At 63.9% G+C, this 57,671-nt stretch carries 47 protein-coding genes and 1 pseudogene; 28 read left to right on the top strand and 20 right to left on the bottom strand.

All coding sequences use genetic code 11. From position 1 onward, the window contains the following. Positions 1 to 288: 288 nt before the first annotated feature. From J7367_RS16555 to J7367_RS16515, 9 genes are all read left to right on the top strand, one after another. Entirely contained in the window at positions 289 to 1,644 is a 1,356-nt protein-coding gene (locus tag J7367_RS16555) for a helix-turn-helix transcriptional regulator (RefSeq protein WP_170913494.1), read from the top strand. Positions 1,645 to 1,853: 209 nt separating this feature from the next. Next, entirely contained in the window at positions 1,854 to 3,722 is a 1,869-nt protein-coding gene (locus J7367_RS16550) for an ATP-binding protein (protein WP_057662635.1), read from the top strand. 24 nt (positions 3,723 to 3,746) lie between these two features. After that, positions 3,747 to 6,071, top strand: coding sequence for a hypothetical protein (locus tag J7367_RS16545; RefSeq protein WP_057662631.1), 2,325 nt, complete (start codon positions 3,747 to 3,749; stop codon positions 6,069 to 6,071). A 663-nt stretch (positions 6,072 to 6,734) separates the two neighbouring features. Next, positions 6,735 to 7,577 carry an STAS domain-containing protein gene (locus tag J7367_RS16540; RefSeq protein WP_007967499.1) on the top strand — a complete coding sequence of 281 codons (843 nt, stop codon included), beginning with the start codon at positions 6,735 to 6,737 and terminating at the stop codon, positions 7,575 to 7,577. Between the two features lies 1 nt (position 7,578). After that, positions 7,579 to 7,941 (top strand): STAS domain-containing protein, encoded by a 363-nt coding sequence (locus J7367_RS16535; RefSeq protein ID WP_003484273.1) that lies wholly within the window; start codon positions 7,579 to 7,581, stop codon positions 7,939 to 7,941. Beyond that, the gene (locus J7367_RS16530) at positions 7,938 to 8,333 is read left to right on the top strand and encodes an anti-sigma regulatory factor (RefSeq protein WP_007967498.1); all 396 of its coding nucleotides are present in this window, start codon (positions 7,938 to 7,940) and stop codon (positions 8,331 to 8,333) included. The genes J7367_RS16535 and J7367_RS16530 overlap by 4 nt, the downstream gene beginning before the upstream one ends. Positions 8,334 to 8,335: 2 nt before the next feature. Then, positions 8,336 to 9,334 (top strand): ATP-binding protein, encoded by a 999-nt coding sequence (locus J7367_RS16525; protein WP_081027910.1) that lies wholly within the window; start codon positions 8,336 to 8,338, stop codon positions 9,332 to 9,334. Continuing rightward, positions 9,331 to 10,203: an ATP-binding protein gene (locus J7367_RS16520; RefSeq protein WP_007971628.1), complete on the top strand. Its 873-nt coding sequence runs from the start codon at positions 9,331 to 9,333 to the stop codon at positions 10,201 to 10,203. The genes J7367_RS16525 and J7367_RS16520 overlap by 4 nt, the downstream gene beginning before the upstream one ends. Beyond that, positions 10,193 to 12,148: a response regulator gene (locus tag J7367_RS16515; protein ID WP_057662624.1), complete on the top strand. Its 1,956-nt coding sequence runs from the start codon at positions 10,193 to 10,195 to the stop codon at positions 12,146 to 12,148. The genes J7367_RS16520 and J7367_RS16515 overlap by 11 nt, the downstream gene beginning before the upstream one ends. A gap of 104 nt (positions 12,149 to 12,252) precedes the next feature. Here J7367_RS16515 and J7367_RS16510 read toward each other — a convergent pair whose 3' ends face one another. Then, on the bottom strand, positions 12,253 to 13,902 hold the full coding sequence (locus J7367_RS16510; protein WP_057662621.1) for a glycoside hydrolase family 43 protein: 1,650 nt from the start codon (positions 13,900 to 13,902) through the stop codon (positions 12,253 to 12,255). Positions 13,903 to 14,225: 323 nt separating this feature from the next. Here J7367_RS16510 and J7367_RS16505 point away from each other — a divergent pair, with 323 nt between their 5' ends. After that, positions 14,226 to 16,595: a TonB-dependent receptor gene (locus tag J7367_RS16505; protein ID WP_057662617.1), complete on the top strand. Its 2,370-nt coding sequence runs from the start codon at positions 14,226 to 14,228 to the stop codon at positions 16,593 to 16,595. Positions 16,596 to 16,701: 106 nt separating this feature from the next. Here the strand turns inward: J7367_RS16505 and trxC are convergent, their stop codons facing one another. The 6 genes from trxC to J7367_RS16475 all read right to left on the bottom strand — a co-directional run bounded on the left by trxC (position 16,702) and on the right by J7367_RS16475 (position 23,756). Further along, entirely contained in the window at positions 16,702 to 17,148 is a 447-nt protein-coding gene (trxC, locus tag J7367_RS16500) for a thioredoxin TrxC (RefSeq protein ID WP_057662614.1), read from the bottom strand. A gap of 173 nt (positions 17,149 to 17,321) precedes the next feature. Beyond that, positions 17,322 to 17,687 carry a DUF1428 domain-containing protein gene (locus J7367_RS16495; RefSeq protein ID WP_005923552.1) on the bottom strand — a complete coding sequence of 122 codons (366 nt, stop codon included), beginning with the start codon at positions 17,685 to 17,687 and terminating at the stop codon, positions 17,322 to 17,324. A gap of 366 nt (positions 17,688 to 18,053) precedes the next feature. Continuing rightward, positions 18,054 to 19,184, bottom strand: a complete 1,131-nt coding sequence (locus tag J7367_RS16490; protein ID WP_007967486.1) for a hybrid sensor histidine kinase/response regulator — start codon at positions 19,182 to 19,184, stop codon at positions 18,054 to 18,056. Next, positions 19,181 to 19,765, bottom strand: a complete 585-nt coding sequence (locus J7367_RS16485) for a chemotaxis protein CheB (RefSeq protein ID WP_022559834.1) — start codon at positions 19,763 to 19,765, stop codon at positions 19,181 to 19,183. Before J7367_RS16485 ends, J7367_RS16490 begins: the two co-directional genes overlap by 4 nt. After that, positions 19,762 to 20,610, bottom strand: a complete 849-nt coding sequence (locus J7367_RS16480) for a CheR family methyltransferase (RefSeq protein ID WP_026006954.1) — start codon at positions 20,608 to 20,610, stop codon at positions 19,762 to 19,764. The genes J7367_RS16485 and J7367_RS16480 overlap by 4 nt, the downstream gene beginning before the upstream one ends. After that, on the bottom strand, positions 20,583 to 23,756 hold the full coding sequence (locus tag J7367_RS16475) for a response regulator (RefSeq protein WP_057662611.1): 3,174 nt from the start codon (positions 23,754 to 23,756) through the stop codon (positions 20,583 to 20,585). The genes J7367_RS16480 and J7367_RS16475 overlap by 28 nt, the downstream gene beginning before the upstream one ends. Positions 23,757 to 23,916: 160 nt before the next feature. On the opposite strand from J7367_RS16475, the gene J7367_RS16470 reads away from it, so the two are divergent. Next, positions 23,917 to 25,080: a PAS domain-containing sensor histidine kinase gene (locus J7367_RS16470; protein ID WP_007971643.1), complete on the top strand. Its 1,164-nt coding sequence runs from the start codon at positions 23,917 to 23,919 to the stop codon at positions 25,078 to 25,080. Beyond that, positions 25,073 to 25,441 (top strand): response regulator, encoded by a 369-nt coding sequence (locus tag J7367_RS16465; RefSeq protein WP_007967477.1) that lies wholly within the window; start codon positions 25,073 to 25,075, stop codon positions 25,439 to 25,441. The genes J7367_RS16470 and J7367_RS16465 overlap by 8 nt, the downstream gene beginning before the upstream one ends. A 21-nt stretch (positions 25,442 to 25,462) precedes the next feature. Here the strand turns inward: J7367_RS16465 and J7367_RS16460 are convergent, their stop codons facing one another. The 3 genes from J7367_RS16460 to J7367_RS16450 form a co-directional block, all read right to left on the bottom strand. Further along, the gene (locus J7367_RS16460) at positions 25,463 to 26,812 is read right to left on the bottom strand and encodes a glycoside hydrolase family 16 protein (protein ID WP_057662608.1); all 1,350 of its coding nucleotides are present in this window, start codon (positions 26,810 to 26,812) and stop codon (positions 25,463 to 25,465) included. 67 nt (positions 26,813 to 26,879) lie between these two features. Further along, positions 26,880 to 27,041 (bottom strand): hypothetical protein, encoded by a 162-nt coding sequence (locus J7367_RS16455; RefSeq protein ID WP_164673375.1) that lies wholly within the window; start codon positions 27,039 to 27,041, stop codon positions 26,880 to 26,882. 420 nt (positions 27,042 to 27,461) lie between these two features. Beyond that, complete coding sequence (locus J7367_RS16450) at positions 27,462 to 29,063, bottom strand: alpha-L-arabinofuranosidase C-terminal domain-containing protein (protein WP_057662605.1); 1,602 nt, start codon at positions 29,061 to 29,063, stop codon at positions 27,462 to 27,464. Positions 29,064 to 29,300: 237 nt separating this feature from the next. On the opposite strand from J7367_RS16450, the gene J7367_RS16445 reads away from it, so the two are divergent. Then, entirely contained in the window at positions 29,301 to 30,350 is a 1,050-nt protein-coding gene (locus J7367_RS16445) for an aldose epimerase family protein (protein ID WP_057662602.1), read from the top strand. A 206-nt stretch (positions 30,351 to 30,556) separates the two neighbouring features. Here J7367_RS16445 and ccsA read toward each other — a convergent pair whose 3' ends face one another. After that, a complete protein-coding gene (ccsA, locus tag J7367_RS16440) occupies positions 30,557 to 31,348 on the bottom strand; it encodes a cytochrome c biogenesis protein CcsA (RefSeq protein ID WP_022559829.1) in 792 nt (263 codons plus the stop codon). Positions 31,349 to 31,704: 356 nt separating this feature from the next. Between ccsA and ffh the strand changes: the two genes are divergently transcribed. The 7 genes from ffh (at position 31,705) to rplS (ending at position 37,960) form a co-directional block, all read left to right on the top strand. Continuing rightward, positions 31,705 to 33,081 (top strand): signal recognition particle protein, encoded by a 1,377-nt coding sequence (gene ffh / locus J7367_RS16435; RefSeq protein ID WP_057662599.1) that lies wholly within the window; start codon positions 31,705 to 31,707, stop codon positions 33,079 to 33,081. A 735-nt stretch (positions 33,082 to 33,816) separates the two neighbouring features. Beyond that, entirely contained in the window at positions 33,817 to 34,887 is a 1,071-nt protein-coding gene (locus J7367_RS16430; RefSeq protein WP_007967469.1) for a nitronate monooxygenase, read from the top strand. Beyond that, positions 34,878 to 35,675 carry an aminotransferase class IV family protein gene (locus J7367_RS16425; protein WP_057662597.1) on the top strand — a complete coding sequence of 266 codons (798 nt, stop codon included), beginning with the start codon at positions 34,878 to 34,880 and terminating at the stop codon, positions 35,673 to 35,675. Before J7367_RS16430 ends, J7367_RS16425 begins: the two co-directional genes overlap by 10 nt. Before the next feature lie 97 nt (positions 35,676 to 35,772). Next, on the top strand, positions 35,773 to 36,030 hold the full coding sequence (gene rpsP, locus J7367_RS16420; protein WP_003484223.1) for a 30S ribosomal protein S16: 258 nt from the start codon (positions 35,773 to 35,775) through the stop codon (positions 36,028 to 36,030). A gap of 43 nt (positions 36,031 to 36,073) precedes the next feature. Beyond that, positions 36,074 to 36,586 carry a ribosome maturation factor RimM gene (rimM, locus tag J7367_RS16415; protein WP_057662594.1) on the top strand — a complete coding sequence of 171 codons (513 nt, stop codon included), beginning with the start codon at positions 36,074 to 36,076 and terminating at the stop codon, positions 36,584 to 36,586. Positions 36,587 to 36,649: 63 nt separating this feature from the next. Next, positions 36,650 to 37,408 carry a tRNA (guanosine(37)-N1)-methyltransferase TrmD gene (gene trmD / locus J7367_RS16410; RefSeq protein WP_003484218.1) on the top strand — a complete coding sequence of 253 codons (759 nt, stop codon included), beginning with the start codon at positions 36,650 to 36,652 and terminating at the stop codon, positions 37,406 to 37,408. Positions 37,409 to 37,552: 144 nt separating this feature from the next. After that, positions 37,553 to 37,960 carry a 50S ribosomal protein L19 gene (rplS, locus tag J7367_RS16405; protein ID WP_003484215.1) on the top strand — a complete coding sequence of 136 codons (408 nt, stop codon included), beginning with the start codon at positions 37,553 to 37,555 and terminating at the stop codon, positions 37,958 to 37,960. A 256-nt stretch (positions 37,961 to 38,216) separates the two neighbouring features. Here rplS and J7367_RS16400 read toward each other — a convergent pair whose 3' ends face one another. Beyond that, on the bottom strand, positions 38,217 to 39,701 hold the full coding sequence (locus tag J7367_RS16400; protein ID WP_057662591.1) for an MATE family efflux transporter: 1,485 nt from the start codon (positions 39,699 to 39,701) through the stop codon (positions 38,217 to 38,219). A 381-nt stretch (positions 39,702 to 40,082) separates the two neighbouring features. On the opposite strand from J7367_RS16400, the gene J7367_RS16395 reads away from it, so the two are divergent. The 3 genes from J7367_RS16395 (at position 40,083) to J7367_RS16385 (ending at position 42,128) form a co-directional block, all read left to right on the top strand. Further along, positions 40,083 to 40,778: a YafY family protein gene (locus J7367_RS16395; RefSeq protein WP_057662586.1), complete on the top strand. Its 696-nt coding sequence runs from the start codon at positions 40,083 to 40,085 to the stop codon at positions 40,776 to 40,778. Between the two features lie 57 nt (positions 40,779 to 40,835). Next, positions 40,836 to 41,492, top strand: coding sequence for a glutathione S-transferase family protein (locus J7367_RS16390; RefSeq protein WP_057662579.1), 657 nt, complete (start codon positions 40,836 to 40,838; stop codon positions 41,490 to 41,492). Positions 41,493 to 41,720: 228 nt separating this feature from the next. Next, positions 41,721 to 42,128: an RNA-binding S4 domain-containing protein gene (locus tag J7367_RS16385; protein ID WP_007967457.1), complete on the top strand. Its 408-nt coding sequence runs from the start codon at positions 41,721 to 41,723 to the stop codon at positions 42,126 to 42,128. Between the two features lie 123 nt (positions 42,129 to 42,251). Here the strand turns inward: J7367_RS16385 and katG are convergent, their stop codons facing one another. The 3 genes from katG to mutS form a co-directional block, all read right to left on the bottom strand. Next, positions 42,252 to 44,498: a catalase/peroxidase HPI gene (gene katG / locus J7367_RS16380; protein WP_057662576.1), complete on the bottom strand. Its 2,247-nt coding sequence runs from the start codon at positions 44,496 to 44,498 to the stop codon at positions 42,252 to 42,254. Between the two features lie 462 nt (positions 44,499 to 44,960). Beyond that, positions 44,961 to 45,575 carry a DUF937 domain-containing protein gene (locus J7367_RS16375; RefSeq protein ID WP_007967453.1) on the bottom strand — a complete coding sequence of 205 codons (615 nt, stop codon included), beginning with the start codon at positions 45,573 to 45,575 and terminating at the stop codon, positions 44,961 to 44,963. A gap of 300 nt (positions 45,576 to 45,875) precedes the next feature. Next, positions 45,876 to 48,431, bottom strand: coding sequence for a DNA mismatch repair protein MutS (gene mutS, locus J7367_RS16370; RefSeq protein WP_057662573.1), 2,556 nt, complete (start codon positions 48,429 to 48,431; stop codon positions 45,876 to 45,878). Positions 48,432 to 48,699: 268 nt separating this feature from the next. On the opposite strand from mutS, the gene J7367_RS16365 reads away from it, so the two are divergent. From J7367_RS16365 to J7367_RS16350, 4 genes are all read left to right on the top strand, one after another. After that, positions 48,700 to 50,613, top strand: coding sequence for a hypothetical protein (locus J7367_RS16365; RefSeq protein WP_057662572.1), 1,914 nt, complete (start codon positions 48,700 to 48,702; stop codon positions 50,611 to 50,613). A gap of 227 nt (positions 50,614 to 50,840) precedes the next feature. Continuing rightward, positions 50,841 to 51,407: a hypothetical protein gene (locus J7367_RS16360; protein WP_244672322.1), complete on the top strand. Its 567-nt coding sequence runs from the start codon at positions 50,841 to 50,843 to the stop codon at positions 51,405 to 51,407. A 112-nt stretch (positions 51,408 to 51,519) separates the two neighbouring features. Beyond that, positions 51,520 to 52,140 carry an integrase gene (locus J7367_RS16355; RefSeq protein ID WP_139792811.1) on the top strand — a complete coding sequence of 207 codons (621 nt, stop codon included), beginning with the start codon at positions 51,520 to 51,522 and terminating at the stop codon, positions 52,138 to 52,140. A 26-nt stretch (positions 52,141 to 52,166) separates the two neighbouring features. Beyond that, positions 52,167 to 52,763, top strand: coding sequence for an RES family NAD+ phosphorylase (locus J7367_RS16350; RefSeq protein WP_081027907.1), 597 nt, complete (start codon positions 52,167 to 52,169; stop codon positions 52,761 to 52,763). A 103-nt stretch (positions 52,764 to 52,866) separates the two neighbouring features. On the opposite strand, the gene J7367_RS16345 is transcribed toward J7367_RS16350, so the two are convergent. After that, on the bottom strand, positions 52,867 to 53,604 hold the full coding sequence (locus tag J7367_RS16345; RefSeq protein WP_057662566.1) for a DNA/RNA non-specific endonuclease: 738 nt from the start codon (positions 53,602 to 53,604) through the stop codon (positions 52,867 to 52,869). Positions 53,605 to 54,496: 892 nt separating this feature from the next. Here J7367_RS16345 and J7367_RS16340 point away from each other — a divergent pair. Further along, positions 54,497 to 54,967: a hypothetical protein gene (locus J7367_RS16340; RefSeq protein WP_057662563.1), complete on the top strand. Its 471-nt coding sequence runs from the start codon at positions 54,497 to 54,499 to the stop codon at positions 54,965 to 54,967. 136 nt (positions 54,968 to 55,103) lie between these two features. Here the strand turns inward: J7367_RS16340 and J7367_RS16335 are convergent, their stop codons facing one another. The 4 genes and pseudogenes from J7367_RS16335 to istA all read right to left on the bottom strand — a co-directional run bounded on the left by J7367_RS16335 (position 55,104) and on the right by istA (position 57,588). After that, complete coding sequence (locus J7367_RS16335; RefSeq protein WP_176215051.1) at positions 55,104 to 55,484, bottom strand: hypothetical protein; 381 nt, start codon at positions 55,482 to 55,484, stop codon at positions 55,104 to 55,106. Beyond that, the gene (locus tag J7367_RS16330) at positions 55,481 to 55,759 is read right to left on the bottom strand and encodes a hypothetical protein (RefSeq protein ID WP_176215052.1); all 279 of its coding nucleotides are present in this window, start codon (positions 55,757 to 55,759) and stop codon (positions 55,481 to 55,483) included. The genes J7367_RS16335 and J7367_RS16330 overlap by 4 nt, the downstream gene beginning before the upstream one ends. 33 nt (positions 55,760 to 55,792) lie before the next feature. After that, a pseudogene (istB, locus tag J7367_RS16325) lies at positions 55,793 to 56,548 on the bottom strand (IS21-like element helper ATPase IstB); the annotation flags it as partial. After that, positions 56,548 to 57,588, bottom strand: a complete 1,041-nt coding sequence (istA, locus tag J7367_RS16320) for an IS21 family transposase (protein ID WP_209028955.1) — start codon at positions 57,586 to 57,588, stop codon at positions 56,548 to 56,550. The pseudogene istB and the gene istA, both read right to left, overlap by 1 nt. Between the last annotated feature and the right edge of the window lie 83 nt (positions 57,589 to 57,671).

The following is a 57,671-nucleotide window of genomic DNA, read 5'->3' as shown; positions in this document are numbered from 1 at the left end:
AAATGTCTGGCGTACGGCAACGTCGACGGTGCGCAACTGCGCCTTGGGCCGAGAGAAAACGCATCACATGGATGTTTGACAGAGTGAGATTTTTTGATTTTTTCGATGGCTTTCAGAGAGAAATTCTATTGGATCCGCTGCATACAATCGTTTGCGCCAGCGAGTTCGGCGCCTGTTGTCTTTTGCTCCGCCCCCCCAAAGAGAGAGACCGGCATGATCCTTTCCACCTACTTTGCAGCGATCTCTGCGTTGTCTTACGCAGAACGTCTTCCTACGTATACGAGCAGGATGCTGGTTGGTGCTTGGCCACAGGGACTGCAACATCTCCAACAGCGACGCGACGGACAGGGCGCTGTGGATGGCGCCGATGATGAGGTCAGTTTGTTCGGTGCCAGCGGCGATGCGTTGCTGATCCTGGAATATCAGGAAGAGGCCGAAGATGCGTATCGTCAGGCCTTGAAGGCAATGCGCGGGCATCAGCGCCAATTGCGCCTGCTGTCGTGCAGGAACACCGCCTGGTTGATGCTGAGTCAGCGGCGCCTGAGCGCGGCGTTGAATTGCTTTGCGCAGTTGGCAATGGACCGCGAAACGTCGCCCAGCCTGTGCGGCGAGAGCCTGCTGGGCAAGTCGCTGACCCACTTCCATCTGGGCCAGAGTACGTTGGCCTTGCAAACCCTGGAGCGCGCCAGCGAAGTGCTGGCCGACCTGGAGAGCGGGGCGTCGGAATGGCTGCGGATCGCCAACGCGCTGCGTCTGGACATGATTGCGCAGCTGCGTATCCGTCGCTCCGATCGCATGAGCGACCATGTGTTCTGGCAAGCCACGCTGCGCCAGGAAGATGCCGCGCATGCCTTCGAGCCCAGCGACCTGCGCGCCTGCATCGCCGATCTGGCAGAGAGCATGCCGGTGCTGGCGCAGCGCATGCGGCATGTGCGCAGCCTGCTGCGCATTGCCGGCGGCGACACTTTCGGCTTCGACGCGCAGATCGACGCATTGCCGGCCGCGGCCACCGGCTGCCCGCCGTGCGCGCGTCAGGACGCACAGGTGGAGCTGGCGCTGGCGGCATTGGCGGTGGGCCGTGCCGATCTTGCCGAGCGTGCGCTGGCCGGCGCCGGTCGGCATCATGCGCCGCGCTGGAATCTGGAGTTCGAGTACTGCCAGGCCAAGATCAGCCAGGCGATGGGGCGCACCGAACAAGCGTTGTTGCTCTACAACCGCTACGCGCTGGACGCGGTGCAGTGCCTGCGCAGCGAAGTGCAAGCGCCGCGCTTGCTGGAAAGCGGGACCCCGGCCCACGTCAGCGACGATATCTCCGCCCGGTTGCCGGCCAAGTATCGACGCGCCTACAGCTACATGATCACCAATGCGCATCGCTCGGATCTGTCGATCAACGAAGTGGCCGCACAGATCGGAGTCACCGGGCGCGCGCTGCAGCAAGCCTTCAAGTCGGCTACCGGGCTATCGCCGACGCAGGTGCTGCGCCGTTACCGGATGCAAAGCATCCGCGACGAACTGCTGGCCGAAGGCGGCTGCGGCAGTGTGTTGCAGGCTGCCAGTCGTTGGGGCGTCGGTAGTCGTTCCGCCTTGGCCAAGGGCTATCGCCAGCACTTCAATGAAGCGCCGATGGAGACCTTGCAGCGGTAATTTCCACAACCCACGGATTGGTAGCGCTACCGATCCGTGGCGGGTCAACCCGACGCGGTGCAGTGCGCGTCGCTGTGCGCAAAGGAGGGCAGGGGCCAAACTGAGACGTGCGTGCAATGTGGGTTCCGGCTATCCTTTCCGGCTGGCACTGGCACCCAGGGGGACGCGTCCGAGGATGGGCGTCGTCGCCAAGGAAACGACGACCGATCATGCAAGATCCCACTCCCGGGGCGACCGACGCCTCGCAGATCCGCCGGGCAGGCGTCGATCTCAATGGACTGATGGCGGTCCTCAGCAAGCACCTATATTCCACCCCGTTGGTGGCGCTGCGCGAGCTGGTGCAGAACGCGCACGATTCCATCCTGCGTCGTCGTCTGGAACAACCCGATTGGCACGGCGAATCGCGCATCGAGGTGCATGCCGATGCCGCGCAGGGCATCGTGCGCATCGTCGATACCGGTGCCGGGCTGACCCAGCAGGAGATCCACGACTACCTGGCTACCGTGGGCGTGGGATATACGCGCGGGCTGCGCCAGGGCGGCCACGAGGACAGCGGCCTGATCGGCATGTTCGGGCTGGGCTTCTTGTCTGCCTTCGTGCTGGCGCGGCGGGTGACCGTGCGCACCACCTCCTACCAGTCCCCCACGCTGGGCCATTGCTACATCTCCAGCAACGCCGAGCAGTACACGGTCAGCCCGATTCCTGCGCGTGCGCAGGTGGGCACCGAGGTGGTGCTGGAATTGCACAGCGATTATCTGTCGTTGGCTCAGGAAGGACGGCTGCGCGAGATTCTGTCGCGCTATTGCGCGCTGTTGCGCGAGCCGATCTGGATCGGCGCTGCGACGCAGCCGATCAATCCCGAGCCGCCGCCATGGCGCGTACAGGACGCCGCACCGCTGCATCCGGTGCAGGCCTGGCGCCGTCAACGCGAGTTCGCCGCGCGCTTCGAGCGCAATTTCGAGCCGTTGTGCTGCATGCCGGTACGTGCGGAAGAGGGCAGCGATGCGGTCGGCCTGCTGTGGGTGCAGGACGGCGCGACCTACGGCACCAGCGACAACCGCAATCTCTCGGTGTTCCTGCGCGGCATGTTGCTGGATGACAACGCGCGCGAACTGCTGCCGCCGTGGGCGGGCTTCATCGGTGGGGTGATCGAATCCAATCGGTTGACCCCTACCGCAAGCCGCGAGGATCTGCAGCGCGATACGGTCTACAGCGCGGTGCAGCACGCCTTGTCCGAGGCCTTGGTGCAGGGCCTGGCCGATGTGGCGCGTCAGCAACCGGAGGCATGGCGACGCATCCTGCTGCGGCATAACGAAGCCCTGCTGGGCGCCGCGTTGTGCGATGAGCGCCTGTTCGAGTTACTGCTGGAACACGTGCGGGTACCGACGTCGCAAGGCGATCTGCCGGCGCAGCAATTGCCATCGCGCGGTGCGGTGCACGTGATCCTCGATAGCGACAGCGGTTTCGAAGAAATGCTGTTCCGCGCGATGGGCGTGCCGGTCGCCTATGGCAACCGGTATGCGGTCGTGCCGTTTCTGCGGCGCTGGGCGCAGGCCAAGGGGGTGCGTCTGGTCGAGCTGGGCACCGAGCAGGGCAACCGCCAGCTGTTCCACCTGGATACGCTGCCGGCCGACGAACTTGCCTGGCTGGAACAGCATTTGGGCGATGGCGAAGCGCTGGTGCCTGCGCGTTTCAGTCCGCAGGAACTGCCGTTGGTGGTAGTGCCCGACCGCGAGGCCGAGCTCAAACGCCGCCTGGAGCAGGACGAGAACGACAAGCGCGTGTCCACCGCCGCGTTGCGCCTGGCGCGGCAGTTCACCGCGCGCATCGAAGCGCGGCAGACCCAGCGGCTGTATCTGAATCTGGATAATCCGGCGCTGCAGGCCTTGCTGGACGCGCAGCGCGCAGGCAACCCACAGGCAGCGGTGGCGGCACGCTTGCTGCGCGCGCTCAAGGTGATCGTCTCGGCGCAAGGGCGCACGCAGCCGCAGGCGGGCAGCACCGAATCGGGCGTTTCCGATCTCAACAAGGCCTTCGGCGATTTCGCCGGGACCGTGACCCAATTGCTGGCGCGCTGAGCGCCGCATCGCAGGAGCGACACGATGGAAATCTGGAACTGGGTAGAAAAGCTGCAGGACGATCTGGGCGAAGCCGGCCAGCCGCAAAATGCGCAGCTGCTGACGCGGCTGACCGACCACATCTGCGATCTGCAGATCGACCGCGCCGAGGCCTTGTTGCCGGAGGCGCGTGCGCTGGGCAAGACGCTGGCCAACCCGTGGCTGGAGGTGTTCGTCGGGCATTGGGAAATGCGGAACCGGGTCGGCAATCTGTGCGAAGGCGAGCGTGCGCTGGGCGATGCGGTGGCGCTGTTCGAGCGTGCGCATCGCGCCGACGCAGTGGAGTGCCCGCAATCGGTCTGCGTGACCCAGGATCTGGCCGCGTGTTACGCCAACATCGATGGCCCGGGCTGGGTGGAAGAACGCATCGAGGTGTGCGATGAAACCCTGGGGCGCATCGACCCGAGCTGGTCGTGTTACCAGTGCCTGAGCTGCGAAAAAGCCGACGCATTGCTCGACGACGGGCGCGGTGACGCGGCGCTGCAGTACCTGGAGCAGCAGTCGCGGACCATCCTGGCGCATGGCGGTGAAATCTACGACGGCGTGCCGGACATGCGCATCTCGATCCTGCTCGCGCTTGGGCGTGCGCAGGACGCGCTGGCGCTGGTGGAACAGCGCGAACGCGACGCCGCGCGCGAAGGCGCCGAGTGGGCCAATTGCAGCCAGCCGCGCCGGCTGCAGAAAGCGCGCGCGTTGGCGCTGTTGCAGCGCGATGACGAGGCCATGGAAGCGCTGCTGCCATGGCGCGAGATTGCGCCGCGTTATCGCCTGCACTGGCTGCGTGCGGTGGCGGTGCTGGTGGCGCGCGCGCCCGAGCGCAATAGCTGGGACCTGGGCAGCCGCGTGCAGCAGATGCTCGATCATTACGCGCAGGTTGGCGCGCATCGCATCCTGATCGAGGCGGCCGAGCTTGCGATCGGGCTGGCACTGCAGCGCGGCGCGGTGTGGACCGCGCGCCGGCACCTGGCGCTTGCGCGTGCGCATCTGCCCAAGCTGCGTCACGACCGCGGCGCAACGCAGTTGCTGGATGGTCTGTCCGCGCGCATCGATGCAGCGCCTGCGGGTGAGCCCGCGCCGGCACCGGCCGCACACCTGCTGGAATGGTTGAACGCGCAAGGCGAGGATGTCGTGCGCAATCCCGAGCGCGAAGCGCAGTGGCTGCTGCAGGCCGTTGCGCAGTGTCCGGACGATGCCGAGCTTGTCGACACCACCGCATCGGCCCTGAGCGCCTGTGCGGCCGACGAAGAAGCCATCGCACTGCTGTGGTCATTCGTGCAGCGGCATGCCGATCGCGAAACCAGCCCCACGTTCCGTCTGATGAATCTGTTGCTCGGCCGCGGCGACGAAGCAGGTCTGCGCCGGTTGGCGCAGCTGTATCGCCCACAGGTGCCGGTGGCGGCGTTGTGGTGCGAGGCGCAGCTGGCGCAGCGGCTGGCCGATTGGCCGGCGCTGGAGCAGGCCTGCACCGCACTGCTGGAACTGTCACCCGGCTCGCATGGTGCGCGTGGGCTGCTGGCGCGCATGTACCTCAACGCCGGCCGGTTTGCAGAGGCCGCCGCGGTCTACCGGCAACTCGCCGAGCTGCTGGAAGAGCCGCGCTCTGCGCATTGGGACCACATGACGGCGGCCAGCGCGGCGCAGGATTGGGATGCGGTGCGTGCGTCTGCGCAGGCGATCGGCATGGAGCTGAGTAGCGCCAGCGGCGTGGTCGAAGAGACCTGGGGATGGATGATCGTGCGTTGCATCGACGATGGCGAAGCGGCGGAGTACTACGCGCGCCGCACCGGCCCGGTCACTGCACGCATCGTCGAAAATGCGCCCGCACATCGGCGCCAGCATGTTGGCGACTGGGTGGTGTTCGACGCCGAACTGCTGTATCCGCCGCCGGAAGATGAGGCAGAGCGCGAGCGTTTCGTGCCGACCTACGCCCAGGTGCATGTGCTGCAGGCCGGCGGCTATGCGAGCAGCTGGCTGGTCGACGGCGTGCATCCCGGCGAAGAAGCCATCAATGCGTTGCGCGAAGAGATCCAGGCGCGTGGTTGGAAGCTGTGGCTGCACAGTCGCGACGACTATCGGTTGATCGACCCGGAAGACCCGGACAGCTTCGATCCTGAACAGGCCGCTTCGGGGCTGCCTGGAGTGCTATTCACCGTGGCCCTGCCGGAAGGGGTTGCGCCGCTCGAACTGCACCGCGCCTTGCTCGCAGCGACAGCGCAGTGGCCGCACGCGATGTGCTGGCTGCGGCTTGCCGAAGCCTGCGGCCAGGATCCGCAGCCGCATTTGGATGCAGTGGAGCGCTACGGGCTGTAGGACAGCGGTCGGCGTGATCGGGCGGCGTTTGTCGCCGGGTGTGGGATTGGGCATTGGCGATCGTGGCGTGCGTTCGGGCGCCACGCCGGATGCGCGGGGCTGCATCCGGTGCCGAGAGCGCGCTCGTTGCTTTTCCGTAACGCGGCGGCATCATGCCGGCACACCCTCCCGCTGATGGCATGCCGCCACACCTTCGGCAAGGCGATGACTTAAGTGCATGCCCTGCGTGCAAGCGCAAGGCGCAGCGCTACACTACTGCCGTTTCTGCGGCGCGTGGTCCTGGTTGGTCTCCATCGTCGTGATGGAACCCGCCATGGCAATGGCAATGCCGATCGGAGGGCATCGCCGCGTGCTCATGACGCAGACAGGTGGCTTTTATCGGCCATCGCCAGGACCGAGGGTGATGGCGCGCTGACCGGTGGCGTTCTGCCTTGCGCGCGCGATGGCGCAGCGTATGTCCGCAGGCGTGGACCGGCGCACGTTCGGCATGTGCGCGGCAATGCCACACTGCGCTCGTGGGCCCGGATAACTGCTACAGGTTGGCTCGCTGGTTGGCCAATCTGAATTGCTTTATTCTGCTACGCATCGGCGTGGGGGCGCCGCGTCGGTCAGGGCGCAGTCCAGCCCGCATGCCCAACCTCTTTTCTTTTGGTGGGTGATCTCATGGTGGCATTGCAGCAGCGCTCGATCGATGCGATTGGTGAGCAGGAACACGCGTTGTTGGCCGCATGGTTGGAGTCCAGCCTGGGCAGCGATGCGCGTCTGTCGCGGCAGGAATTCGAAGCGCAGGCCGGCGAATTCCTGCGCTTGCTGGTGGCGTCGTTGAAGCACGACGGTAGCAGCCTGGACAGTGCCGAATGGAGCGAGGTGCGCCGCTTCCTGGAAAATCTCTCGCGCGACCGCGCCACGCGTGGTTTCGATTCGCAGGAAACCGCCAACTTCATCTTTTCGCTCAAGCGCGTGTTGTTTGCGCTGGTCCAGCGCCAATACGCCAGTCGCCCGGAAGAACTGGGGCAGCAGTTGTGGGCGTTGTCGGAATTGCTCGACCGCCTGGGCTTGTACACCGTAAAGGTTTTCCAGAAGACCCGCGAAGACATCATCGTGCGTCAGCAGGAAGAGATGCTGGAGCTGTCCACCCCGGTGGTGAAGCTGTGGGAGGGCGTGCTGGCGCTGCCGATGATCGGCACACTGGATTCGCAGCGCACTCAGGTGGTGATGGAATCGCTGCTGCAGCGCATTGTCGATACCGGCTCGGAAATCGCCATCATCGACATCACCGGCGTGCCAACCGTGGACACCCTGGTGGCGCAGCATCTGCTCAAGACCGTGACCGCGATCCGGCTGATGGGGGCCGACGCCATCATCAGCGGCGTGCGCCCGCAGATTGCGCAGACCATCGTGCATCTGGGCCTGGACCTGCAGGGGATCGTGACCAAGGCCAACCTGGCCGATGCGTTGGCGCTGGCGCTCAAGCGCACCGGCGTGGCCGTCAGCAAGGCGGACTGACATGGAGCGTATTCCGATCCTGCGGATGGGCCATCTGTTGCTGGTCACCATCCAGGTGGACATGCACGACCAGCTGGCGCTGCAGCTGCAAGACGATCTGTCCGAGAAGATCAGCGCCACCTCTGCGCGCGGCGTGTTGATCGACATTTCCGCGCTGGATATCGTCGATTCGTTCATCGGGCGCATGATCAGCACCATCTCCGGGCTGGCGACGCTGATGGGCGCACAAACCGTGGTGGTGGGCATGCAGCCGGCGGTGGCGATCACCCTGGTGGAGTTGGGGCTGACCTTGCCGTCGGTGCGCACTGCGCTCGATGTCGAGCGCGGCATGCGCCTGCTGCAGCAACCCGATGCGGCTCCATGACGGCCGGCTCGCAACCGGTGCGCACCGAGCAGGATGTGGTGCTGGCGCGGCAGACCGTGCGCAAACTGGTGGTGCAATGCGGGCTGCGGTTGGTCGATCAAACCAAGCTGGTCACCGCGGCCAGCGAACTGGCGCGCAATACCGTGATCTACGGCGGTGGCGGCGACATGGACTGGACACTGGTTGAAAGCGGCATCCGCAGGGGCGTGCAGCTGACGTTCCGCGACCAGGGACCGGGCATTGCAGACCTGGAACTGGCCTTGACCGACGGCTGGACCTCCGGCGGTGGCCTGGGGCTGGGACTGTCCGGCAGCCGGCGGCTGGTGGACGATTTCGTGCTCGATAGCGCAGCCGGCAAGGGCACCCGCATCACCATCACCAAATGGAAGTAACCATGACCGGCGCGCTCACCCAGGTGATCCGCGTCGAAGAGGGTACCCAGGTCGGGCAGGTGCGCCGCGAAGCGGTGGCGCTTGCACAGGCCTGCGGTTTCGATGAAGACGGCTGCGGGCGCGTGGCCCTGGTGGCGACCGAGTTGTGCACCAACCTGCTCAACCATGCCGGTGGCGGGCAGATGCAGCTGTGCAGCGTCGCCGGCCGCGATGGCCTGGGCATCGAGTTGTGCACGCTCGATCAGGGGCGCGGATTCGTGCTGGCCGATTGTCTGCCGGACGGCTACTCCACCGGCAGCACGCCTGGCAATGGCCTGGGCACGGTGCAGCGACATGCCGCTCTGCTGGACGCCTATTCCGATGTCAGGGGGGCCGTGGTCCTGGCACGCGTGTACGCCGATGCCGACAGCATGCCCGATCTGCCCTATGGCGCGTTGCGTGTGCCGCTGCAGAACGAAACGGTCTGCGGCGATGGCTGGCATTTGGGGATCGACGCGCAAGGCGTGACCGTGAGCGTGATCGACGGCCTGGGCCACGGAGCGGGCGCGGCCGATGCAGCCGATGCCGGCACGCGCGCTGCGGCATTGGCCCGTGGCGAGCCCGGCGAACGCATCGCGCGCCTGCATGCCGGCATGAGCGGGACGCGCGGTGGTGCGGCGGCGGTCATGCAGTTCGATCCCGGCAGCGGCCAGGTGCGCTTTGCCGGGGTGGGCAATATCGTCGCCTCGTTGTGCGATGGCGACGGTGCGCGCGGCATGCCCTCGCACCCGGGCATCGTCGGGGTCCAGTTCCGCAAGGCGCAACCGTTCGACTTTCCACACGCCGCCGGCAAGTTGCTGGTCATGCACAGCGACGGCCTGCAATCGCGCTGGACCCTGCGCGATCACCCGGGCCTGCTGTCGCGCCATCCACGCATCATTGCCGCAGTGCTGGCACGCGACTACGCGCGCGGCCGCGACGATTGCTGTGTGTTCGTCATGCGCTTGGGAGGCATGCAATGAATTCAACCACCGATATGCCGGCAGCCGAGATGGCCGAACTTGAAAGCCTGCGCCAGCAGAACCAGGCCTTGCGCGAAGAGCTGGAAGAAACCAATCAGGGCGTGCTGGCCTTGTATGCCGAGCTCGACCAGCAGGCCGAACAGCTGCGCGACGTGTCCGAACTCAAGAGCCGCTTTCTGTCGTACATGAGCCACGAATTCCGGACCCCGCTAGGCTCGATCCTGAGCATCACCCGGCTGCTGGAGGACGGCATGGACGGGCCGCTCAACGCCGAGCAGCTCAAGCAGGTGCGCTTTGTCAGCGGTTCGGCGCGCGAGCTCACCGAGATGGTGGACGACCTGCTGGACCTGGCCAAGATCGAGGCCGGGCGCATCACCATCTCGCCGGGCTGGTTCGACCTGATGGACCTGTTCGCGGCGCTGCGCGGCATGTTCCGGCCGCTCACCGATGTGGGCAGCACCACGCTGATCTTCGAGGATCCGCCGGTACTGCCGATGCTCTACACCGACGACAAGAAGCTGGCGCAGATCCTGCGCAATTTCATATCCAATGCGCTCAAGTTCACCCCGCAGGGGCAGGTGCGCGTGTTTGCGCAGCTGGAAGGCGACAGCCATGTACGCTTTGGCGTGCAGGACACCGGCATCGGCATTCCGGCCGAGCTTCACGAGGCCTTGTTCGAAGATTTCGTACAGGTGGACTCGCCGCTGCAAAAACGCTTGACCGGCACCGGCCTGGGGTTGTCGATCTGCAAACGGTTCGCCGAATTGCTGGGCGGCCGGGTGGGGATCAACAGCGTGGTCGGGCAGGGTTCTGAATTTTATGTGGTGCTGCCGGTGACCCTGGCAGCGGAGGAGACACGTGGGCAGTAAGCACCACATTCTGGTCGTCGACGACAACGCTGTGACGCGTTATTCGGTGCGGCGCGTGCTCGAACACCATCAGTTCGTGGTCGAAGAGGCCGGCACCGGGACCGAGGGTCTTGCCAAACTGGCCGCGCAGACGTTTTCTGCGGTGGTGCTGGACGTCAACCTGCCGGACATGAGCGGCTTCGATATCGTGCGTACGCTGCGTGCCGAGCCGCGCACCGCCTTGCTGCCGGTGGTGCATGTCTCGGCGGCCTCGATCGCCACCGGCGACATGATCACCGGGCTGGATGCCGGCGCCGACGCCTATCTGATCCATCCGGTCGACCCCAACGTATTGCTGGCCACGTTGCGCACCCTGCTGCGCGCACGTCGCGCCGAGGACGCGCTGCGGATCAGCGAGGCGCGTTTCCGCGAAATCTTCGAGCACATCAGCGCGCCAATCGCGGTCGTGGATGCCAACCTGCACATGCACGAGGCCAATGCCGCGTTCCAGCGTTTGATCGGGAGCGCTACGCCCGGGGCCGCGATCCATGCCGCCGGGCTGGATCAGGCCGCCGCCGTGCATGCCCTGACCACCGCGTTGGCGCAGCGCGAGCGCTGGAGCGGCACCTTGTCGCTGCTGCGCGATGGCAAGCTCTGCGAAACCGAATGGCGGGTGTCGCCCTACCGCGAGCCGGATCTGGGGCTGTTGCTGGTGGAAGACGTCACCGAGCAGCGCCTGCGCGAGCGCGAGCAGCGCCAGGAGCTGGATACCGCCACCAGCGAGCTCGCGCATCAGATCGCGCAGCGCCAGCACACCGAAATCCAGCTGCTGCAGGCGCAAAAGATGGAAGCGCTGGGCAAGCTCACCGGTGGCATCGCGCACGACTTCAACAACCTGCTGACCAGCATCATCTCCGGGCTGGACATGATCCAGCTTGCAGTGGAATCCAACCGCATCGAACGGGTGCCGCGCCTGGCCGAGATCGCCACCGGCTCGGCGCACCGCGCCGCCGCGCTGACCCAGCGCATGCTGGCGTTCGCACGCAAGCAATCGCTGGACGCGCAACCGTTCGACGTCAACACCCGCGTGCGTTCGCTGGAAGACATGCTGCAGCGCTCGATCGGCGAAAACATCGCGCTGGAGCTGGAGCTTGCATCCACGCCGCTGGTGGCCATTGCTGATGCCAACCAGCTCGAAAACGTGGTGCTCAACCTGGTCATCAATGCGCGCGACGCATTGAAAGGACAGGGCACCATCCGCATCCAGAGTGCGACCTACACCGCACACAACGATCCGGAACTGGACGACGGCGACTATGTCGCGGTGAAGGTGATCGACAACGGGAGCGGAATCGAGGCGGCCATTCTCGACCAGGTGTTCGAGCCGTTTTTCACCACCAAACCCATCGGCGAAGGCACCGGCCTGGGTCTGTCGATGACCTACGGGTTCGCACGTCAATCCGGCGGCACCGCGCGCATCACCAGCACCGTGGGCCGTGGCACCACGGTGGCGTTGTTGCTGCCGCGTGGGCTCTCGGCAAACGAGCTGCTGCCGCCACCGGCGCCCAGCGTGCCGCGCACGCGCAACGAGCGCATCTTGCTGGTAGACGACACCGACGTGGTGCGCATGATGGTGAGCGAAGTGCTCAGCGATGCCGGCTACCAGGTCATCGAAGCCGAGGATGCCAACGGCGCGCTGGAACAATTGCGCACCGAGGTGCATATCGACCTGGTGGTCTCCGATGTCGGCCTGCCCGGCATGAACGGACGCGACATGGCCGATGTGGCGCGCATGCTACGCCCGGGGCTGCCGATTCTGTTCATTACCGGCTACGCCGAAAACGCGGCCACGCGGCAAGAATTTCTCGCAGAAGGCATGGCCTTGCTGCCCAAGCCTTTCAGCCTCAACGATCTGCTCAACACGGTGGGGCAGATCCTCGACAGCAGCGTCCTGGCGCGGGCGTAGGGCGGTAAAGCGGCTGCCGAAATGCATGCGCAGCTGCGGGGCGGGTGCGGGCGGCGTTGGGGCCCTGCATGCACCACGCGTGCAGCCCCGTTCCTGCACGCCGCTCAGCGCGCATACGCGTACGGCCCGAATGTGGCGCCAAGAAAACCGCCGGCCGACTCGGTGCTGAGCACACTTGCATCGCCCTGTTCGAGCAGCCTCTGCCACTGCCCCTGGCCGACGGCGTAATCCACGTGCACGCGTGCGGCATCCAGCGCAAAGCGCAGTGTCACCGGTTGCGTGGCATCGGGCAGGGGCGCGCGTGCCAGCTCGGTGCCGGTGCCGGGCTGTTGCGATCCGGCGCGGCGATACAGCACCACCGCAGCGCCGCTGTCCTCGCGCACCAGCATCGCTGCCAGGAAGTTGCTCTCCTTGGCCACGATCGCCAGACCGGCCTGTTCGCCTGGTGACAGCGCGCTGCCATCCACGCTGGCGACCAAGGTGGCGTGATGGTGCTGCAGGCGATGACCCAGATAGGCCGGCGGACCACGGCCGATATCGCCCAGCGCAACCTTCGCCGGAGTCACGCGCAAACCTTGCGTGCCGGGCTGATACCACGGCGTCGTTGGGGGGTGGATGGTCATCCATTGCATCGGCACGCGCGCATCCTGGAAGCGTTCGCTCCACTGCATCGGCCCGGTGGTCGGCAGGGTCTGCACGCCCGCCGGCAACGGTGGGCGCGCGGCCACTGCAGGGACTGCGGCGCCATGCGGCAGCACCACCGGCCAGCCATCGCGCCATTGCACCGGCAACAGGAAGGTTTCCCGGCCCAGGTTGTAGTGATTGCCGCGGTAAGGGCGCGTCGCGAGGAACACCGCCCACCATGTACCGTCCTTGAGTTCGATGAACTGCGCATGCCCGGCCGAGGTGATCGGCGCAGTGCGAGACGGGTCCAGGTCGCGTTGGGTGAGCACCGGATTGCCGCTCCAGGTCTCGTATGGCCCGGTGATCTGGCGGCTGCGGTAGATCATCTGCGCATGCTGCTCGCCGGTGCCGCCTTCGGCCGCGGTGAGGTAGTAGTGGCCATCGCGGCGGAACAGATGCGGGCCTTCGATGTGTTCGGGATTGGTCGCCGGCGTGAAGCCGGAATCCACGATCACCTGACGGGTGCCGACCAACGTCATGCTGGCCAGATCCAGCTGCTGCAGCCAGATGGCGCGGTGCCCGTCGTAGCGCATCTTGCCTGCGGGCACGTCGTTGTTGACCAGCCAGGCGCTGCCATCGTCATCGAAAAACAGCGAGGGATCGATGCCCTTGGCGTCCAGCCAGATCGGGTCCGACCACGGCCCGGCAGGATCGGTGGCGGTGATCAGGAAATTGCCGCCATCGCAGTAAAAACAGGTGTTGGCGATATAGAAGGTGCCGGCGTGGTGGCTGATGCTGGCGGCAAACAGGCCGCGGGTCAGTTCGTCGTTGCCGTAGTTGATCTGGGTTGGACGGTCGATCGCGTTGCCGATCTGGTTCCAGTGCACCAGGTCGCTGCTCTTGAAGACCGGCAGGCCGGGAAAGTAGCCGAAACTGGAATTCACCAGATAAAAATCGTCGCCGACGCGCACCGCCGACGGGTCCGGATGAAAACCGGCCACGACCGGATTGCGGTACTGCGCGGCAGTTGGTACGGGGCCACCATCGTCGCCTTGGTAATCGATCTGCGTGATCAACGCGGTGCCGGCTTGTGCCAGCCGACAGCTCAATGCGGCCAGCAGGCCGGCCATCCATGCGAGTCGTTTCAAGAGATCCCCGTGTGCCATGCCCTGGCGCAACGCCAGTACGACACCAGCATGACAGCACGCAGGGCGGCGTGGCATGACGTTTTGCAATGCCAGCGCTGCGTGATGGCATGCCTGCACGCGCGTGGCGGCGTGTGGTGATCGGGCGCTGCCACTTCGCTGCAACATTGCTGACATATCGTGCGCGCGGCGCCACGCGGCGCCACGCGGCGCCACGCGGCGCCACGCGGCGCCACCAGCAGGCATGCCATGCCGAATGGCTTCGACGCTGTGTCATCACCTCGCATCACTCTCTAGGATCAATCCGCATGCCGTTGTACTCGCCTGTCTTTTCGTCGCCGGTGTCCGCTATTGCACAGGTCGCTGCGCGCCGCCGCACCGCCTTGCAGCGCACGCCGCTCGCGCGTGCCTGCGCGGGCCTGTTGCTAGCCTCGTTGGCGGCAACCGCGTCTGCGCAGCAAGCGCCGGCGGCCCAGGGCGAAGCCAGCCCCACCGCGCTGGACACGGTCACCGTCACCGCCGAGCACCGCGAGCAGAACCTGCAGGACGTGCCGGTCTCGGTCGGCGTGGTGCAGGGCGCAGCGATGCGCGACTACACCGCTGGCGGCGACGACACGCTGCTGGCGCTTTCCGGCCGCGTGCCGGGCTTCTACGCCGAAACCACCACCGGGCGCATCTTCCCGCGTTTCTATATCCGTGGCCTGGGCAATATCGATTTCTACCTGGGTGCCTCGCAGCCGGTGTCCATCATCCAGGACGATGTGGTGCTGGAGCATGTCGTGCTCAAATCCAATCCGGTCTATGACGTAGATCAGGTCGAAGTGCTGCGTGGCCCGCAAGGCACGCTGTTCGGCCGCAACACCACCGCCGGCATCGTCAAATTCGATACGGTCAAGCCCAGCGACACCTATACCGGTCGCGTCAACGCCAGCTACGGCAGCTACAACACCATCTCGCTGGATGGCGGCTTCGGCGGCCCGATCAACGATGTGCTGTCGTTCCGTGTGTCCGCGTTGTATCAGCACCGCGACGATTGGGTGGACAACACCTTTGCCGGTAGCAGCGCCGACGGCACGCGCACGCCGCGCAAGGACGCGATGGGCGGTTACAACGACCGCAATGCGCGCTTGCAGGTCTTGCTCAAGCCCAACGATGCGTTTTCGCTGCTGGGCTCGGTGCACACGCGCGATTACGACGGCACATCCACGTTGTTCCTGCGCAATGCGATCACGCGTGGCAGCGACAAGGTGGACGTGCCGCGCGATCGCGTGGCCTTTGATGAGGGGCACGACAACCCGCAGGCGTATCAAACCGATGGCGGCTCGCTCAAGGCGATTTACGACTTCGGTGGTGTGTCGCTGACCTCCATCACCGCCTACGAAACCACCTCCGGCTACAGCCGTGGCGACACCGATGGCGGTGCTGCCGCCAATTATCCTGTCAACGGCGTGCCGAACGGCTTTGGCCAGTCGATGGGACAGATCCGCGACCTGGACCAGTACACGCAGGAATTGCGCCTGGCCAGCGAAGGCGACGATGCCCTGCAGTGGCAGGTGGGCGCGTTCTATTTCGATGGCCGCGACACCACCGATTTCTATCAGCGTGCCTATTTCCTGCAGACTGCCGCGCGCAACCCCAACAATTGGGTGCGCCTGCGCAATACCAATACCTCGTGGGCCGGCTTCGGTCAGCTCAGCTACAAGGCGACCGACGCGCTGACGCTGACCGCCGGCATCCGCCAGACCAAGGACACCAAGGAAACCCGCCTGCTGAAGACCGCCGACACCGCGGCCGGTGTGGTGACCTACCGCGGCCGGCGCGATGTACGCATGTCCGATACCCAGCCCAGCTGGGATCTGAGCGCGATGTATGAGATCGATCCGCAGTTGAGCGTGTATGCGCGTGTGGCGCGCGGTTTCCGTGGCCCCACCATCCAGGGCCGCAGCGCGGTGTTCAATTCCGCTTTCACCACTGCCGATTCGGAAACCATCCTGTCCTGGGAAGCCGGCATCAAGAGCAGCCTGTTCGAGAACCGTCTGCGCCTGAATGTCAGCGGCTTCACCTACACGGTCGACGATATCCAGCTCAACGGCAACGACTCGGACGGCAATGGCGTGCTGTTCAATGCCGACAAGGCCAAGGCCTACGGCATGGAAGCGGATCTGGACTGGCGCCCGATCTCCAACCTGTCGATCACCGCAGGCCTGAGCCTGTTGCATAGCGAAATCCACGACAAGCGCGTCTACGCCCAGGCCTGCGCGCTCAATGGCGTGGTGGTGTGCACGGTCAACGACCCGACCATTCGCGTAGGTGCCAACACCTTTGCCCAGATCGACGGCAACCCGCTGCCCAACGCGCCCAAGTACAACCTCAACCTGGCCGCGCGCTACGACATCCCGGTAGGCAACGACGGCGCGTTCTTCGTGTCCACCGACTGGAACAAGCAGGGCCAGACCAGCTTCGTGCTGTACGACTCCACCGAATTCCGCTCCGACGGCAATTTCGAAGGTGGCCTCAAGCTGGGTTACACCGGTGGCTACGGTGCGTGGGAAGTGGCGGCGTTCGCACGCAACATCACCAACGAAAAGAACCTCAAGGGCGTGATCGAAAACTACATGGCCGCGGTCTACAACGAGCCGCGTGTGGTCGGGATGTCGGTCAACGTCAACTGGCAGTGACGGGTTGATCGCCTGATTGCAGTCACTGCGGCGTCTGCGCCGCAGTGATGTTTCCTGCAGGTGGGCAGGCCCGCTGCGTGCATGCGCAGCGGGCCTTCGTATTGCGTCACCGCTTGCTCAGGACAGAGCGCACCCAGTTGACGATTTGCGTGCTGCTCACCGCGCCGGAATGACGGCCCAGTTCGTGTCCACCCTGGATGACCAGCAAGGTGGGAATGCTGCGGATGCCAAAGCGCGTGCCCAGCGCCAGATGCAGGTCGGTATCCACCTTGGCCAGGCGTACCTGCGGTTCCAATGCTGCGGCGGCTGCGGCAAATTGCGGCGCCATGCTCAGGCATGGCCCGCACCAGGGCGCCCAGAAATCCACCACCAGCGGCAATGCGCTGCGCACCGCATGCTTGTCGAAATCTGCAGCCGACAAGGCCACCGGCGTCCCCAGGAACAGCGGCTTGTGGCAGCTGCCGCAGTTGGGTGCATCGCGCAGGCGCGTGGGCGCAATACGGTTCATCGCAGCACAACTCGGACAGGCGATCAGTAGCGGTGCGTCGGTCATGTGGGTTTCCAGTCGGCGGCGTTGCCTGCGCTATCTCTAGCCATCGCTGGCGGCGCATGCTGCATGCCGCCAGTGTAGCGATCACCACAGACGATTCCGTGCCGAACGTCAGCGGCAGTACCAGCCTGCGCATGCCTGGCCAACGTCCCGCGGGCCACCGCGCACTGCATCGCTCAAGCCGATTGGCCCAGCGCCACGATCGGCACGAAGCCACCGTAGACCATGCGCTTGCCATCGAACGGCATCGGATTGACCGACGGGTCCATGCGAGGGTCTTCCATCATCTTGCGCATGCCTTCATCCCGGGTGGCCTTGTCCGGCCATTCGATCCAGGAAAACACCACGGTCTCTTCGGCGGTGGCATCCACTGCGCGATAGAAGTCGGTCCATTGCCCCGCTTGGACATCGTCACCCCAACACTCCACCACCCGCAGGGCCCCGTACTCCATGATGACCGCATCGCCCATGCGGGCATGCGCGATAAAGGCTTCTTTGTTGGCCGTGGGGACGGCAAGCACAAAACCATCGATATACGACATAACCACCTCCGCAGATGGGCTGCACGGTGTGCACGTGAGGATGACCAAGAAGGGATATTCGGTACGACCAATAACTGGAGAGCAGTGGGGCAGGAGCGTGCATCCAGCGCGCCGGCCGCACGAGCATACGGTGCATGGGGTGCAACGGCACTGCTTGAGCTGGCTGTCACCTGGGCTGTCAGGCGCACTGCCAGGCCCTGCCTGTCGGGCTCGCTGGTGCGGCGGCCGCGGATCTGCTGTGCCTCGATCGATGGCAGCGCCCTGCGAGCACGTTTGCTGAAGGCCGCGGCAAGTGCATCGGCCAAGATGCGCTGGTCGCACAGCTGCGTGCGCATCGGCATTGCGGTCGCCGCTACAGTGCGGCGGTCAGGCTGCCAGGTTGTGGCGGCGTAATCTTGCTTCGAACACCACGTCGCCGTCCTCGTTGCGCGCCTGCAGCGTACCGCCGTGTGCCTTGACGAACTGGTCGGCGATGAACAGGCCAAGTCCCAGCCCCTGGCTGGCATGGAAGCTGGCCTTGAACGGTTCGAACAGACGCGGCATCAGGCTGTCGGGAATGCTGCCGGCGTTGCGCACCGACAGGCGCAGGGTGTCGTGTTCACGGCCATCCAGATGCACCTGCACCGGATGGCGTCCGCCATGCAGGACCGCATTGCCGACCAGATTGGACACGACCTGCGCCAACCGGTCGCCGTCGCCATCGCCATCCAGATCGCCCTCGGTGCGCAGGTCGATCGTGGTGTGCGGATTGGCCTGCGCCACTTCGCCCACCACGCTGTGCACCACCTCGCCCAGGTTGCATGGGCCGAACTGCATCGGCAAACCATCGGTGCGCAGGCGCGAAAAATCCAGTAATTGCTCGACCATGCGCGACATGCGGTGCGCGCTGTTTTCCAGGTGTTCCAGCGTGCGCGCAGCCGAGCTGTCCGCATCGACATCCAGGCCGAGTTTGTCGGCGCACAGCAGGATCACCGACAGCGGTGTGCGCAGGTCGTGGGTGAGCACGGCCATCATGGTCTCGTTGAGCTTGAGCGCGCGTTCGAGCGAAGCATTTCTCGCCTTGAGCAGCCGCCGCTGCTGATACAACTCGATGAACACGTTGACCTTGCTCAGGATGACGTGCGGCTCGATCGGCTTGTGCAGAAAATCCACGGCGCCGGTTTCGTAACCCTGGAAGGCGCGCATCGGATCGTTCGGCGAGGCGGTCAGGAAAATGATCGGCACATGCCGGGTGCGCTGCGAACCGCGCATCAATTCCGCCAGCGAAAACCCGTCCATTTCCGGCATGTGCACGTCCAGCAGCGCCAATGCCACGTCGTGTTCGAGCAGTAGTTCCAGCGCCTGCGCACCGGAGGCGGCGCACAGCACGCGGATGCCGTCGCGTTGCAGCAGCGCTTCCATGGCCACCAGATTCTGCGGCACATCGTCCACGATCAGGATCTTGGTCGATTCGGTGTCGTCGCTGCTTGCAGCCAGGCCGGTCGCGGTAAGGTTCATGCGTGAAAGGCTTCCAGTCGGGTGCAGATGGCTTGCAAGGTCAGCACCGCATCGGCGCCGGCGTGAGCGAGAGCGGAGGCGGGCATCAGCGACGCGGCGGCGTCATCGGGGCGCTGGATCCAGGCCGTGCCGCCCACAGCACGCACCGCGGCCATACCGGCGCTGCCGTCGCTGCTGGCACCGGTGAGCAGGATTGCCAGCAGGCGTTCGCCGAAGACATCGGCAGCCGATTCGAACAGCAGGTCGATCGCCGGGCGCGAAAACAACACCGGGGCATCCATCGACAACGCCAGGCTCTGGCGGTTTTCCACCAGCAGGTGGTAGTCGGGCGGGGCGATGGTGACGGTGCCGGGCAGCAGCGGCTGCTTGTCTTCGGCCTCGCGCACCGGCAGCGCGCAGCGCGCGTCCATCAGCTCGGCGATGTGGCTGGGGCGGTCGCGCGGCAGATGCAGCACGACCAACACCGGCATCGGCAAATCTGCCGGCAGCCCGGACAACAACGCCTGCAGGGCCATCACGCCACCGGCGGATGCACCGATCACGATCGCATCGAAACGCTGTGCTGCAGACGCGTAGCTCATGCGGCTTTCCGATACAGCCGCTGCTCGCGCGCGCAGGCTTCGAAGGCCTGCGCGTGCGCGCCGAACTGCAGCGACTCCTTGCTGCCCAACCCGAGAAAGCCGCGATGCACCAATGCGTCGTAGAACAACCCCACCGCACGATCCTGCAAGCTGCGGTTGAAATAGATCAGCACGTTGCGGCACGACACCAGGTGGACTTCGGAAAACACCGTGTCGGTCGCCAGGCTGTGGTCGGCGAAAACGATATTGCGTTTCAGGCGCCGGTCGAACACCGCACCGTCGTAAGCGGTGGTGTAGTAGTCCGACAGCGAAGTGCGGCCACCGGCGTCCAGATAGTTACGGCTGAACTGCGCGATACGATCGATGCCATAGGCGCCGGCTTCGGCCATGCTCAGCGCTTCGGGGTTGATGTCGGTGGCGTAGATCACCGCCTTTTCCAACAGGCCTTCTTCGTGCAGCAGGATGGCCAGGGACCAGACTTCTTCGCCGGTACTGCAGCCTGCCACCCAGAGCTTGATCGAGGGATAGGTGCGCAACACCGGCACCGCATGCTCGCGCAGGACGCGGAAATATGCCGGGTCACGGAACATTTCCGAGACCTGTACGGTGAAGAACTGCATTGCCTGCGCGAAGGTGTCCGGCTCGTGCAGCAGACGGTGCTGTAGATCGGCCACGCGCGCGCAGTCGAAACGCGCCATTGCGTGGCGCATGCGCCGTCGCAACGAGGACACCGCATAGTCGCGGAAGTCGTAGTGGTAGCGCTGGAACACCGCTTCCAGCAGCACGCGCAGTTCCAGGTCGAACAGCTCTACCGGGTTCATTGCCGCGAGCACCATACGCGGCAGAGCGAGACCAGCTTGTCCACGTCGATGGGCTTGGCGATGTAGTCGTTGGCGCCGGCTTCCAGGCAACGTTCGCGGTCGTCGGCCATGGCCTTGGCGGTCAGCGCGATGATGGGCAGATCCTGCCATTGACGATTGGCTCGGATCTGCCGCATCGCGGTGATGCCATCCATCTCCGGCATCATGATGTCCATCAGGACCAGGTCCACCTCGTGCTTGGCCAGGTGCTCCAGCGCCTCGCGGCCATTGCGTGCGATCTGCAGCGTGACGCCCAGCGGTTCGAGCACGCTGGACAGCGCAAAGATGTTGCGCACATCGTCTTCGGCCAGCAACACGGTGGCGCCGTCCAGCACCGCGTCGCGGCGGCGTGCTTCGCGCAGCAGGCGCTGCTGATCGCTGGGCAACGAGGCTTCCACGCTGTGCAGGAACAGCGTCACCTCATCGAGCAGGCGCTCCGGCGAGCGCACGCCCTTGATGATGATGCTCTTGGAATACCGGCGCAGGCCTTGCTCTTCGTCGCGGGTCAGTGCGCGCCCGGTGTAGACGATCACGGGAGGGAAGGCGACCGCGTCGTTGCCGGCCATGCGTTCGAGCAGGTCGTAGCCGCTGCCGTCGGGCAAGGCCAGATCGGTGACCATGCAATCGAAGGTGGATCCTGCCAGCTGATCCATCGCCTCGGCAATGCTGCCGACCGCCACGATGTCCAGTTGGTCGCGCGCCAGCAGCAATTGCAGGTTCGCGCGCAAGGCGCTGTCGTCTTCGACGATCAACAAACGACGCACTGCGCGTGCGTTGGTTTCTTCCAGCTGGCGGATCGCACCGGCCAGCAGTTCGCGTGTGGCCGGCTTGATCAGGTAGCCAACCGCACCAAGCTCCAGCGCAATCTGGCTGCGTTCCAACGCGGACACCACGTGGACAGGCACATGGCGTGTGGCCGGATCGCGCTTGAGGCGTTCGAGCACGCTCAGACCGGACGCATCCGGCAAGCCGATGTCGAGCAGGATGCCGCTGGGGCGCAGCTCAGCGGCCAGGCGCAGGGCTTCTTCTGCGTTGGGGGCCACCACGCAATCGAAATCCAGTTCGTGGGCAAGTTCCACCAGCGCTTGCGCAAAGCGGGTGTCGTCTTCCACCGCCAGGATCAGCCGGCCTGGGCGGCTGCGTTGGTCGCGATCGTCGTCGGCACGCTGGATCGGTTCAGCATTGGGCGAGGCGATCGGCACTGGCACCATGTGGGCCGCCGCAAGGGCAGGTGCGCCGGATTGCGCACCCAGCGTGCTGCCATTGCGTTGTTGCACGTGGGCTGCAGACGCCGGGACCGCGGCCGCGGCGGCGTTTGCAGCTGCATCGGCAGGGCTGATCACCTCCGCAGGTGCGCCATCGGTCGGCAATTCCAGCGTAAAGCAGCTGCCGCGCCCCGGCTCGCTGTCCACACTGATGCCGCCGCCCATGCGTTGCGCCAGGTCGCGCGAAATCGACAAACCCAACCCGGTACCGCCATAGCGGCGGCGCGTGCTGCCATCGGCCTGACGGAACGCTTCGAAGATCACCTCGCTCTGTTCGCGCGCGATGCCGATGCCGGTATCGGTCACCGCGAAGCGCACACGGCCAGGCGCATGCGCCTGGACCGTCAAGCCGACCTTGCCGTGTTCGGTGAACTTGATGGCGTTGGCCAACAGGTTCTTGAGGATCTGCTGCAGGCGCTGGTTGTCGACGACCAACTGTGCCGGCGCACCGGCAGCTGCCGTGATCTCCAATGCCAGGCCCTTCTGTCGTGCCAGCGGTTCGAAGGTTTCGCGCAGGCGTTGCAGCACCGAACCGGTGACGACCGTTTCGTCGGCCAACTCCACGTGCCCGGCTTCGATCTTGGACAGGTCCAGGATGTCGTTGATCAGCGCCAGCAGGTCGTTGTTGGACGACAGGATCGCCTGCGCATACTTCACCTGCTCGGCGCTGAGCGTGCCGTCCTTGTTGTCGGCCAGCAGCTTGGCCAGGATCAAGGCGCTGTTGAGCGGCGTGCGCAACTCGTGCGACATGTTGGCCAGAAATTCCGACTTGTAGCGCGATGCAGTGGACAATTCGTTGCTATTGCGCACCAGCTGATTCTGCGCGATCAACAAGGCCTGCTTCTGCGCTTCCAGTGCCTGGGTGCGCTCTTCCAGCTGCACGTTGGTCTGTTCTAGTTCTGCCTGCTGCACTTCCAGGTCGCTTTGCGACTGCTGCAGGCTACGGCTCTGTTCTTCGAGTTCCTCGTTGGCCACGCGCAGCTCTTCCTGCTGGGTCTGCAGTTCCTCGCTCTGTCGCTGGGTTTCTTCCAGCAAGGCCACCAGTTGCGCGCGCAGCAATGCGGTGCGCAGTGCCAGGCCGATGTTCTCGCCGCAGCGTGCCAGCAGTTCTTCTTCGCGCGAGCCGGCGGTGCGTGGGTCGGTCACGCGCCCGAGCTCGATGATGCCGATCACCCGGTCGTCGGCAGTGATCGGCGCCAGCAGCAACTCCTGGCAGCTGCTCTGGCCCAGCCCGGAGGCAATCTGCAGATGACCGGCGTCCATGCCGCGGATGCGACGCACTGTGCCACGTTGCAGCACCTCGCCGAGCTGGCCGGCAGAGGTCGGCAGCGTCTGCGGCAGATCGGGCGGCAATGCCGCACCACCCGTGAGTCGCAGACGGTCGCCCTCGATGCGATAGAGCGCACCGACCTGCGCATCCAGCGTCTGGCACAGTGCGCGCACCGCCGCGTCGGCCAGCTCCTGCGGCGCCTGATCGCCGCGCAAACTGGCCTCGACCGTGTTTTCTGCCTGCTGCAGCCACAGTGCCAATTCGGCCTGCCGGCGTGCGCGGATCGCCTGCATCACCACCAACGCCATTGCCAGGAACGACACGCCGCCAATGCTGCGATTGACCGAGGAAAAACTCGAATTCGTGCTCGGTGGCGCGAGCTGAAAACCAATCGCAAGCAAGACACACGACAGCACGCCCACGATGAGCGGCACCTGCGGGCGGTTCTGAAACACGGTCACGCCCACTGCCACGAAGTAGGTCAGCCACACCGCATACCCCAGCGGAGTCACCAGTTCCATGCCCAGCGTTCCAGCCATCAAGGCCCCCGCGATGACCCAAATCCAGCGGTCGCGTGTGGTCGAGATGGTTTGCATAAGGTGCGTGGACCGAACTGGAAGGGCGGTCATGGTAGCCGATAACTTTCACGCACAAATCGCCGGGAATTTGACGCTTTTTGCTGCCGGGTTGGCTTGCACGCAGCCTTCACGCAGCTATCAATATGGTCCCGCGCTTTTCTGGGGGAATCATCGCGCGATGGATGCGGACACGGCCGTCGACAGCGCGGGGCCGCTTTCTTACGACAGCCGGCAGTGTCAGCTGTTGGTGCAGAGCGTGTCCGATTATGCGATCTACATGCTCGATGTCGGTGGGTATATTCGCAGCTGGAACCCCGGCGGCGAGCGCATCAAGGGCTACAGCGCAAGCGACGTACTGGGCACGCATTTCTCGCGGTTCTACCTGCCCGAGGATGCGCAACACGACGAACCCAGCCGCAATCTGGAAATCGCCAAGCGGGAAGGGCGCTTCGCTGCCGAAGGTTGGCGCTTGCGCAAGGACGGCAGCCGGTTCTGGGCCAGCGTGGTGATCGAGCCGGTGCTGGAATTCGGCGTGCTGGTGGGGTTTGCAAAAGTCACTCGCGATCTGACCGAGCGTCGTGAGGCGCAGCATTTGCTGCAACAGGCGCAGCAGGCGTTGCTGCAATCGCAGAAGGTCGAAGCCTTGGGTCGGTTGACGCTGGGCATGGCCCACGATTTCAACAACCTGCTCACGGTGATGGTGACCAGCCTGGATCTGATTGCGCTGCGCGCAGGCGAGGACGCGCGCACCCGCATGTTGATCGAGGTGGCGCAAACTGCGGTGGATCGCGGCACCTTGCTGACGCGGCAACTGCTCGCTTTCGCGCGCGGTCAACAGTTGAATCCTGAGCGCCACCCGGTCAACGACATCGTGAACCGTTCGCTCGAACTGTTGCGGCGTGCCTGTCCGCCGGGTGTGAGCTTGTCGTTGCAGTTTGCCGACGCACTGCCGCATGTGCGCGTCGACCCTGGTCAGCTGGAGGCGGCGTTGCTCAATCTGGTCTTCAATAGTTGCGATGCGATGCCTTCTGGCGGCAGCATCGCGTTGCTCACTTCTGCTGCGCAACGATCCGAACCGTCAAGCCCACAAGGCGTCCGTCGCCTGTACGTCGCCCTTGCCGTACGCGACGATGGTCCGGGCATGTCCGCGCACGTTGCACAACGCGCCAGCGAGCCATTTTTTACCACCAAGGATGTCGGCAAGGGTTCCGGCCTGGGCTTGAGCCAGGTCTATGGTTTCGCATCCCAGTCCGGTGGCTTCGTCGAGCTTGAGACCGCACCTGGACGCGGCACTACCGTCACCGTGTTTCTCCCGGCCGTCGAGGAGGCCGAGCATGACTGAATCCCTTCGCCTGCTGATGGTGGAAGACCAAGAAGAACTGCGCGAATTGATCGGCGAAGCGCTGCGTGATGCCGGCATCAGCGTCGACACCGCCGATGATGGTCACAGCGCGCTGCGCATGGTGCGCGACAGCGGCCCGTACGACGTGGTGTTCAGCGATATCCGCATGCCCAACGGCATGTCGGGCATCGAACTGAGCGAGCAGGTGGCGCAACTGCTGCCGCAGGCGCGCGTGATTCTGGCCTCGGGGTTTGCCAAGGCGCAGTTGCCGCCGTTGCCGGCTCAGGTCGATTTCCTGCCCAAACCGTACCGCCTGCGTCAGCTCATCGACATGCTCAAGAGCACCCCAGCCAACGCGTAGACGTTGGCTGGGCGCGCGGCCTCAACGGCTCTGGTAGTACACCTTGTCGATGGTGATCTCCACCGGTGCAGCCGGTGGATCGGCCACCAGCATGAAGGGCTGTTTGACCGCCTGCAGATCCAGATCGTAGAAGGCACTGAACGGGATGCTCACCTCGTGCCAGGCGCCATCGCGCACCAGTCCGTACTGGTTGCCGCCAGCGGCAAAATCCACCCAGCTATCGCCGAAGCTGGTGTTGATACCGATCTTGAATGTCGACGGCGTGGTGGTCTTGACGTGCAGTTTCACTGCACCGCCAGCATACGCAGCGAGATTGCGGTAGTCGCTCTGGATGCCCAATCCAAACCATGCGCCGGCGTTGGCGCGGTAGGCCATGACACTGCCGCCTTCGAATGGCGCCTGCGCAATCGGGGTGAGATTGTTCCACAGATACAACTCGGCATCCTGGCCGAAGGTCAGCCGTGCACTGGTGTCGGCCTGTTCGGTAAACACCCCGAACCGGCCCGCGGGCACGGCATGTTGCGTGCCGACGTACAACTGCGACCCTGGGTTCTGATACAGGCGGATGTAATCGACCTCCATCTTGCCAGGAAGCGGGGCCGTCACCGCAGCAGGCGAGGTCACGCCAGTGAAGGTGCCGCCCACCGCCAGGTTGAGCAACAGATACTGCTGCTGATGGAATTCATGCAAGGAAGCGCCTTCGATGTTGGAAATCGCAAATTCGAAGTATTGCTGCCCGTCGATCGAGACGCGAATGAATTGCGGGTCCCAGGTCAATCGGTACACATGAAAATCGTCATGCAGATTCACCGGACTGGTGTAGCTGGTGTCGTAATCGGCCTGCGACCCGTTGTAGTCCCAGTGCACCGCCGCGCCGATGCGGCGGTTCGCGGTGCCATTGGCGATCGCGGCGGCCATGCCGGCCTCCATGAGGTCGATTTCGCCGCGGCCCGGCCACACGCCGATGGTGCCGAGCATCCAGTACGCCGGCCACAAACCGTTGCCCACCACCGGCGTTTTGATGCGTGCCTCCAGCGTGCCGTACGTGAAGTGCATGCGGCCTTCGGTCTTGAGCCGTGCTGAAGTGAACGGCATGCCGCCGAAGGCTTCGCGGCGTGCTTCGATCACCAACCTGCCGTTTTCGATCCGCGCATTCTCGGTGCGGCTGGTGTAGTACTGCATCTCGCCGTTGCCCCAGCCGCACAAGCCGATCTGGCATCCGTTGCCGACGTCGTAGGTCCATTTGGTACCGTCGACGGCAGGCCCGTTGAAGTTGTCTTCCCATACCAGCGTCTGCGCACTCGCGCTCGTTGTAAGCGCGACGCCAAGCAGAACCGCGAACTGCACAGTCACAGCGCGTAGTGTGTTCATTGCGAGCCTCTCCTGGTACCGAATCAAATCCGTGGAGGGGCGACGCTGAGCAGCGGCTGCCTGGGTGTCAAAGAAAATGTCGTGCGTGCTTCAGATTCGTGGTGTTCATTCCGGAATAATCAATCATTGGCATGATGCCGGTCGCAAACCCTGTCGGCGCCATGTTGCGCGGCAGCAGCCAGTGGCGCGGCGCATCGAGGAGGTGTGCCTTCCCCAATGCCGATTGCATGTCCGGACAAGCGACGCCGCGGCCGCCTCAGCCGAACTCGCTTGCAAGCGGTTGCAAGGCCGTTGTGGCCTGTGGTGCGCGTGCCCAGTGCGCATCGACGTGTCTGTGCACGATAGATGCCGCATGCTTTTGATGCGCCGGCACACGTCTTGGCGAGTGATTGCAGTCCAGTGCTTTCAACTCCGAAACCCGAGCCTCAACAACATCTGCCTTTAGAAATGGCGCATCGCCGTGCAATGCGATACGCATCCGGTACGCGCCTTGAACCTGTGGTCGCGCCGGCATGGCGACGTGACCGCCAGGCACATGAGAAATGCAACGATCGCGCCCCCCTTGCAAGGCGCGTCCGAACGAGGCAACACGGTGCCCACACGGCTGGCTGTGCCCGGCACGTAGGCCCTGTGCATTGCATCCGATCGCTCATTGCAGCTTGAGCATCACGATCGAATGCGCCGGCAGCGCCACCTTCACTGTCTTGCCCTGGACACGTGCGCCCTTGAATGTCACTGGCGCAACGGCCTGTGGCTGCGCATAGGTGTTGTACGTGGCGATCGCCGGTGCGGTCAGGATCTGTCCCTCCACCGCACGCAGCGGCAACCCTTCCACCTGCACGCTCACAGTCGCCGACGCGGTCGCGTCCAGATTGGTCAGTGCGACATACACATCGCCATCTTTTGCCTTGACCGCCGAGCCGTGTACTGCCGGCACCTGCGTGTCGCCATGACGGTATTGCGGTGTCTGCAATTGCAGCGGCAGGTGGGTGGCGTCCTGGTAGGGCTTGTAAAGCGCGAACACGTGGTAGGTCGGCGTCAGCACCATCTTGTCGCCATCGGTAAGGATCATCGCCTGCAGCACATTGACCATCTGCGCGATGTTGGCCATGCGCACGCGCTCGGCATGCTGGCTGAAGATGTCGAAGTTGAGAGACGCCACCAGCGCGTCGCGCAGGCTGTTTTGCTGCTGCAGGAAACCGGGATTGGTGCCTGGCAATGGCGCATACCAGGTGCCCCATTCGTCCACGACCAGAGCCACTTTCTTGGCTGGGTCGTACTTGTCCATGATCGCGCTGTGCTTGGTGATCAGCTCGTCCATCACCAGGGTGCGCGACAAGGTCTGGATCCACGCGGCTTCGTCGAACGTGGTCGAAGACGCGCGCGGCGGCCAGCCACCGGGAATAGTGTAGTAGTGCATGCTCAGCCCATCCATGAACTTGGTGGCCTCGCGCATCATCACTTCGGTCCAGTGATAGTCGTCGTCGCTTGGGCCAGGCGCGATCTTGAGAATCTTCTGGTTGGCCGGCGACTTGACGAAGGTCTGGTAGCGGCGAAACACATCGGCTGCGTACTCCACGCGCATATTGCCGCCGCAGCCCCATAACTCGTTGCCCACACCGAAGTAGGGGACCTGCCAGGGCGCATCGCGGCCATTGGCGCGGCGCTCGTTGGCCAGGCTCGAGCGTGTCGGCGCGGTCATGTATTCGGCCCACTGCGCGATCTCCTCCGGCGCAGCATCGCCCACGTTCCCGGCGATATAGGCCTGGGTGCCGAGCAGTTCGGTAAAGTCCATGAACTCGTGTGTGCCGAAACGGTTGGACTCTTCCACACCGCCCCAGTGCGTGTTGACCCGGATCGGGCGCTTGGCCGGCGTGCCGACGCCATCGCGCCAGTGATACTCGTCGGCGAAGCAACCTCCGGGCCAGCGGATGTTGGGGACGGCAATGGCTTTCAGTGCGGCGACCACGTCGTTGCGATAGCCGCGCGTGTTGGGAATCGGCGACTCCTCGCCCACCCACACGCCACCATAGATGCCGGTACCCAGATGCTCGGCGAATTGGCCGAACAGCTGCCGCGACACCTGCGCGCCGGGCTGGTCCACGCGCAACGTGCCGTTGACCTTGACCTTGACCTTGACCTTGACCTCGGCAGCGAAGCTGGCCGGCACGCTGGCAATCGAGGCGGCGACGAAAACGGCGTTCAACAGCTGCCTGCGCGATGCCTGCAACGCGGGGGAAATCCACTGCATCGGGTCGGTGCTCCTGTGCTGGTCGATGGTCGGGTGGGTGCTGCTGCGATGGGAAACGCGCTGCTAGCGTAGTGCCGGTGGCCGCCCTTTGTATTGCTGCAGCGCGGCCGTTGCAGGCGGGCGCGGCAGTCGCTTCGCCGCCGCAATCGCCTCGCCTGCCAGGATGTGCGCAGCAGCATGGTCGGCAGCCACCGCATGCGGCTATGCTCGCGGGCCATCTCATCGGCAGGACCATCCATGCAGCGAGTGTTCGGGCAGTTGCCAGACGGTTTCGAGATCCACGCGCTCACGCTACGCAGCGAGGCTGGTCTGGAAGCGGAAGTGCTCACCTATGGCGGCATCCTGCATACGCTGCAGTTGATCACCGCACAGGGTGTGGTGCCGCTGGTGCTGAACCTGCCGGATCTACCCGCCTATGCTGCCGACGGCGACAGCCTCAACATTCTGGTGGGCCGCTTCGGCAACCGCATCGCCGGTGCGCGTTACACCCTGGAGGGCGTCACCCACGTGCTGGCCGCCAATGAAGGGCGTAACCAGTTGCACGGCGGGCTGCGCGGCTTCGGGCGACGGGTGTGGAGCGTGCTGGAGCAGGCGCCGGACCAGGTGCTGCTGGGCTACGACTCACCCGATGGCGAAGAGGGCTACCCCGGCAATCTGCACGTGCGTGCGCGCCTGCAGCTTCACGGGCTGAGCCTGCAGCTGGACTTCGAAGCGCGCTGCGATGCCGCGACTGCGTTGAATCTTACCCATCACCCGTATTTCAATCTGTCCGGCGACCCGCAGCTGCGGGCCGCAGCGCAGGTGCTGCGCGTGCCGGCCGATCGCTACCTGCCGGTGGATGCCGAGTCGATCCCCACGGGCGAGATCGCATCGGTGACCGGTACGCCATTCGATTTCCGCCAGCCTGCCGCGCTGGCCGACAATACCGACACGGCGCATCCCCAGATCGTCCTCGGCAAGGGCTATGACCAGTGTCTGGTGCTGGCCGCCGACGCGGACTGCGTTGCCGAGCTGTACTCCCCGCACAGTGGCGTGGCGCTGCGCATCAGCAGCGATGCCCCGGCGGTGCAGGTGTACGAAGGCCAACATCTGGATGCCCACCATCCCGGGCTGGGCCGTGGCATATGCCTGGAGCCGCAGGATTATCCGGACGCCCCCAATCACCCCAGCTTTCCTTCGACCATCCTGCGGCCGGGCGAGACCTATCGCCGCCGTATCAGCTATCGCTTTGCCAACGCGGGGCCGGGCCAGCCCTGGGACGTCGTGCCCGCCGCGCTGGATGCGTGAGGGATTTCAGCGCTGAGGGGTTAGCTGGGCTGCGTCGTGCGGGCGCGACCCAGTGCCGCTGGTCGCAGTGTCAGTTCTGAAGTTGCCAGACCTTCAGTTGCCGTAGGCCTGGGTTGCCAGTGACCTGGTGCGGCTCTATGCCCGTCGCAGGCCGCACAAGATCGATCGATGCGCGCGGGGCCAGCGCACGCGTGCGCCCAATGCGCTCAACGCGGCCCCAGCACCAGCTCGATGACGAACTTGCTGCCGAAGAACGACAGCACCAGCAGCGCCATCGCGGTCAGCGTCCAGTGCACCGCCTTGGTGCCGCGCCAGCCATTGCGCCAGCGGCCGATCAGCAGCGCACCGAACACGATCCACGACAGGATGCTGAGCACGGTCTTTTGCAACAGCCGCTGCGCCAGGAAGTCCTGCACGAACAACAGGCCGGTCAGCAGGGTCAGGCTCAACAGCACAAAGCCCACCGTGATCGTGCGGAACAGCAGCGTTTCCAGCTCGGTCAGCGGTGGCAGTGCGCGCAGCCAGCTATGGAAATCGCGCCGCCGCAGCGCGCGTTCCTGCAGCCACAGCATGATTGCCAGCAGCGCTGCGATGCCCAGCGTGGCGTAGGCCAGCAAGGCCAGCCACGCGTGCAATTCGAGTCGCCAGCCCAGATCCGCGCTGGGCTCGTGGCCGTAGGCGTGGTAGCTGGCCAACAGGATCGCCGAAAGCGGGAACACCACCACACCCACTGCCGCCATCCGTCCGCGGCCACCGAACACCGCCGTCAGCGCAGCCATGCCCAGCCCGCATAACGACAGTGCCGCGAAGAAGTGCATGTCCGGCCCGCCCGCGGTGCGCACGGCCACCAGCACGTGGTAACCGGCGTGCAACGCCACTGCAGCCAATGCGGGCGCCAGCCAGCGCGCAGGCGACTGGTTGCCATCGCGCAACACCGCCCGGGTGAGCAGCGCCGTGGCCAGCAGATACAGGGCGAACGCGATGAGAACGATTGTCATCGTGGAAGTTTCGCATGGTGGGACGGGGATTGGGGATTGGGGAGTCGGAAATCGGGAATCGGAGAAGCCTGGGCTGCGAGTCGCTTGGGTGTTTGCTGGCAGGCAGGTGGGCGGGACCTCGCAGCGGGGGCGCGCCTGATGAAGCGGGGGGGGCACCGCAGTAGAGCGCCTGTTGCTGGCCTTGCTGCCGTTTTTTGCTAGTTGCGGTGGTGGTCCAGGGGGATTGCCCGCGTCGCAGCGCGTTCGAAGAATTTCCACGGGCTACGTTGCCGGGGTGGGCCGGCCGGGCGCCGGGGCAGGCCGCCAGCCGGTGCCGCTATAATCGGCACCCGTTTCCCCTCCGCGGTCCTTTGCGCATGTTCGAGTCTCTTACCCAACGTCTCTCCGGCACCATGGAGCGCCTGCGCGGCCGCGGCCGCCTGACCGAGGAGAACATCCGCGAAGCCACCCGCGAAGTGCGCATCGCCCTGCTCGAGGCCGACGTCGCGCTGCCGGTGGTGCAGGCGCTGATCGAGCGCATCAAGGTGCGCGCAGTCGGTCAGGAAGTGCTCAAGTCGCTGACCCCGGGCCAGGCGCTGATCAAGGTGGTACGCGACGAGCTCACCGCCGTCATGGGCGCGGCCGCAACCGACCTCAACCTCAACGTGCCGGCGCCGGCCATCGTCCTGATGGCGGGCCTGCAGGGTGCAGGCAAGACCACCACGGTCGGCAAGCTCGCCAAGCACCTGAAAGAAAAGCGCAAGAAAAAGGTCATGGTGGTCTCGGCCGACATCTATCGCCCGGCCGCGATCGAGCAGCTCAAGACCCTGGCCGAACAGGTCGGGGTGCTGTTCTTCGCCTCCGATGCGTCGCAGAAGCCGGTCGACATCGTGCGTGCCGCCATCAGCGATGCGCGCAAGTCCTTCGTCGACGTGCTGCTGGTCGATACCGCCGGTCGCCTGGCGATCGATGCGGCGATGATGGACGAGATCAAGACGCTGCACGCCGCGGTCAACCCCACCGAAACCCTGTTCGTGGTCGATGCCATGACCGGCCAGGACGCGGCCAACACCGCCAAGGCCTTCGGCGAGGCGCTGCCGCTGACCGGCGTGGTGCTGACCAAGACCGACGGCGACGCCCGCGGCGGTGCCGCACTGAGCGTGCGCTACATCACCGGCAAGCCGATCAAGTTCGTCGGTACCGGCGAAAAGACCGACGGCCTGGATGTGTTCCATCCCGACCGCGTCGCCAGCCGCATCCTGGACATGGGCGACGTGCTGTCGCTGGTGGAGCAGGTCGAGCACAGCGTCGACCAGGAAAAGGCCGCCAAGCTTGCGGCCAAGGTCGCCAAGGGCAAGAAGTTCGACCTCAACGACATGAAGGAACAGCTCGAGCAGATGCAGAACATGGGCGGTATCCATGGGCTGATGGACAAGCTGCCAGGCATGGGCCAGATCCCGGACAACGTCAAGCAGCAGGTCACCGGCAAGGAAGTGCCGCGCATGATCGCCATCATCAATTCGATGACCAAGAAAGAGCGGCGCAACCCGGCGCTGCTCAACGGCTCGCGCCGTGCCCGCATCGCACGCGGTTCGGGCATGCAGCCGGCCGACGTCAACAAGCTGATGAAGCAGTACCAGCAGATGGAAAAGATGATGGGCAAGCTGGCCGGCGGCGGCATGAAGGGCCTGATGCGCAACATGAAGGGCATGATGGGCGCCATGGGCGGCCGCGGCGGCATGCCGTTCCGCTGAGCAACCTGCGCACGCCGCGCCGCGAAGCCATTCGCAGGCCCTCAGTGCGTGCATCGTGCGCTGGCCTTGTGCTTGCGTGGCAGGCCACATCAGCGTAGGCGGCCGTTACGTCAGGTCTCGTCCTCTGGCGGTGCAACCTGCGGGTTGTCGCATGTATCACCGCCCGTTTGCGTGGCGCGTGCAGACGTATAGACGGCACTGTTCACTGCTGAAGACGCGGGCGACGCCAGCGGTGCCGCGCAGGCGATCGCTCGTCTGGCACAGCTCGACGCAACAGCTCCATCATCCGTTGCCACTGCCCGGTCAATGCGCCGATCGCATGCGAGGCGAGGGACGTCTGCTCAAGCTGTTCCGTGGACCGGAGCTGGACCATGCGTGGCGAGCGCAATGCCGGCTGGTTGCACGCAGCGTACCTGTCCTGCCGATGGCGATGAGGGCCTGCAATTGCGGCTATTCGGGCCACCGGCACGTCGCACCCAAGCGGCTTCGGCGTTTATCGATTTAGCGCTTGTGAGGCGCTTGTCTACAGCGTCGCAGCGCCGGCGTGCTTCGCGTTGGAGAACGTCTGGGTCGAAGAGTGGTAACGGCAACGCATGCCGATGCCGGCGCATCAGGCGCAGCGACCATCTGCGGCGCAGCCGCCAGACCGGCGCGGCAGGTGCCCGTGTCTGTGCCGGCATCAGCGTCTGCCCATCGCGGTTACCATGCGCCATCTCATGGTGTGCGAAGTGATTGATGACCAGATTTTCCAACGTCGATGCCTTCCAGCAGCGCTTTGGGCTGCGCTTGCCGATCCTGCTCAGTCCCATGGCCGGCGCCTGCCCGGTGCCGTTGTCGGCGGCGGTTGCCAACGCCGGTGGCATGGGCGCGATGGGGGCCGTGTTATCGCAGCCGCACGACATCGTGGCGTGGATGGCGGCATTCCGTGAAGCCAGCGCAGGGCCTGCGCAGATCAATCTTTGGATTCCCGACCCGGCACCTGCGCGCGATGCGGCCACCGAAGCGCGCCTGCGCGCGTTTCTTGCGCAGTGGGGGCCACCGGTGCCGGAGACGGCGGGCGATGCGACACCTGCCGATTTCGACGCGCAATTGGATGCCTTGCTCGCCGCGCGGCCAGCAGTCGCTTCATCGATCATGGGCGTGTTCCGGCCCGATCAGGTGGCACGTCTGACGAATGCCGGGATCGCCTGGTTCGCCTGCGCCACCACATTGGACGAAGCGCTTGCGGCGCAGGCAGCAGGCGCCGATGCAGTGGTTGCGCAAGGGGCCGAAGCCGGTGGCCATCGCGGTGCGTTCGAGGCCGGTCGCGCCGCGCAGCAGATGACCGGGCTATTGGCGTTGTTGCCGCGTCTGGTCGATCGTCTCGATATCCCGGTCATCGCGGCCGGCGGCATCGCCGATGCGCGCGGCATTGCGGCAGCGCTGACCTTGGGCGCAAGCGCCGTGCAGATCGGCACCGGCTTGCTACGCGCGCCCGAAGCTGCATTGCCGAGCGCCTGGGCCGATGCGTTATCTCAGGCAGAGCCGGAGCACGCCCAGCCAACCCGTGCGTTCTCGGGCCGGTTGGGGCGCGCGCTGACCACGCCGTATGTCCGTGCAGCAAACGCTGCAGACGCACCGCCACCCGCGCCATACCCGGTGCAGCGCGGGCTCACCGCACCGATGCGCCAGGCCGCTGCGCGCGACAACCGCCTGGATGCGATGCAGGCCTGGGCCGGCCAATCCGCCTGGATGGCGCCCGCACAACCGGCTGCGCAGGTCGTGACGCAGTGGTGGGAACAGGCGCAGGCGTTGTTGTGCCGTTGATCTTCTGCAATGGCATCGCCGCTACCGCGCAGCAGCTCGGTGCCGCGGCGTTGAACAATTACGGTCACTTCACCACGTTGCAGGTGCGCGATAACGCTGCACTTGGTCTGGACCTGCATCTGCAACGTCTGCAGCACGACAGCGCAGCCCTGTTTGGTGCTGCTGCCGATCCCGACGCCATTCGCGCGCAGTTGCGCGTTGCGTTGTCGGCTGCCGGCAGCACCGATGCGAGCGTGCGCATTACGGTGTTTTCGCAGGAGTTCGACCTGCGCGATCCATCGCGCGCTGTCGCACTGGATGTGTTGACCTCGCTCTCGCCCGCCGCGCAGATGCCAGCGATCGCTGTGCGCGTGCAGCCGGCCAATTACGTGCGCGAGCAGCCGCTGTGCAAGCACGTCGGCACCTTCGCGCTGCTGCAGCTGCGCCGTCAGGCAATGCTTGCCGGGTTCGACGATGCGCTGCTGATCGATTCGCAAGACCGGCTCGTGGAGGGTGCGTTCTGGAATCTGGGCCTGTGGCAGCAGGGCAGGGTCGTGTGGCCGCAGGGGCCTGCCCTGCCCGGCACCCGGCAGCGTCTGTTGCAGGCCGGGCTGCAAACGCTTGGCATCGAGCAGGACGCGCGCCCGGTCACGCTGGGCGAGCTCCAGGCATTCGATGGCGGCTTCAGCTGCAATGCGCGCGGGCAACAAGCGTTGGCGGCGGTCGGGTCTGTGCAGTGGCCGGACGCCGCCGCCCAGCTGGCGATTCTGGAACGGGCGCTGCAAACCCAAGCCTGGCAAGCGATCTGAGCGTTTCAGGGGCGACTTGGCTTCGCTGCCGGAGCCCGTTATAATCGCCGGCTTACCGCGCCACTCTGGCGACTGGGCAACTCAGGAAAACAACACCATGGTCAAGATCCGACTGACCCGCGGCGGCGCCAAGAAGCGTCCGTTCTACCACATCATCGTGACCGACGTGCGCAGCGCGCGCGACGGCCGCAACATCGAGCGTCTGGGTTACTACAACCCGGTTGCCCAGGGCGCAGAACCGCGCATCGTGCTGGACGTCGCACGCGTCGACCATTGGGTCGGCAACGGCGCGCAGCTGACCGACAAGGTGCGTAACCTGTATCGCGAAGCCAAGTCTCAGGCCGCTGCGGCCTGATCTTGAGGGCCGGGTATCGCTACCTGGCCCAGAGTCGACGCAGATGAAGCAGACCGAGCGCCGCATCCTGTTAGGCAGGATTGTCGGCGCTTTTGGTGTCAAGGGTGAGCTGAAGCTCGAATCCTGGACCGAGCCACGGACCGCCATCTTCCGGTATCAGCCGTGGATCGTGCGCACGCCGTCCGGACAGGAGTCGGTGGTCAGCGGCGTGCGCGGGCGCGATCAGGGCAAGAATCTGATTGCGGTGTTCCCCGGCGTCACCGACCGAGACACGGTCGAAGCCATGCACGGGACTGAAATCTACGTCGCGCGCAGTGCGTTGCCGCCGCCCAAGCCCGACGAATATTACTGGGTGGATCTGGAAGAATTGCAGGTGGAAACCGTCGAAGGCGTCAAGCTGGGCACGGTGTCGCACCTGTTCTCCACCGGCTCCAACGACGTGGTGATGGTGCGTGGCGATCGCGAACGGATGATTCCGTTTGTGTTTCCGGATTTCGTCAAGTCGGTGGATTTCGAGGCCAACCTGATCGTGGTGGACTGGGATCCGGATTTTTGATCAAAGTGGTGCTTCGGCGCTGCTCTTGCTCTCTCCATTCCCCAACCCGGCTCCGATTCTCCAGTGCGCATCGACGTCATCAGCCTGTTCCCCGAGTTCATCGCGCAATGCGCGGCGTTCGGCGTGGTCGGGCGGGCGCAGGAGCGCGGCTTGCTGGAATTGCAGGGCTGGAACCCGCGCGAGCATGCGCAGGGCAACTATCGCCGCGTGGACGACCGTCCGTTCGGTGGCGGGCCCGGCATGGTGATGCTGATCGAGCCGCTGCGGGCCTGCCTGGATGCGGTGCAAGCGGCAGACGCGCGGCCAGCGCCGGTGATCTATCTCAGCCCGCAAGGGCGGCCGCTCACGCAGGTGCTTGCACGCGAGTTGGCGCAGTTGCCGCGCATGGTGCTGGTGTGTGGCCGCTATGAAGGCGTGGACGAGCGCTTTCTGGCGCAGGCGGTGGATATGGAAATCTCCATCGGCGACTACGTATTGTCCGGCGGTGAATTGGGTGCAGCGGTTGTCGTGGACGTGGTGGCGCGGTTGCAGGACGGTGTATTGAACGACGCCGAATCTGCCGCCCAGGACAGTTTTGAAGGCCCGCAAGGCCTGCTCGATTGCCCGCATTACAGCCATCCGGCAACCCATGCATGGGGCGATGTGCCGGATGTGCTGCGATCAGGCAACCATGCGGCGATTGCGCGCTGGCGCCGGAAGCAGTCGCTGGGACGGACCTGGTTGCGCCGCCCGGACCTGCTCGACGAGGCGGGGCTGGAGAAGAACGATCGCCGTCTGCTGGACGAGTTTCGCCGCGAACTCGCCCCGGGTGACGAGAAATAAGGGCTTACCCCTAGCTCTTGCAAGATTGATTGAGGTACAATATTCGGCTTGCTGGCCAGCCTTGCGTCTGGCCCTCCTACGAACCTCGCGCAATCGCCGTGCGGCGACTGCCGGTCCAATATCACCAGACACGCGGTGCCCACCATGAGCAAACTCAACAAGACCATCCTGGCTGACTTCGAAGCCGCCCAGATCCAGCGCAAGCTGCCGGAATTCAACCAGGGCGACACCGTTGTGGTGAACGTCAAGGTGAAGGAAGGCAACCGCGAGCGCGTGCAGGCCTATGAGGGCGTGGTGATCGGTACCAAGAATGCCGGCCTGAACTCTTCCTTCACCGTGCGCAAGATTTCGCACGGCTTCGGCGTTGAGCGCGTGTTCCAGACCCACAGCGCCATCATCGACTCGGTCGAAGTGAAGCGTCGCGGCAAGGTGCGCGCCGGTAAGCTGTACTACCTGCGTGGTCTGGAAGGCAAGGCTGCCCGCATCAAGGAAGATCTGGCCGCCGCTGCGCAGGCCAAGGCCGCTCGCCAGGCTGCTGCCAAGGCTGAGTAAGCCATATTGGCGGGCCGGTCCCGCCACTGCCAAACAGCCGCCTTCGGGCGGCTGTTTGCGTTTGTGGGAAGGCATGTTTGGTTGCGGCATCCACGCATGATGCACGCCGCGCCTTGCGGGAATGCCTGCAGCAACCACGCGCGCTCGATCGGGAGTGGTCGGCGTGCAGAGGTTAGTACCCATGGCCCAATGACGGTTCCAGGCGCACGCGCCCGGAATGGCTGCGGACCCGGCGATACGCCTGCCGCAAACGCAACTAACGCTGCGGTGCCCGCGGCCCGCCTGGCGCGTCGGTGAGCGGGGCTGGGTCGGCGACCGGCGAGGCCGGATGCGCCGGCACTTCCGCTGCAGCCGCAAGTTCCGCCGGATGCGTGGGTGTGGTCAGCATGCGCGCCTTGCGCCAGCCGCCCCAGCGGTAATACGCCAGCGACAGCAGCATCGAACAGGCCGAACTGATCGGAAAGCTCCACCACACCGCATCGGCGCCCAGATGCGGCAGCAGCACGTTGGCCAACGGCACACGTACGCCCCACAACGAAAAGGCCAGGATCAACAACGGCGGAATCACCGCACCGGTGGCGCGGACCACACCCGAAACCACGAAGCTGACACCGAATAGCAGGAACGACCAGATCGCGATGTGGTTGAGGTGTCGCGCAACCTCCAGCGTGGCGCTGCCTTCGGGCAGAAACAGGGCCAGGGTCCAGCGATCGAACACGATCAGCAGCACGATCAGCAGGCCCGTCATCAGGAAATTGGCGGCGATGCTGGTACGCGCCACCGCATCCACGCGCGACCACAGGCCGGCGCCCACATTCTGCGCGGCCATCGACGAACAAGCGGCGCCCACCGCCATGGCCGGCATCTGCACATAGTTCCATAGCTGCAATCCTGCGCCGAACGCTGCAGCGGTTTCGGTGCCGAAGCCATTGACCAGCGACAACATGGCGATCATCGACAGCGAGATCATCACCATCTGCAGGCCCATCGGCACGCCTTTGACGATCAACGCGCGCAGGATGGCTGGGTCGATGCGAAACAGCCGCAAGTCGTTTCGGCCCAGCCACAAGACATGGCGTTTTTTACGCAAATACACCAGCAATCCGGCCAGTGCGACGACCTGCGCGATCAACGTGGCCCAGGCCGCACCGGCAATGCCCAACGCCGGAAACGGGCCGATGCCGAACAACAGCAGCGGGTTGAACACGATATCCAGCAGCACCGACAGCAATAAGAAACGGAACGGCGTGCGCGCATCGCCGGTGCCGCGCAATGCAGCCGACAGGAAGGCGAACAGATACAGCGTGGGCATCGCCAGGAAGATCACCCGCAGATAGTCTTCGGCCAGCGCTTGCGAGGCGGCGGGCGTGCCCATGGCGGTCAGCAAATGCGGCGCCAGGTACCAGCCCAGCACGGCGATCACGGCCGACAGCCCGCCGAAGAAGCTCGCGCTGGTGCCCATCACCTTGCGCGCCTGGGCGATATCGCGCGCCCCCATCGCCTGGCCGATCAGGATGGTCGAGGCCATGCCGATGCCGAACACCGAGCCGATCAGGAAGAACATGATGCTGTTGGCATTGGCCGCCGCGGTCAGCGCTTCTTCGCCGAGATAGCGGCCGATCCAGATCGCGTTGATCGATCCATTGAGCGACTGGGCGATGTTGCCGGCCATGATCGGCAGTGCGAACAACAGCAGGTTCTTGCCGATCGGGCCTTCGGTCAGGACAGCGGATTTGGGCATCGCAGTCGTATCGTCGCGCAGAAGGTGCGCACACTAGCATTGCCCGGGTGAGCCCGGATGCAGCGCACTTGCGGCTATGTGGCGTGGGGCGCGCCGATCGTGGAGCACGCTGCGCGCCTTGCCTGGCAGCGGCATGCGAAGCTGCCTAGGGTTTGTGCCTGCATCGCAACGCGGCAGGTGGGCCTGGCGAGGATGGGGAAGCGTGTATCGGCTGGGCTGCAGCCATGGTCGGACGTATTCGACAGCTGGCCTGCTGATGCGCCGGCCGATCACTGCATCGCGGTTGGATTCCTATGGATGCGGCCATTCGTCTGAGACCCGAATGCAGGATCGCTGCGTGGCCCAAAGCAGCAAGGACGCAAAGCCCACTATGCTGTCGCGATGGTGATCCGTGCGACCCGTTTACTGCATCTGCTCGACGCCCTGCGCGGACGACGTCGGCCCGTGGCCGGTGCCCAGCTCGCCGCAGCGCTGGGCGTCAGCCTGCGCACGCTGTACCGCGATATCGCCACCTTGCGCGCGCAGGGCGCCGATATTCTCGGCGATCCCGGCGTCGGCTACGTGTTGCGTCCAGGCTTCCTGCTGCCGGCACTGAATTTCACCGAGGACGAACTGGAGGCCTTGACCCTGGGCGCGCGCTGGGTGGGGCGCCAGGCCGATCCGGAACTGGCGCAGGCGGCGCAGCGCGCGGTGGCGCGCATCACCGCCACGCTGCCCGGTACCCTGCGCGCATCGATCGAGACCAGCGGGCTGCTGGTACCCGCGGCCGATGCCGCGCAACCGGCCGCACCGTGGCTGCCGATCCTGCGTCGCGGCATCCGGCTCGAACACGTGCTGCGGATGGACTACGCCGATGCCGAAGGCGCTGCCTCGCAACGGCGGGTCTGGCCGTTCGCGATGGCCTTTCTCGGCGGCTACGGCATGATCGCCACGTGGTGCGAACTGCGCGGCGACTTCCGCCACTTCCGTGCCGACCGGGTGCTGGCCCTGGCCGACGACGGCGAACGCTATCCCTCGCGCCGGCATCTACTGATCAAGCGCTGGCGCGCGGCGACCGGCTACGGAGCCGACTGCTGACAGCAGCTGTCAGCAGGGCAGGACCAGACTGAAGGCTGTCCACCAGGAAGTCTGCCCATGTCCACCGAGATCGTGCTCTACACCCACCCGCTGTCACGCGGCCGTGTCGCCCGCTGGATGCTGGAGGAAACCGGCCTGCCGTACCGGGCGGTCATCCTCGACTACGGCATCACGATGAAGGCGCCGGACTATCTGGCGATCAACCCGATGGGCAAGGTGCCTGCGCTGCGCCATGGCGACACGGTCGTCACCGAGAACGCTGCGATCTGTGCCTACCTGGCGGACCTGGTGCCGGAGCGGCACCTGGCGCCGCCGCCGGGATCGCCGGCGCGCGCCGATTATTACCGCTGGCTGTTTTTCCTGGCCGGCCCAGTGGAGGCGCTGCTGACCGCGAAGGAAAGCGGCGTGCTGGCACCGGCACGCAGCGCCGGCTACGGCCACGAGGCGGACCTTCTGCAGACCCTGGAACAGGCGGTCGCGGGCCGCGAACACCTGGCCGGCGAGTGCTTCAGCGCGGCCGACCTGTACATGGCGGCGGTGGTGGGTTTCTACACGCGTACCGGCGTGCTGGAGCCGCGTCCTGCGTTTACCGCCTTCGCGCAACGGCATGCCGCCCGCCCTGCGGCACTGCATGCCAACGCTACCGACGATGCGTTGATCGCGGCGCATCCGAACCCGGACATGCCGCGCACCGTGGATACAACGAACAGCTAGCGGAGGCGGCGGTTCGCCGGCGGTCGTGCCCTGCGGTGCGGACCAAGCCGCACCTGGTCCTGCCCGCTTGAGTTTCGCAGCCGTGGCCCAAACATCGGGTGTGGCGCACGCCATCGTCGCCGAAGACGCCGGCAACCGAGCCGGCGTTTGCGCAAGATCGCAGCGCACGCACGCACGCATGCACTGCGCGCTGCGCAAGCCAACGCACGACACGAGACCGCGAGACGAATGAATCTAGAGTTGGAACAGGCGAGGACGGTCAGGCTGGATGTCTGGCTGTGGGCAGCGCGCTTTTTCAAGACGCGCAGCCTGGCCAAGAACGCAGTGGAAACCGGCAAGGTAGACGTGGCTGGACAGCGTCCCAAGCCGTCGCGCGCGGTGCGCAGCGGCGAACAACTGCGTATCGACCGCGGCGGCGAAATCTTCGAGATCACCGTTGCCGCGCTCAGCGATGTGCGCGGCCCGGCGCCGGTCGCGCAGGCGCTGTACATCGAAAGCGACAGCTCGCGCGAGGCCCGCGCGCAATGGCGCCAGCAGCGCGCTGCCGAGCGCACCGGCTACCGGGCGCCCGAGGGTAAACCGGACAAGCGTGCGCGACGCCTGATCACGGCATTGGGCGATATCGACGCGTTGTAGCGCACTGTCGCAACAGGCTGCCATGCAATAGACCCGCAAACGCAAACGCCCCGGTGATTCGGGGCGTTTGCGTTACCAGGCACACGCACCTGCGTGTTGGCAGGTGGGTGTGAGTGTGGACGCTTAGGTCAGATCGAAGCGATCCAGCTGCATCACCTTGGTCCAGGCGGCGACGAAGTCGTGCACGAACTTCTCCTGCGCATCGGCGCTGGCGTAGACCTCGGCCACCGCACGCAGGATGGAGTTGGAGCCGAACACCAGGTCCACGCGCGTGCCGGTCCAGCGAAGGTCGCCGGTGCTGCGGTGGCGGCCTTCGAACACGTCCTTCGCCTCCGAGGTGGCCTTCCACTCGGTGCGCATGTCGAGCAGGTTGGCAAAGAAGTCGTTGCTCAACACACCCGGGCGGCTGGTGAAGACGCCGTTCTTGGAGTCATCCACATTGGCGCCCAGCACGCGCAGGCCGCCGACCAGCACGGTCAACTCCGGTGCGGTGAGGGTGAGCAGCTGGGCCTTGTCGATCAACAGCGCTTCGGCCGGCACTGCGTAGCGGCGCTTGGCGAAGTTGCGGAAGCCATCGGCCACCGGTTCGAGCACGGCGAAGGATTCCACATCGGTCTGTTCCTGCGACGCATCGGTGCGGCCGGGTGCGAACGGCACGGTCACCTGGTGGCCAGCGGCTTGCGCTGCGTGTTCCACTGCGGCGTTGCCGGCCAGCACGATCAGGTCGGCCAGCGAGATCTTCTTGCCACCCGATTGCGTAGCGTTGAAGTCGGCCTGGATGCGTTCCAGCGTTGCGAGCACCTTGGCCAGTTGCTCGGGCTGATTGGCCTGCCACTCCTTCTGCGGGGCCAGGCGGATACGCGCACCGTTGGCGCCGCCACGTTTGTCCGAGCCACGGAACGTGGAGGCCGACGCCCATGCAGTGGATACCAGGTGCGCCACGCTCAGGCCCGAGGCCAGGACGGTCTGCTTGAGCGCGGCGGCGTCCTGCGCATCGACCAGTGCGTGATCGACCGCCGGCACCGGGTCCTGCCACACCAACTCTTCAGCAGGCACATCAGCGCCGAGGTAGCGTGCGCGTGGGCCCATGTCGCGGTGGGTGAGCTTGAACCAGGCGCGAGCGAAGGCATCGGCGAATTGTTCGGGATGCTGCTGGAAACGCCGCGAGATGGCCTCGTACGCGGGGTCGAAGCGCAGCGCCAGGTCGGTGGTCAGCATCGTCGGGCGATGCTTCCTGGAGGCGTCGTGCGCGTCGGGAATGATGGCGTCGGCGTTCTTGGCCACCCACTGATGCGCGCCGGCCGGGCTTTTGCTCAGCTCCCACTCGAAACCGAACAGATGGTCGAAGTAATCGTTGCTCCATTGCGCAGGCGTGGTGGTCCAGGTGACTTCCAGACCGCTGGTGATGGTGTCGGCGCCCTTGCCGCTACCGTAGCGGTTATGCCAGCCGAAGCCCTGGCTTTCCAGCTCGCCGGCTTCGGGTTCGGCGCCCACGTTGTCGGCCGGGCCGGCGCCGTGGGTCTTGCCGAAGGTGTGGCCGCCAGCGATCAGCGCCACGGTCTCTTCGTCGTTCATGGCCATGCGCGCGAAGGTGTCGCGGATGTCGCGCGCAGAGGCGATCGGGTCGGGGTTACCGTCCGGGCCTTCCGGATTGACGTAGATCAGGCCCATCTGCACGGCGGCCAGCGGGTTTTCCAGGTCGCGGGTATGCGGCACCTGGCTGTCGTCGTCCTTCACCAGCACCCCGTGCGCTTCGTCCACGCCCGGCGAGCCGCGCGAATAGCGTTCGTCGCCACCCAGCCACTTGGTTTCGCGGCCCCAGTACAGGTCCTGATCCGGCTCCCAGGTGTCTTCGCGGCCGCCGGCAAAACCGAAGGTCTTCAAGCCCATCGATTCCAACGCGATGTTGCCGGTGAGAATTATCAGATCGGCCCAGGAAATGGCCTGGCCGTACTTTTGCTTGATCGGCCACAGCAGGCGGCGCGCCTTGTCCAGGCTGACGTTGTCCGGCCAGCTGTTGAGCGGGGCGAAGCGCTGCTGCCCACGTCCGCCGCCGCCACGTCCGTCGCCAATGCGATACGTGCCGGCGCTATGCCAGGCCATGCGCACGAACAGCGGGCCGTAATGGCCGAAGTCGGCCGGCCACCAGTCCTGCGAATCGGTCATCAACGCGTGCAGGTCCTGCTTGAGCGCCTGCAGGTCCAGGCGCTTGAACGCGTCGGCATAGTTGAACGACGGGCCCAGCGGGTTGGATTTGCTCGAATGCTGGCTGAGCAGATCCACGCGCAGCTGCTTGGGCCACCAATCGCGATTGGTGGTTCCGGTACCGACGACGGCGTGGTTGAACGGGCACTTTGCTTCGGTGGTCATGGCAATACCTGTGTGCAGGAGCACTTGGGGAGCTGCGTGCCGAAGGTGCCGGCACGTGCTGGTGGAATCGAAATCGCGGGCAGTGCTTAAGACTGAGTCATCAGGAATGGGGATTTGCGTGCGATGTGGGCTGCGCATGGTCGCCTCGGTTGCCGATGCTAGCGCCTGCCTGGGTAGCCCGGAATGCATCGACGGGCAGTCTGGTAAGGAGCGCAAGCAAGCGCATGAGGCGGACTCATCGTGGTGGCGTTCGCACACGATAAAGAGCATCGATCATTTGGTGAATTCGAATTATTCAACCATATCGATAGTGTGCTGCTATGGATAGCACGCCAGTGCCCGACCAGCGTGCCGCACGCTGATCGCGGCGGAGTTGCAGGCCATGGACACGTTCCTGCAACGGATGCACGCAAAGGATGCAGGCAATGGATGCATGTGATGATGCGTCGGAAACTCAGCGTCTCAGCGTTTGCCGAACAGGGCGCCGCCGAGCTTCATGACATCGCCCAGGCCCAGTTGCCCGTCGCCGTCCTGGTCCAGCACGCTGGTCAGTAACCCGCCGGCGGCGGGATGGCTGCGTACCTGCTGATGCTCCTGGGCCAGCGCAGGCCCGAGCCGGCTGCTGGATGCGGCATCGCCGCCCAAAAAGCGCTTGGCCAGATACGCCATCACGATCGGGGCAAGCAGTTGCAGCAACTGACTGGCCTTGCTGGTCTCCAGCCCGGTGGCCTGGCCCAGGCCGGCAGCGGCCTGCGGTGCCTTGTCGCCGAACAGATGGCCGACGATGCCGGCACCGTTGCCCTGCGCGCCGGTGGCCGAGCCACCCAACAGTGAGCCGAGCAAGCTGCCGAGATCCGGGCTGGCAGCATGGTCGCGTTGCAGTGCGCCCAGCAACGCTTCGGTGCCACCGGCCTGCTGGCTATTGCGGCCCAGCGCGCCCATCAGCAGCGGCAGCGCGGCCTGCACTGCCGACCGCGCCTGCTCTGGCGCAATGCCCAGGCGGCCGGCGAGCTGCTGCAGCTGCGGGCCCTGCAATTGCGCAGCAAGTTGATCGGTCAATGAAGCGGATGTGGTCATCGGAAGGTTTCCTGTCTGGCGAAGCCTTGCGGCAGGGTGCGCCCGTCGCGCCGACAGATCAATCCAGCGACCTGCACACGCGCCACGATGCAGGACTGGGCAACCACGCAACGATGCGGTCACGACGTCCAACTCCGCGAACAAATCCCGCAAAGCAGCATCCAAAATCGATCCCCAATTCCTGCAGGACAATGCATCCGCAAGCGCAGCAAGCGCAACTCACGCAGCTACGCTCTTACGATTCCCGATTCCCGATTCCCGATTCCCGATTCCCGATTCCCGATTCCCAAATCCCAGCTCTCAAAGCAACGCCTTCAACCGATACAGCGCCTCCAGCGCCTGCTTGGGCGTGAGCTCATCCGGGTCGAGCGCCTGCAAGGCTTCCTGTGCAGCGGAGGAGGGTGCGGTGAACAGTCCGAATTGTTGCGGCGCATCCAGTGCGGTGGGCGCCATCTGCGCGCTGTGGCTTTCGCCACCGCGTTGTTCCAGTTCCGCCAGGCGCCGGCGCGCCTGCGTCACCGCCGCCTTGGGCAGCCCGGCAAGTGCGGCCACCTGCAGGCCGAAACTGCGATTGGCCGGCCCATCTTTCACTGCGTGCATGAACACCAGACGCTCGCCGTGTTCGACCGCGTCCAGATGCACGTTGGCGATACCGCTGGCGCCACCGGCATGCGATGCGTCGGCCAGTGCGGTGAGCTCGAAATAATGCGTGGCAAACAGCGTGTAGCAGCGATTGGTCTGCGCCAGATGGCGCGCGACTGCATCGGCCAGTGCCAGGCCATCGTAGGTGGAGGTGCCGCGGCCGATCTCGTCCATCAGCACCAGCGATTGCGGCGTGGCGTGATGCAGGATGTAGCTGGTTTCGGCCATTTCCACCATGAAGGTGGACTGCCCGCGCGCCAGGTCGTCGCCGGCGCCGATGCGGGTGAGGATGCGGTCGATCGGCCCGATCACCGCACGGCTGGCCGGCACGTAGCTGCCGATATGCGCCAACAACACGATCAGGGCGTTCTGCCGCATGTAGGTCGATTTACCGCCCATGTTCGGGCCGGTGATCACCAGCATGCGGCGATCGCTGTGCAGGTCCAGATCGTTGGGTTCGAACGGTTGCTCGCGTACCGCCTCCACCACCGGGTGACGGCCGCGTTCGATGCGCAGGCAGGGAGTGCTGTCCAGTTCCGGCTGCGACCAATCCAGTGCTTGCGCGCGCTCGGCAAAGCCGGCCAGGACATCCAGTTCGCTGAGTGCACCTGCGCAGCGCTTGAGACCTTCCAGCTCGGTACCAAGCGCGTCGAGCAGACCTTCGTACAGCAGTTTTTCGCGCGATAGCGAACGCTCGCGCGCGGACAGCACCTTGTCTTCGAAACTCTTGAGTTCTTCGGTGATGTAGCGCTCGGCGTTGGTCAACGTCTGCCGGCGGCTGTAGTGCAACGGGGCTTTCTCCGCCTGGCCCTTGCTGATCTCGATGTAGTAGCCGTGCACGCGGTTGTAGCCGACCTTGAGCGTGGCGATGCCGCTGCTGGCGCGCTCGCGTTGTTCCAGGTCGATCAAGAATTGATCGGCATTGGTGGACAAACGACGCAGCTCATCCAGATCGGCGTCGTAGCCGGTGGCGATGACGCCGCCGTCGCTGAGCTTGAGCGGCGGCGTCTCGGCCACCGCGCTGATCAACAGATGCGCGGTGGCATCGTGCTCGCCAAGTTCGGCATGCAGCGTCTGCAGGCGCGGCGAATCCAACGGTGCCAGGATTGCGCGCACCTTCGGCAATAGCGCCAGGCCATCGCGCAAGGTGGAAAAATCGCGCGGCCGCGCCGAGCGCAAGGCCACGCGGGTGAGGATGCGTTCCAGATCGCCGAGCGCACGGAAGGCTTCGCGCAGATCGGCATCGGCAGCTGCATCGATCAACGTGCCGACCGCATGGTGGCGCTGCACCAGCACATCGCGCAGGCGCAGCGGACGGTGCAGCCAGCGCCGGAGCAGACGCCCACCCATCGGCGTGACGGTGCTGTCCAGTACGCCGAGCAAGGTGTTGCGGGTATCGCCATCTACGCGGGTGTCCAACTCCAGATGCCGGCGCGTGGCCGCGTTCATCGAGATGGCCTCGCTGGCCACTTCCATCGCGATCGAGGTCAGGTGCGGCAAGCGCTGTTTCTGGGTCTCTTCGACATACCCGAGCAATGCGCCGGCGGCCGCCGTGGCGCAAGGTTTGTCGTCGATGCCGAAGCCGGACAGATCGTGCAGTTTGAAGAACGCCAGCAGCTGGCGCCGGCCGCTGTCGGCATCGAACAACCACGGCGGCCGGCGCCGCACGCCGATGCGCCCGCGCAGGAAGTCGGGCCAGTTGTCTTCGTCGGGCACCAACAGCTCGGCCGGTTCCAGACGCGCGATTTCCGCTTCCAGCGCATCCACGCTGTCCACTTCATTGACCAAGAAGCGCCCGCCGGCCAGATCGGCCCAGGCCAGGCCGTAACCGTGCTTGCTGCGCGAGATCGCCATCAACAAGGTATCGCGGCGCTCGTCCAGCAGCGCCTCGTCGGTGACCGTGCCGGGCGTGACAATGCGCACCACCTTGCGCTCGACCAGCCCCTTGACCAGCGCCGGGTCGCCGATCTGCTCGCAGATCGCCACCGACTCGCCCAGTGCCACCAAGCGCGCCAGATAGCCTTCATACGCATGCACCGGCACCCCGGCCATGGGAATCGGCGCACCGCCGGAGCTGCCGCGCTGGGTCAGGGTGATGTCGAGCAGCCGCGCGGCCTTGCGCGCGTCGTCGTAGAACAGCTCGTAGAAATCGCCCATGCGGAAGAACAGCAGCAGATCGGGGTAGTCCGATTTGGCTGCGAAGAATTGCTTCATGGCAGGCGTATGTTCTTGAGGGGCCTTGCCAGGCTTAGAAATGTCTGAGGAAACAATCACTTATGAATTTGCTCTGTAACGGAACTGACGGTCAAAAGAGGGTTGTCGCGGGCAGTAGCGGTCTTTTTTGTTGCGACCGTGTTGCGACGATTCAAAGCGAGACCCAATTTGGCATGTTGCGACGATTTCGCATGGTAAGAAAAGCGTATGTTGATGTTGCGACGTGGGTTGCAACCGGCAGCACTCGCATGACAGCAATGGAGGATGCATGAGCAAGACGTCGGAGTTGCCAGATCTGCCGAAGAGGCGCGGGTCGCTCAAGTTTAAGCTGACCTACGCCCAAATCCTGAGCCTGTCGGTGGATCGGATACCCGTGCTGGACAAAGCGGGCAAGGTCAAGCTGGTGGAGCGGGACCCTGAAGAGGCCGGCGAACCCTACCGCTTGGTGGACGGAAGTGACAAGGCTCCCTCCGGTTTTAGTTTTCGGGTAGGGAGAACCAAGTCCACATACGAGGTGGTCAAGCGTGGGCCGACGGGCATCCGCCGTTTTTCCTTGGGCAACGTCACCGACATGGGGCTGGACGAAGCCTACGAGGTAGCCAAGGGGCACTTGTCGATGCTCAGGCAGACCGGGACCAATCCGGTGCAACAGGAGCGCGCAGAACTCCGAGCCAAGCGTCGAGACAAGCGCTCGGAAGACATCACGCTTCGGCAATGCATGGAGCTCTACATCGAGCGCATGGGAGAGCGGGCCAAAAAGAAGAAGGTGAAGCAGGTCAGTGTCGAGGCTGTCCGCAGTAGCTTGGCTCGTTTGGAGCGACCCGAGGTGGGCCTGGCCGATCTGAAAATTCGGGACACGCGAACAGAGGACGTGGTGCGGGGATACGATGCGTTGCGCAAGAGCGCCATGCTTCGCTCCAACCGTATCCCGACCGCCATGCGTCAGGCCTTGGCATCCCACGACGACTGGGCCCAGCTTTCCACAGCTCAGCTTGGAGAACTGGGCATCGCCGGGAAATACATTCAACGGGTGAGGGCCGCAGGACTCGCCGCTGCCGAGCACACCTTCACCGATGCAAAGCGCTCCGTGGACCTGTTCAACGAAGTGGAACAAGAACAGGCACACGAGACTCGACGGGAACCCAAGATAATCTACAACCCGTTCCAGGCCATCTACAGCAAGGATCTACTTCGCGGGGCTCAGGACCTGCGCAACCACTACAGCCGGGCTGAGGTGCGCAATCCGTTGGGAGATGACACGCTGCCCAAGGTGATGAAGGTCATCCTGGCTCGCCGGGATGAGCAGGGCGGTTTGAATGCCGCCGGTGCCGATTACCTGCTGCTGACTTTGTTGTGGGGCACCCGGCGCAGCGAAGCAGCCGCGTTGCGGTGGTTCGACCGGTGCACGCCGGGAGAGCTGACTCAGCGTGAGGTGTCATGGGTGTCGTTGACGCCACCGGGGCAGATCAATCCTTTCACCCGCCGCGAGGGGTCGCAGGTCTACTTGTTCGACACCAAGAACGGAGACGAGCGCTATTTGCCAGTGACCTATTTCGCCGAGCAAGTGCTTCAGCGGCGTCTGGAGGAGCGCTTGGACGATACCGAGGCGAAGAAGGAGGTCGCGACCATGGAAGGCTTGCTTCGAGCAGCTAAAGCCAAAGGAGCCAGACGGGAGCTGATCAAGGGATTGGAGGCAGAATTGGAGAAGGCCCGCCATGCCCTTGACCGAACCCGCTACGTCTTCCCGGCGCGTTCGAGCCGCAGCCGCTCGGGGCACTACTCAGACAGCAAGAGCATCGTGGCCAATGTCCGGCGCGATGCGGGTTTGTTGAATCTCAGCGAGGACATCGACATCGGACTGACCCCGCACGACCTCCGTCGGACGATGGGGCGCTACGCGGCGCATTTGTTCGGAGAAAGCCGCATCGTCTCGCAGCTCTTGCACCATCACACCCGCGGGCAGGGCCAGGACAGGATGGCCGCGGTGTCGGAGCGCTACACCGAGCAGGAGTGGTCCAAGTTGCGAGAAGCAATGGGGCGAGTTGAGGAGGCGATGGTCGCCAAGAGTCCGCGGGTGTGGAACCGACTGAAGGGGACGGACAAGCCGAGGCTGGACGAGGCCAATGACCCTCCGGTTACTATCTTTGCTCAACGGAACCAGCGGACCGCATTGGATGATTGAGGTTGTTCGCAGTGAAGAGGACTACCGCGCGCTGTTAGAGGCCGCGCTGGACCAGGAATTGGAGCGTGCAAGAGCTGGGCTGACGCAAACCGTCAGCAGCAAAGCCGCGGCAAGGTTCTTGGGGGTCCACTTCGACACGCTGGGGGAGTGGCGACGGCCGCTCCCCACCGTTGGGACCGCCTTTCCAGAAAGGCGCCGGACTCACAGGTGGCGGGGCCAACCAGCACGTGCGTTACCTCTACGAGGATTTGGTGGAGTGGCAGAAAGCCAGGGCCAGCAAGACGCCCAAAGAGCGACGCCTTGTAGACGAGTTAGAACGACTGAGGCAGCAGGCTCGGGAGCTCGAGCTCCAACTCGAACTGCAGGCGGTCAAGGATCAGGTCGCCCGTATGACAAGGAAGGCGGGCAGGGTGCTCGCCCTCACCACGGTGAAAGAGTGTTTGACCGTCCAGCACGACTGGGTGCTGGTCGGTGGTCGCTTGGTTGGTCATGTATTGACCGTGCCAGGCGATGTGCTGACGGCTGTGACTGTTGCGGATGGAGCAAACAAAGCGAACGATACAAACGAAGCGAATATTGCTCATAAGGTTGGTGAGGTGTGGACCGCTACCCTGGAAGAAGCGCTGCAGGAGCCTTGGGCCAACAACGATGCTCGAGACCCTTTCAGCGAGGCGATGGATACGGCGTTGGGGGAGCTGACGCGGCACGTTGCGCAGGAACGGTCTGCGCAGCGAAGCCGCGACCTTGAAGATAGATTGCCTCCGGCCATTTCCCTGCCCCGCACGCAGTCTTAAAGGCTGCCTGTCTAAAGCGCTACGCAGACGCTCAGTGTGTTACAAAGTTTACAAGGTTGACATAGGGGAGAAGGTGGACTAGAGTGTCTTACAGGCAGGCGGAGAAGCTATCATGCGCAAAATAATGGCACTCGTAACTCAGAACACGACTCCAAAAAAAGCGTGGCATGCCTCTATTGCTGATGTCGGGAGGTTTGAAGGAGTAGCAGACGTTCGCGATCCAGAAGGCTTCTTAGGGGAGCTGGATAGGTTTCTTAACGAAAAGCTTGAGCAGGCTCCTGCGAAGGAGGACGTCGGGGCTATTCTCCAGAGTAAGGCGCGTGCCCTGGTTGCGGAGAAGCGTTGGGAACCTGGAAGAACTGATATCCAAAGGGGGCGTATTGCGCTCCTTGAAGAATTCGAAAGCCCTCATAACTTGTCCCCTGAAAGATTTGCAAAGCTTTCTTTAAAGTCGCGTCAGCAAATTTATAGAGACATTACTTCGCGTCGCTTGCTTGCTATCAGTGCTGGGGCAAGAAAACAGCGGATTCCAGATTGGCAACTCAATGAGGCGCCTCTCGCTTTGACACAGACTATTTTTAAAAGATTTCCAGAGCTGGATTCGTGGACGGTTTATAATATTCTTTCAAGTCCATTAGATGCACTTGACGGAAGTTCGCCGGTTCAAAAAGTCATGCCTGGAAATATTGAGAGCATCGTCGATGTCGTCCTTAATGAGCTTGGATTTCAATAATTAAATTATTGCCAAGGAGGGGTGGGGTGTCGATAATTCCGGATTTAATTTTAAATAGTGGAACTCTTCTTCAGCATATAAGTAGGGTGGATTATCGCGGGCAACCGCTTTATTTCGGTAATGCGGCATTGAATCGATATGATGATCCGAATAAGGTCTATGGTGTGCTCTATTTGGCTTTTGATATAAACACGGCACTTATGGAGTCTATGTTTCATAAGCACAAGTGGCATCGTCGCGCGGGAAGATCGGTGAGTTTGACGGAGGTTAATTCTCGCTTGGTGCGAGCAGTGGGGGTATTAAGTGGGATTCGTCTAGCCAATCTGAATGCTCCGGACACAATAGCGAGGGTTTTTGGGTTGAATCTTGGGCAAATCTCATCGAGGAATTATCGCCACACCCACTCCATCTCGACGCGTGTTTACCAAGACCTGGATTCATTCGGAAATCCGCGGTTTGACGGAATTTTATATCCTTCAAGGAATAATTATCCTGGTAACTGTGTGGCTCTATTTAATCGAGCCGTAAACAAAATAGAAGTTAGCGCAGATATAGATTTGCCAGATCATTCCGGATGGTCTTCTTTTGTTGCTGACAATGCGTTGGCGATATTGAAGCCGTAGGGGGCTAGTTACCTCGCTGCAGATGCGGAAAGTTAGATAGGTAAAGGGTTGCGTGGTAGAGAAGCCCCGCATTGGAAGCTTCTCGTCAATTGCTTTGAAATGATCAGCTCAAGTCACAGCTACTGGGCTGGGGCCAGGTGGTGGCTGGCAGCATCGCTTTGACGTTGGCCGGTGCGGAGATGCCAATCGTGCTGGCGCCAAATGTGTCTTCTAGCTCGTTGATGCTGACGATGTAGCTGTCCAGCGACCCGAGCGTGGCACTGTTCGGAATCAGCCAGCTGATGGCCCGAGACCCTCCACTCGGATTGGCAGTAATGATGGTCTTCCAGAAGAAGTCTGGCGTCCGGATGCCATGGCTTGTTAGGAAGTAATCGTTCGTGGTGTCGCTGTAGATGACGCCGCCGTAGACCTGGACGCTTGCGATATCGCGGTAACACTCGGCGACTTCCTCCGCCCGCACCCAGATGCCTTGGTTGAAGCTGGCCACCTGCGGAACAATGTTCGACATCAGGTTGGCGCGACGGATGTAGGTCGCGTTGTAATCCATGTGGTTCGAGGTCACCAAGTGCCCGCGGTCATAGCCCGAACGCACGCTGGCATAGGACGCACTGGATATCTGGCCGGCGCAGCCGCTGGGAAGTTCGGTATCTAAGTTGAAGCTGGACGGACGCGCCGCCGAGCCGGTATCGGCCTGCAGCACGTATTCGTAGCGCAACGCGGTGCGGTTTGTGCAGTCGTAGTTCAAGGTGTAGCCACCCTTGTTGAGGGTGACCACCTGGGCTTGGGCACCCGCACTGAACGTGGTGAGCAGCAAGATGGTGAGGAAGAGTCGGAATCGCATAGCAGCACATCTCCTTGTGTTTCTGGGGACGCACGAACCCTCCAAACACCGGACAAGGCCGATGCCTGTTGAATGACGTGCGAGTTGACGGAGGTGAAGCAAACAGCCGAAGGCAGCCCAACTGGGCGAGTGGTGGGGGTTACGCCGCGCCCCTTTCGCCACGATGTGGCGCGCGGTCATCATTTGTATCTAACAAACGAGCGCTAGCGTCAATCCTTAATTTCGGAAGGTGTGACCAAACGCCTTCAGCAATTGCCCGCGCGCCAAGCCGCGTAATGGCAAAAACAACAAGTTCGGCGTGTCGCGAGTAGGTCAACCGCATCGCTGTGCCGTGTCAGATTATTGCTGAAAATAGTGTCAGAAATTTCTGAGTCCACCGTAGGGATACTACTCTTGGCGCCGTCTTTCGTGAGCGATTCCTCATAACGTCAAGAACTTGCCGTTCTACCTCCAGCTCCTGCTGAGACAGGCAAGGGCTAGCGGTCAGTTGACATCAAATTGGCGGCGCGCAACCGTAGGGGCTTGGGGGTATTGGGGTTGCTCCAGCTGCGGATAGAACCAACGCTGCTCAATCGAATTTCAATCCAAATACAAACGTGTTGACTTGGGCTGATAGGGGTGGACTTTCAATAATTGATAAGAATGGTGAGAAAGCGACCATATCCCCGGCACTAGCTCTCGCTCATGAGTTTGGACATGCCGAAAATAAGCTGTTCGACCGCGGGGCTTTTGTGATAGACGTTAAGACGTATGATGAGAGCTACAGTAATCAAGAAGAGCGGAATGTGATTGAAGGTTATGAGCAGCCCGCGGCAAATAAACTTGGGGAAGGGGAGCGTGGAGATCATGGTGGAAAGCCAATTGTATTTAAGTGTTCCACCCCGGAGTGTTTATGAAAATCTATAAACAAAAATACGCTAAGTTTAATTTTTTATTTTGCGTAATTTTAACGGCTTTGATTGCTTGCGCGCAGGGGGCGGTTGAAAATGTTGTGAAAGCGTGGGCTACTGCCGAAAAGCTGGATTTTTTCTATAGGGGATTTGATGAGACTGCTCCTCTTAGGTTCTCAGAGGACGAGATGTTGAGTGCCGCCAAGTTCAAGGGTTATGTGACTAAGGAAAGCGAGCTTTCCCGGTTCATTGGTGAGTTGTCAGGCGCGTGTGACGCTGTGGGCGAGCCGAGCGAAGAGCAAATGGATCTGCATGTGCTAATAAAGGCACATGGTAAAAATGGCAAGGAGATGCGCTGGAAGGCTTCCCCATTTCATTTTTACGATTCGACTGTAGGGAAGGTTTGTGTGCTGAAGCCTAAAGATAGTGAGCGGCTTTCTGCATTGATGCAGAAGTTATCAGCGGCGAAGTAATTTGGCTAGGTATGTGCTTGCGGAGGTTGGATGCAGATCTTGGCATCTAGACGTGTATTTTTGCAAAAAAGTAGTTTCATGCCTATTTTTTTTACGAGCCCAGGAAAAGCCTAGGCTCGCAGCAGGCCATTGATCTTCAGGTGGTCAACTGAAGCCAAAGCACCAGTAACACCATGGGAAGGCCACTCAGCACCGAGGTGACCCAAAAAGCTCCCATCACGGTCAGCAGGGTCATCACCCACCACTGCCACCAAGCGAACCCTGTGTCCCGCGCTTGGGCAACCCGTGCTTCCGACGGGTAGAGCTGCTCGGCTTTCCGCAGGCCCCGCCGAGCCATCAGCGGCCCAACGATGAAGCCAAACGGGCCCAGGAAGAGCAGGGACAGCGAATACCAGCAGAAGAATCGGTTGTGCGGGGTGGTCACCTTTTTAGGGGCAGCGCGCATGGCGCCGTCTTTGAGGAAGCCGCCCACAGCGCCGGCTGACGTTCCCACCATCGAATCTGGTTGGGTCTTCATTTAGCGTAGGCCCTCCAGGTGCCGTCGCTCTTGGCGTAGCGCAGGTTCTTGCTCACTGGGATGGGCACTTGCCGGCCTCCGATGTCGATCGCCACCTTGCCCCTCGTGTCGCAGCGATAGCCGTCGACGCCCTCCGCCTCAACGCAGCCGGTGAGCTCGAAATTCTGAACGTCGGTGACTTGGCCGGCGCCGCTGTCTTGCAGCAGCCGGACAAAGGCTTCCTTGGCGTTGTCAGATGAGGGCTTGCCGCCGCAGGCGGTCAGGCCCAGGGCCATGGTCAGGATGGGTTCGGCAGTTTGGCGGGATGGAATGAGGCCGGCCTTGCGTTTGTCTTTGAGTCGGAAGCTTTCTCCTTTGATCTGGATGACGTGGGCGTGGTGCAACAATCGATCCAGCAAGGCGGCCGTGAGGGTGGTATCGCCGGCGAAGGCTTGATCCCATTGTCCGAACGGCAAGTTGCTGGTCAGCACCATGGCCGCCTTCTCGTAGCGCTTGGCCACGACCTGGAAGAACAGATTGGCCTGGTCGCGATTCATCGGCAGGTAACCGATCTCGTCGATGATGAGCAGCCGTGGCCCCATCACGTTGCGGCGGATGAAATCGGCCAAGCGATCCTGGCGTTGGGCCGCACTCATGGCCACCATCAGGTCGGCGGCACTGACGAAGCGGGTTTTCATGCCGGCCTGGGTGGCCAAATAGCCCAAGCTGATCGCCAGGTGGGTTTTGCCGACGCCGGAGGGACCCAACAGCACCAGATTCTCGGCCCGCTCGACGAACGCAAGTCCGGACAGTTCCTGCATTGCCTTCTTGCTGGTGCCATGGGCCGCGGTGAAGTCGAACTGCTCCAAGGTCTTGATCACGGGGAAGCCGGCCACCCGGGCCAGCATGTGTCGCGAACGGCTTTGCCGTGTGGTCACTTCATTTTTGAGCAGTCCTTCCAGGAAATCGGCGAAGCTCAGTTGGTTGCTCACCGCTTTGCTAGCCAGTTCCGGGTAGTGCGTGGCCATCGCCTCCAGCTTCAGTTGGCCACACAGTTCATGGATGCGCTGATGTTGCAATTGCATCAGTGCACCTCCGGGAACAATTGCTCATAGACCGACAAGGCGTGCTGCAAGGGCTGTCGGGGAAAGCGTTCCCAGTCCGGTGCTGCCGCTTGGGCGGGCGGGGCCGCTTTGGGCAACTGACCGACGTAGGTCGATGGCACGCCTTGCAGCGCCGCGCATTCTTGCTGCAATTGCTGTTGCGGCACCTTCCCGGTCGTGCCATGCACGCGGGCATTGGCCGTGGTGCGCAACCACGTCAGCACCGCCGTATTGGCGGTATCGGCGTCCAGGCGTAGACCGTCCTGGGCCAGCTTGGACGCCAACGGATTGTAGAAGCTGCGCCGCAGGTAACCGTTGAAGCGTTCGACCTTGCCCTTGGTCTTGGCACGATAGGGGCGACACAGCTTGGGGTCGAAGCCGTAGTGTCCGGCAAAGTCCAGGAAGGCCGGCTGGAAGCGATGTTGGCCCGGACCGTAAGCATCGCGTTCGAGCACAACGGTTTTCATGTTGTCGTACAGCACCTGGCGCGACACGCCGCCGAAGAACGCAAAGGCATGCTCATGGCACGCTAGCAGCGTCTCCAGCCGCTCATCGGTGACAAACTCCACGTAGCTGGCCCGTGACCAGCCTAGCGTAGCCACAAACGCCGACAGTGGATGTTTGCCGCGTCGGAAGACAATCCAGTCGCACTGCAACTGCTGTCCGGGCGGGGTCTCAAAACGCACCAGCGGCTCTTGCGGACGGACCACGCGCAGGCTGCGCATGAACTGGCGCAGCCGCGACATGCCGCCCCGATAGCCCAACAGCGCGATCTCCTGCTTGATCACCGTGGCCGGCAACCAGGCCGGATGCGCTGCGCGAACGCGCTGCTCAATGTAGGTCCGGTACGGGTCCAGCTTGTGTGGACGGACCCGGCGTGGTTGGCGCTGGGCCGCTGCCACATCGCGCAGATAACGCCGCACTGTATTGCGCGATACCTGCAATTGCCGGGATATCTCCCGGATGCTCATGCCCTGTCGGGCCAATATCTTGATCTCCACTTGTTCCTCTACGGTCAGCATGGCCCTGCAAAAGGGCCAAAGGCTACGGGAGGCGGGTCAATTTGAAGTTGCTGCGGTGGGTCAGATTAAAAGTGCTGGTGACA

This window comes from Xanthomonas sp. D-36-1 (assembly GCF_017746155.1).
Lineage (GTDB): Bacteria > Pseudomonadota > Gammaproteobacteria > Xanthomonadales > Xanthomonadaceae > Xanthomonas > Xanthomonas cissicola.
Note: the sequence above shows the minus strand (reverse complement) of the source record. Positions and strands in the feature narration are given on the sequence as shown.

Excerpts from the sequence above, each read along its gene's own strand:
- J7367_RS16555 (WP_170913494.1), top strand. The coding sequence starts at position 289 with ATGCTGGTTGGTGCTTGGCCACAGGGACTGCAACATCTCCAACAGCGA.
- J7367_RS16550 (WP_057662635.1), top strand. The coding sequence starts at position 1,854 with ATGCAAGATCCCACTCCCGGGGCGACCGACGCCTCGCAGATCCGCCGG.
- J7367_RS16545 (WP_057662631.1), top strand. The coding sequence starts at position 3,747 with ATGGAAATCTGGAACTGGGTAGAAAAGCTGCAGGACGATCTGGGCGAA.
- J7367_RS16540 (WP_007967499.1), top strand. The coding sequence starts at position 6,735 with ATGGTGGCATTGCAGCAGCGCTCGATCGATGCGATTGGTGAGCAGGAA.
- J7367_RS16535 (WP_003484273.1), top strand. The coding sequence starts at position 7,579 with ATGGAGCGTATTCCGATCCTGCGGATGGGCCATCTGTTGCTGGTCACC.
- J7367_RS16530 (WP_007967498.1), top strand. The coding sequence starts at position 7,938 with ATGACGGCCGGCTCGCAACCGGTGCGCACCGAGCAGGATGTGGTGCTG.
- J7367_RS16525 (WP_081027910.1), top strand. The coding sequence starts at position 8,336 with ATGACCGGCGCGCTCACCCAGGTGATCCGCGTCGAAGAGGGTACCCAG.
- J7367_RS16520 (WP_007971628.1), top strand. The coding sequence starts at position 9,331 with ATGAATTCAACCACCGATATGCCGGCAGCCGAGATGGCCGAACTTGAA.
- J7367_RS16510 (WP_057662621.1), bottom strand. The coding sequence starts at position 13,902 with ATGGCCGGCCTGCTGGCCGCATTGAGCTGTCGGCTGGCACAAGCCGGC.
- J7367_RS16505 (WP_057662617.1), top strand. The coding sequence starts at position 14,226 with ATGCCGTTGTACTCGCCTGTCTTTTCGTCGCCGGTGTCCGCTATTGCA.
- trxC (WP_057662614.1), bottom strand. The coding sequence starts at position 17,148 with ATGACCGACGCACCGCTACTGATCGCCTGTCCGAGTTGTGCTGCGATG.
- J7367_RS16495 (WP_005923552.1), bottom strand. The coding sequence starts at position 17,687 with ATGTCGTATATCGATGGTTTTGTGCTTGCCGTCCCCACGGCCAACAAA.
- J7367_RS16490 (WP_007967486.1), bottom strand. The coding sequence starts at position 19,184 with ATGAACCTTACCGCGACCGGCCTGGCTGCAAGCAGCGACGACACCGAA.
- J7367_RS16485 (WP_022559834.1), bottom strand. The coding sequence starts at position 19,765 with ATGAGCTACGCGTCTGCAGCACAGCGTTTCGATGCGATCGTGATCGGT.
- J7367_RS16475 (WP_057662611.1), bottom strand. The coding sequence starts at position 23,756 with ATGCAAACCATCTCGACCACACGCGACCGCTGGATTTGGGTCATCGCG.
- J7367_RS16470 (WP_007971643.1), top strand. The coding sequence starts at position 23,917 with ATGGATGCGGACACGGCCGTCGACAGCGCGGGGCCGCTTTCTTACGAC.
- J7367_RS16465 (WP_007967477.1), top strand. The coding sequence starts at position 25,073 with ATGACTGAATCCCTTCGCCTGCTGATGGTGGAAGACCAAGAAGAACTG.
- J7367_RS16460 (WP_057662608.1), bottom strand. The coding sequence starts at position 26,812 with ATGAACACACTACGCGCTGTGACTGTGCAGTTCGCGGTTCTGCTTGGC.
- J7367_RS16455 (WP_164673375.1), bottom strand. The coding sequence starts at position 27,041 with ATGCAATCGGCATTGGGGAAGGCACACCTCCTCGATGCGCCGCGCCAC.
- J7367_RS16450 (WP_057662605.1), bottom strand. The coding sequence starts at position 29,063 with ATGCAGTGGATTTCCCCCGCGTTGCAGGCATCGCGCAGGCAGCTGTTG.
- J7367_RS16445 (WP_057662602.1), top strand. The coding sequence starts at position 29,301 with ATGCAGCGAGTGTTCGGGCAGTTGCCAGACGGTTTCGAGATCCACGCG.
- ccsA (WP_022559829.1), bottom strand. The coding sequence starts at position 31,348 with ATGACAATCGTTCTCATCGCGTTCGCCCTGTATCTGCTGGCCACGGCG.
- ffh (WP_057662599.1), top strand. The coding sequence starts at position 31,705 with ATGTTCGAGTCTCTTACCCAACGTCTCTCCGGCACCATGGAGCGCCTG.
- J7367_RS16430 (WP_007967469.1), top strand. The coding sequence starts at position 33,817 with ATGACCAGATTTTCCAACGTCGATGCCTTCCAGCAGCGCTTTGGGCTG.
- rpsP (WP_003484223.1), top strand. The coding sequence starts at position 35,773 with ATGGTCAAGATCCGACTGACCCGCGGCGGCGCCAAGAAGCGTCCGTTC.
- rimM (WP_057662594.1), top strand. The coding sequence starts at position 36,074 with ATGAAGCAGACCGAGCGCCGCATCCTGTTAGGCAGGATTGTCGGCGCT.
- rplS (WP_003484215.1), top strand. The coding sequence starts at position 37,553 with ATGAGCAAACTCAACAAGACCATCCTGGCTGACTTCGAAGCCGCCCAG.
- J7367_RS16400 (WP_057662591.1), bottom strand. The coding sequence starts at position 39,701 with ATGCCCAAATCCGCTGTCCTGACCGAAGGCCCGATCGGCAAGAACCTG.
- J7367_RS16395 (WP_057662586.1), top strand. The coding sequence starts at position 40,083 with ATGGTGATCCGTGCGACCCGTTTACTGCATCTGCTCGACGCCCTGCGC.
- J7367_RS16390 (WP_057662579.1), top strand. The coding sequence starts at position 40,836 with ATGTCCACCGAGATCGTGCTCTACACCCACCCGCTGTCACGCGGCCGT.
- J7367_RS16385 (WP_007967457.1), top strand. The coding sequence starts at position 41,721 with ATGAATCTAGAGTTGGAACAGGCGAGGACGGTCAGGCTGGATGTCTGG.
- katG (WP_057662576.1), bottom strand. The coding sequence starts at position 44,498 with ATGACCACCGAAGCAAAGTGCCCGTTCAACCACGCCGTCGTCGGTACC.
- J7367_RS16375 (WP_007967453.1), bottom strand. The coding sequence starts at position 45,575 with ATGACCACATCCGCTTCATTGACCGATCAACTTGCTGCGCAATTGCAG.
- mutS (WP_057662573.1), bottom strand. The coding sequence starts at position 48,431 with ATGAAGCAATTCTTCGCAGCCAAATCGGACTACCCCGATCTGCTGCTG.
- J7367_RS16365 (WP_057662572.1), top strand. The coding sequence starts at position 48,700 with ATGAGCAAGACGTCGGAGTTGCCAGATCTGCCGAAGAGGCGCGGGTCG.
- J7367_RS16355 (WP_139792811.1), top strand. The coding sequence starts at position 51,520 with ATGCGCAAAATAATGGCACTCGTAACTCAGAACACGACTCCAAAAAAA.
- J7367_RS16345 (WP_057662566.1), bottom strand. The coding sequence starts at position 53,604 with ATGCGATTCCGACTCTTCCTCACCATCTTGCTGCTCACCACGTTCAGT.
- J7367_RS16340 (WP_057662563.1), top strand. The coding sequence starts at position 54,497 with ATGAAAATCTATAAACAAAAATACGCTAAGTTTAATTTTTTATTTTGC.
- J7367_RS16335 (WP_176215051.1), bottom strand. The coding sequence starts at position 55,484 with ATGAAGACCCAACCAGATTCGATGGTGGGAACGTCAGCCGGCGCTGTG.
- J7367_RS16330 (WP_176215052.1), bottom strand. The coding sequence starts at position 55,759 with ATGGCCCTGGGCCTGACCGCCTGCGGCGGCAAGCCCTCATCTGACAAC.
- istA (WP_209028955.1), bottom strand. The coding sequence starts at position 57,588 with ATGCTGACCGTAGAGGAACAAGTGGAGATCAAGATATTGGCCCGACAG.